We start from the raw sequence: 57,671 nt of genomic DNA on the forward strand, positions 1-57,671 counted from the left end.
CACCGATGGTAAATCGACGTAGGTCATCACCTTGGCACCTGAAGAGATGATACCATATAAGAGCATTACAATACCGACCGCAAGGCCGGCTAACGAAGCTATATCCACTGTCTTACCCCCGTAAAATATAAGCTTATTCTTTTGCCTCTTAATATATTACTAGAATAAGCACCATTTGTCTACCATTATTTATCAACTTTTTGTAAAGTTTTCAAAAAAAAATCTAGTTCTTGTGGTAAGCAAGATCACAAGCTTTTGTTCTATAAAGCTATTCTGCTATTTGCCAAAGAGAAAATAAAGCCTCATGGGGCGCAAAAAAGAACAGGCTCTTTTAAAGCCTGTCCCTTAGCCGGCCTGTCACCTATACTATCACTGCCCCATCTATATTAGTAAAGGCCTTGTCCTTTGATTCATCGCTGTCTAAGGCAGTGATCACTGTATGACTGGGTACATTTACTATAAAGGCCAGTGAATCCATAAGCACCAGGGAATCCTTTATTCCCTTCTTTTCTGCCTTATCCACTCCGTCCTCAAGTCTTTTGCTCTGCTCGTCAGAAAGGCTTATATCCCTCTGCTCGAGACGCTCGGAGGCATGCTTGGAGAAGGTAAGTGATGAGACCTGATCGAGTACTGACTGAAAGCTCTTTCCTGTCTGGTCCTTATTTGTCCTTTTATTATTGCCTGACTGATAGAGTCCTATTGCCTGTTCTATCGAGGAGTACTTCTGTATGCCACTCATGCTCATGCCTCCTTTCTACTATCATCCTTATAAGTCCTTTTTGTCCGTACTTCCATCAGAGCCATTGGACGAGGCATCCTCTGATGCCTTTTCTGTGGAAGCTTTTGAGTCTGCTTCTGCTGCCGTCTTTTCTGTCGTATCAGATGCTTCCACCTCTGCTGTCGTATCAGATGAAGCTTTTTCTGATGTCTTATCCGTTGAGGTCTTATCAGAAGAACTGTCCTCAAAGCTGCCTGCGGTCTTGTCCTTTCCTGTGAGTTTATTGGCTGCTGCCACAAGCTCCTCTATGGTCTTTACCGTAGAATTCGGTATGAAAGACTGCTCATAGGTAGACATGGCATTGTAGATCTTTGCCAGATTGTATACCTTGTCGGTATCAGCCTTTGTAAGCTTACTTGCGGATGGAAGCTCTGAGAGCTCCTCATTTATAGTAGAAAGCAGGGTGCTTGCCGTGTAATAATCACTGTCCTGACTGCCTGTAATCTGAGACAGCTTAAAGTCCTTATCCATAAGATGCAGATAGGTCTCTCCATCCTTCTTATAGGTGTATTCCACCTTTCCGGTAGTTGCATTTCCATCGTCGTCTGTGGCTGTAACTACCTTTCCCACGAGTGAAGTGCCTCGCATCTGTTCCATATCATCGGATACATTCTCAAGTGCCTCAACCTGTGAGAAGCTGGCCATTTCCTTGACATACTCGGTATTATCAGTTGGCTCAAGGGGATTCTGGTACTTCATCTCTGCTACTAAAAGCTTCATGAACATATCCTTTGTCTCCTGAGTCTTCGACTTTTTGGTCGAGGCTTTACTTTTATTCTTGTTTTCTACGACATCATAGGCCTTGTTTCCTGTGACCTTTCCGTCTGAAACATCAACTGTAAATCCCATAATCCTGTCTCCTTAAAGCTTATCTCTTAAGGTTGGTGAGTTCCTCGAGAAGGGTATCAGATACCGTGATGATCCTTGAGTTGGCCTGGAATCCACGCTGGGTCGTGATCATCTCTGTAAACTCCTGAGCCAGATCCACATTACTCATCTCAAGCTGTCCTGAGTTTATCGAGCTTCCGTCAGAGGTTATGTCCTGTCCTATGCCATCGAAGCTTCCTGAGTTAAGGGTCTCTCCGTAGCAGTTATTTCCAAGGCTTTCTAGTCCGCTCGCATTGGCAAACTGAGTCGTTGAGATCTGTCCCAAAAGCTCGGTATTACCGTTTGTATAGGATCCGTAGATCTTACCATCTGTAGAAACTGAAAGTCCGTTAAGACTTCCCTTCTTCCTTCCTGCTCCGTTAGATGAATCAGAGATGGTCCCTCCGTCGATCGATGCGGTAGATGAGCCTCCGTTGTTGTAATTAAGAAGACTTGTAAAGTCGAGCGTGATACCGTCAGAGCTGAACTGGTTGCCAAGCAGATTTGCATTGAGCTTTACAGAGCTTGCTCCGGTACCAAGATCACGGATCGCCTTTCCGCCTGTTGCAGTATTTGATGTAGATGTAGTTCTTCCGCTTATGCTGTCGAAGGTTCCATCAGATGACTTAAACATCACATCGTAGTTTGCAGCATTTGTACGTATTTTCAGTGTTTGTGACGTAGCATCAAAAGAAAATGCGGGATCTTTACCGGCTATTGCTGTAGTCTTTCCGTCCTTGTCGGTAGTATAATAATTGCTTAAAGCGCTCTGAAGTCCAGAGAAGATCTTTGTGATCTGATACTTCTGAGTAGTGGTATTCGTTGTATCCGCGCTCTTAAAATCTACTGTGGAATTCAGTCCGTCAGTTCCATTTGCAGCAGTAAGTATGCTTTCTACTGTTGCAGAAACCTGACTTGAACCGTTTCCCTTTACTATTGACTTTGTAGCAGCATCATATCTGAAATCAGATGAAGCATCTACCTTAAATGTATCTATACTGTATCCATTCTTACTTCCAAACAGGGCCTCCTTTGCCTCAAGCTCTGTCTTTCCGGCTGCTTTCTGGGTATCAATATAATTCTTCAAGAGGTCGATAGGATTGCCCTCTGAGTCCACATTGGAATCAGACGTAATAGATGTAAGCTCTATGGTATAACCATTATCAGCCTTTGTCTGCGTTCCGTCGCTTCCCATTATCTTGCCGCTAGAATCAGCGTCATCGCCCTTCTTTACAGCGAACTTGGCAGTATAGGCATAGCCCAGACTGTCATAGAAGGTCATGCTTAAAGGAAGTCCGTCGGTGCTCTCTACATTTGCATCATTTGCATCTATAATACCTGAAAGATGTGCCTGTGATGTATATTCAGGCTCTGAGGTCTGGTTTGCAGGATCCATAAGACGAAGTGCGCTTACTGTATCCTTCTTTATGGTCCCGTTTTCCTTGTCTGCCTGCCATCCCATCACATGATATCCTGTCGAGGTCATCGACAGATATCCGTTTGGATCTACATAGAAGCTTCCGGCACGGGTGAATACATTCTTGGCGCCAGTATTTACTATAAAGAAGTTTGTAGAGCTTGTATCTGAGAGACGCAGATCGAATCCATCGTTTGTAGTCTCTGCGGCTCCTGAGGTGGAAACGGAGACCTTTGTCGCAGCTGTGGTAACTCCAAGTCCTATCTGACGGGGGTTTATTCCTCCTCTTTTTGCATTTCCGCCTGAAGCATCAGACATGGTCTGGTACATTATGTCCTGAAATGTAGTAGATGACGACTTGAAGGCCGTTGTATTTACATTAGCTATATTGTTACCGATTACATCCATCCTCTGCTGATGGGTTTTAAGTCCGGCTACGCCGGAAAAAAGTGAACGCATCATAGCGCATTTACCTCCAATATTATCAAGCCAGGTAGCTTAGCGTATTTCCATTGTCCTTCATCATGGAATGAAGGATCTCTTCCCTTGTCTCCTCAATGCTGTCAGTGTCAGAAAAGGCGCTGCCACTTAATGATCCTGACATATGCTCTCCTCTTCTGCCCTTATAGTCTCCTCCCTGATCAGAAAGAGACTGCCCGAAATCAGCTCCCTCGTCTGTAAATGCATGAGGCTCTACTGAGATTGTGACCTCGTTTACCCTGACTCCCTGCTTGTTGAGCTCTTCCCTTAGATCTGAGAGTCTGTTCTCAAGAGCATGACGGACTGCCTCATTCTGTGCATAGAGATGAGCGCTTACATCTCCGCTCTTCTCTGACACCTGAAGGAAGATCTTTCCAAGGCTTGCTGGATTAAGCTCCATTTCAAGGCTCTTTACCGCAGCTCCCTTAGCTTCCTTTACTTTTTCTGCTATCTGCTGTATCAGATTATCTGCATTGATATCTGTGTACTTAAGAGCAGAGGTGATCGTCTCTGTAAATGACCTGACAGTCTGTGAGCTTACTGTATTCTGGGTCAGAGTGACATTTTCTGTCTCTGTGGTCTTAGCGGCGCCTCCTCCCTTATCTGACATAGAAGGATTCCCCTCTGTATCGGAAGGATTGCCCTGGTACTGGTCAGGTGACTTGCCCTTATCAGTGCCCTGACTTATATTTTCATTCTGCTTTACCATCGTATCAGAAGCTGTCCCGTCAGTATCTGTGGCCGCTTCAGTCGTCACTGCCTTATCATCAGAAGAAGTCTCTTCTACTGTTACTGCATTAACGACCTTTACATTTACCGTATCTGCTGACCCATCAGTCCCGCTCATAGAGTCATTGGCAGAAGGAGTGGCAAATGACATGGAAGGATCATCTGATGCGATGTCATATGTCATCTCAGCCGCTCCTGCCATTTCAGCAGGCAGATCCGTCAGAGCCTGTGATAGATCATCAAGAAAGGTTGAAAAATCATCTGATGTCAGGATATCAGAGGTGTCCTGACCTGTGAGATTCATATAAAGTTTTGCTGCATTTGATGGGTTGAAAAGATCTGTGACTGTAAGGCCAAGCTTTTCCATTGCATCCTTTACTGACTGCTCGCTTGAACCTGTGTCCTTTCCAATTGTAGTAAGAATATTCGAAGTAAAGTCATCCGTGGCTTTGGCTTCATCCACTGTAATATCTTCCGTTTCCGGTCCGGATATACCCGTGTCCTTATCCTTATCTGCTGGATTTTTTATGTCTGTTTTTTTGTCCTGGTCCTTTATCTCCTTTCCCTTGTCTGACCTCTTATCATCCTTAGTCCTTACGGATGTCTGCTCGGTCGATATGTCCTTGTCTTTTGTCCTTGTATCGGTAGGGGCGCTTTTGTCAGTCTGCTTTATCAGAGAAGGATCTGATCTCTTATTGTATGAGACGGACAGCTTCAGATCCTCTTTTGTATAAGAAGTTCTTCCATTGTCACCAGAAGTCCTGTCAGCTCTGCTCTCTGATGCAGTATCCTTACTTCCTTTCAGATCTATAGACAGGTCATTCATGACCGCTATGAAATCCGCTCCGGAAGAATTATCCTGCCTTGAGACTTTTGACTTTAAGGCCTTACCGTTTTCTACAGGGACATTTATCACACCCTGTGGCTTCATTGGCACCATCCTTTCCTTAGTATAAGCTTTACTTCATTTTATATATCGGCTTCTGCCTGAAAAAGTTTACAGGCAGAAGGGACAAGCATTATCATGACGGATTCATTATCTTTGTAACTGCTGCAGCAGTATCCTTGTCCATCTTTCCAAGTACTGCTCCTCTTGAATCCGTGTCCATAGCATTAAGTATCTTTGCGACAAGCTTCAGGTTGTTGGTCATCTTATCGAAGATATCCGCTGCCTCCTGTGGCTTCATAGCCGAATATGTCTTGGCATAGTCGCTCATCTTCTTATCGCTCTGCAGGTCAGAAACCACCTGCTTATAGATTTTCTCTGCATTCTCGGGCTCTATTTCCTCGTAGTAGCTCTTATAGTTACTGATATCAGGAGCCTTATCCGAATATACTACCTTTTCGTAGAAGTCCTCCTTCTCCTGCTCGAACTTCTTCTCATTTTTCTGATATTTCTTAAGCTGCTTTTTTGCTGCTGCAAGATCCGTTGATGACGTGGCAGCTGCATCCACCTGCTTCTTTAGCGAGGCATTTTCCTTTTCAAGCTGCTTTACCCTTGCTACAGCCTCCTGCATCGATGAAAATGCATAAGGATCGTTTTCCGATGAGGACTTCTCGGTCTGTTTATTCTGCGGAAGGATCTTGTTTACGACCGGGACATTCCTTAGATAGGGGGAAAGCATTGTGCCTATCCCTCCTACGTCCATCCTTACTATTATAGCAATTATCGCAAGCCAGACCAAAAGGATGATTATACCCGCAAGAGCTACTACCGCTCCTGATCCCTTTGAATCAGGATCATCTCCGTCCCCGTCTGATCTTTTATTTTTCTTTTTGGAAGAGCTGTCGGCCTTCTTTGAATCCTCCGAAGTCTTCCTTCCCTTTTCCTCTCTGGGATCTGCCATAGCTGCTGTCTCCTATCAATTCCTGCCTGAATATCTGTAGCTTGTAAGCTCATCATTTATCTTGTTCTCTGTAGAGGCAAGCTCCTGCTTAAAGCTGTCAAAGGCCTTTTCCTTAAGCTTTTCCTGGGTCTTCCTCTCCTTCATGGCAAGGTCTAGCTTTTCTCTTTCCATATCAAGAGCCTGCTGGGCCTTCTTTACCTCAAACATCTGGTCACGTATCATGGACTTTATGGTCCTTACCGCGTCCCGGTAGAAGTTTACTTCCTTTAGGTCTATCTGATCAGAGTCAAGTGAGACAGCAAGGCTTTTTTCATAATCACTTTTTCTAATAAAAAGCGCAGAAAGCTTCCTTCTCTCCTCGCTTTCCCTTGCCGCTGCAAGGGCAAACTCTGCCTTCTCCTGAGACTCGAGCATCTGCTTTAAGTTCAGGATATTCTGCATCCGGTATATAAATTTAGCCATCTGCCGTCCTTATGCCTCCTCTTTATTCTCCTCCTGAGGAAAGATCTCAAGAAGCATATCTACTATCTCCTCGAAAGAAAACTTCTGGTCTGTACCCTGTAGCAGGAAATCATTGACCTCTCCGATCTTTGAGATAGCGAAGTCTATATTGGGATTGGATCCCTTCTTATAGGCTCCTATATTGATCAGATCCTCTGCCTCAGCATAGGTTGCCATAACATTCTTAAGCTGACCTGCAGCCCTCTTGTGCGGCCCTTTGGCAATTGCGCTCATGACCCTGGATATGGAGGCCAGCACATCTATTGCCGGATAATGATTCTTCTGGGCAAGCTTTCTATTGAGCACAATATGGCCGTCAAGTATACTTCTGGCTGTATCGGTTATCGGCTCATTGAAATCATCTCCGTCGACAAGCACAGTATACAGTCCTGTAATAGAGCCTCTCTCTGCATTGCCGGCTCTTTCTAATAGTCTTGGCAGCTGGGCATAGATAGAAGGCGGATATCCTCTTGTGACTGGCGGCTCTCCGCTTGCCAGGCCTATCTCTCTTTGTGCCATACAGAATCTGGTAAGGGAGTCCATCATAAGAAGGACATCCTTCCCCTGATCCCTGAAATACTCAGCTATAGCTGTAGCCGTCTTTGCAGCCTTCTGCCTGATAAGGGCCGGCTTGTCAGAGGTCGCTACAACGACAACCGATCTCGCCATACCCTCTGGACCCAGGTCGTGCTCGACGAATTCCCGGACCTCTCTTCCGCGCTCTCCGATGAGCGCTATTACATTGATCTCGGCCCTTGTATTCCTTGCAAACATTCCCATAAGAGTCGATTTACCGACTCCTGAGCCTGCGAAGATACCTATACGCTGTCCCTTACCTACTGTGATAAGGCCATCTACAGCCTTAACTCCAAGTGGAAGGACTTCACTTATAATGACTCTTGACATTGGGTCTGGCGGATCAGCCTCTACAGGATACTCCTGGTCAAATACAGGATATTCCTCGTCTGGTCCCAGGTCCTCTATCCGTCCTATTCCGTCTACTGTATGACCCAGAAGGGCATCGCCAACAGGGATCGATAGTGGCTTTCCGGTGTTTTTAACGACTGAGCCTACGCTTATGCCTTCTGTTGCTTCAAATGGCATAAGAATAAGCTTCTTGTCATTAAAGCCTACTACCTCTGCCATGACCTTAGAGCCTGTGGCAGTCTCTATCATACAAAGATCATTAAGCCTTGCACCTGGTCCGACGGATTCTATAGTAAGCCCTACTACTTTTGTCACTCTGCCCAGCTCATCATAAAGGGGCTCATCCAGAGCCTCGATAAACCTTGAAACGTCCATCTGCTCCTCAATCATAAAAAACGGGAAGAATCCCTTCTTCCCTATATCGACAAGAGCCTGATCCGCTTGATCAGGTTAGAAAACTCAGTATCTATCGAAACATCATATACTCCGCCGTCGGTCTCTATCATTCCACTTCCGTCGGAAAGCAGAGGATCCTTGGCCAGCTCCACGTTCACACTGTCTCCTAGCTTATCTGTTATCAGATCCTTTTTGGACTGGAGAAGGGAATAGTTCTTTTCATTTACCCTGATAAGGATATTCTTTGAATGCTCTATATGATTAAGACAGTTATCTATCTGCTTAAGCAATAGACCGCTGTCATCCGAATACTCTATATCAAAGGCCTTTGATACGACATCTATTACTGCATCAAGCACATCCTTTTCGAGAGACTCTGCCTTTCTTTGGTACTGCTCATCAAGATCGTTTTCCCTCTGCCTTACGGCATCGAGCTTTTCCTGATACTCAGCCTGACCCTTTACCAGACCGTCGTTATAGCCCTTTTGCTGAGCCTTCATGGCTGTGTTTTCAAAGAGGCCATCGGCCTCCTCCTTTGCCTTAGCTATGATCTGGTCTGCCTCCTGTCTTGCCTCAGACAGGATCTGGTCTCTTTGCTGGCTTATGGTCTCTTCAGGAAGGGGATCTTGTGCCTTCTGGCAAGCTTCTTCCTCCTGCCTGATCAGCGGATGTCCGTTTTCATCTGCAGTAAGAAGCGGCTCTCCGTCCTTACCTGCAGGGATTATATAATTCCCGCTCTGATCCTTTTCAAGCACAGGCAGATCTGAATCGTCCCTTGGCAGGGATGCTATAAAGGAGTCTATAGCCATCCTTTCCTCGCGGCGCTTTTCTTCGGATGCCTTTCTTCTGGCTGCCTCCAGGCAGCTTTTTATTCTGGCGTTGGAATCTATAGTTACCTTCTGATCCGATAATATGCTTCCATGATATATATTATACAACCAGGTCATCACCTCCTCCTCTGGAGATAATGATCTCGCCGCTGTCCTCAAGCCGCCTTATGACGCCAACGATCTTCTGCTGGGCCTCCTCTACATCCTTCATACGAAGAGGTCCCATATATTCCATATCTTCCTTTATCATAGCAGACAGACGAGAGGAAAGGTTCTTGAAGATAGCATTCTGCACATCCTCGTTAGTTCCCTTGAGTGCATATTCGAGATCCTGGTTCTCCACATCGCGGAGAACTCTCTGGATAGAACGGTCGTCGAGAAGCAGGATATCCTCGAAGACAAACATCTTCTTCCTGATCTCCTCTGCAAGTTCCGGCTCCTCAATCTCTAGAGATTCCATTATGCGCTTCTCTGTACCTCTGTCTACAGCATTAAGGATGGCGACGGTTGCATCGACTCCACCGGCAGAGGTGTAGTCCTGATTGATAAGGCTTGAAAGCTTTCTTTCGAGCACTCTCTCGACCTCCTTTATCACCTCTGGTGAGGTACGGTCCATAAGAGCAATCCTTTTGGCTACATCTGCCTGCTTTTCAGGAGAAAGCGCACCGAGTATCATAGAAGCCTGTGTCGGAGGCAGATATGAAAGTATCATAGCGATCGTCTGAGGATGCTCGTCCTGAATGAAGTTTAGTACCTGAGACGGCTCTGTCTTCCTGATAAATTCGAACGGACGTACCTGAAGAGATGCAGTAAGCTTGTTTATTACCTCCTGTGCCTTGTCCGAGCCAAGAGCTGTCTCAAGAAGCTCCCTGGCATATCCGATACCACCCTCTGCAATATACTGCTGTGCCAGGCAGATCTGATAGAATTCATTTATGACGGCATCCTTGACCTGAGGAGAAACGCTTCGAGTATTAGCAATCTCAAGCGTCAGCTCCTCTATTTCATCCTCCTTCAGATGCTTGAATATATCCGCAGACCTTTCAGGTCCTAAGGTGATCAGAAGTATCGCTGCTTTCTGGACTCCTGTCAGTCCCTCGGTTCCTGTATTGGCATCCGGCATGTTTTTTGCTGCTGCTACCGGTTTGGTTGTTGCTGCTTCAGCCATCTTTATTCACCCCAGTCCTCATTAAGCCAGTTTCTTAGCAGATTAGCCGCTGCCTCAGGCTTCTCCTCCACAAACTTCTCAATAAGCTGTCTGGCCTCAGACTTCTCATTATATCCTATGTCCTCAAGCTCCTCCTCCTGCTGCTGGTCACGGAGCAGGGTATCCACAGTAACCTCAGAGGCCTCCTCTTCTTCCTTCTTTCCATGCAGGCTCTTAAATGCCACAAAGCCCAGAAGGGCAAATATAAGCAGGGCAAGAAGAATCTCAAGCCACTCGAGCCAGGTCCGCCCGCCGCTTGAATAATGGAACTGAGGGACATCATAGGAGTTTACTGTGATATTTGAAGCCGGTATGCCTGTAGCATTGGCTATGGCATTTATCACCGCATTACTCGGCTTTGTCGCTGTCATCCCACTGTTTTTTGCCACGAACTGGTCAAAGGTCATCTTCTTGAGCTGGCCAGATGCCTTCATCTTGTCCTCATCATAGATCACATCGTTATAGGCTGTGACTGTGATCGAGGAATTGGCATAATCAACAGCTCCGGCCTCCTGCTGGGATTCTGTCTTGGTCTCATTAGGGAGATAGTCATATGTCTCCTCATTCGATTCAGAATGAGAGCCCGCTCCCTGCTGAGTCACATAGCTTCCTGTGTCATCATTGGAATCGGTTCCAGGCGTACCTGCAGTAGAGCCGTCAGATGAGGAGCTCTTGGTTGTCTTGCTGTCCAGATATCCCTGTGACTGACCATCGGCAACATCGTATTCCCATCTGGTCTTCTTGGTATTGGAGAAATCCATCTTGAGATTTGCTGCCACCTGGACATTGTCATAGATAGCCTTGCCGGTCGCATTCTTTGAAAGAACCTTCTTTACCTGATTCTCTGTATATTTCTCACGCTTCTGTTTTGCAGTAAGATTTGTCGAGGCAATCCCTCCTGAGGTGGCCTCGTCGCCTCCTGAGAAAAGTATATTGTCGTCAGTATCTATGATCGTGATATTTTCTGTTGTCTTATTTCCAAGACCAGTTGCAATGAATTTGGCTATGGCTGCTGCCTGATCATCTGACATGGAGCCTGACAGGTCGAGAAGACATGATGCCGAGGCCTCTTCCTGCTTGGCGGCAAGGGTTCCATCATCGGTCGGTATGTTGAAGTTTACCTTGGCGCTCTTTACATTTGAAAGCGTAGCCAGATAGCTGTCCATCTGCGTCTGCAGATAATGCTGGTTCTTCCTCTGCTTGTCAGCCTCAGTCGTAGTAAAGGAGCCGTCAGTCACATTGCTGAAGGGATAATCCTCATCTGAGGTCTTGCCTGTATATCCGTTTGAATAGATACCATTCTGACCAAGCAATATGGTGGCAGCTGCCTCGTCTTTCTTGTCTATAGTGAAGGTCATGCCGTCCTGAGACTGGGAATAGGCAATGCTTTGCCCGTCAAGCAGATCCTTTATCGATGCAGCCTGCTTGGCGTCAGTCGCGGTCACAAGATCCATCTTGTCCGGCCTTGTAGCGACAACTCCTAGAATAATAAGCGCGATAACCACGACAGAAACAGCGCTTATCATAAGCGCCTTCTGTCTTACAGTGAATTTCTTCCACCACTCTGCTATTCTGCTTAAAATATTCTGAATTCTTTCAGGCATTTTTTACCCCTTTATAAGTATTCTCTGATAAAGCTGACTGGATCATATCTGCATATTCATGATAGTCTGATAGGCCTGCACGCAGGTCGACCTTATGGCGCTTGTATACTGCAGGGCGATCTTCGCCTTCTGCAGGGCGATCATCATATCATGTGTATTATCAGAAAGTCCCAGTGCAAACTTGACCTGCTCAGCATTTGCCTTATTCTGGAGGGTATTTGTCTCGTCCACAAGATTTACAGCTGCATCGAATACCGATCCGAAGTCTGTATTCTTATCCGGGTCTATACCGGATCTCTGCGGGGCTGTCTTATATCCTGCATTGGCTGCTTCTATCGATGTAACTCCTGTCATCTGATCCCTGTCTCCTTCCTTTATGAGTTGCCGATAGAGATGCCCTGGGACGCAGAGCTCTTAAGCCCGTTAAATACCGTCACATTCGCCTGATATGCTCTTGTGGCGTCAATCAGGTTTGTCATTTCGGTAACTGTATTCACATTGGGATATCTGACATATCCGTTCTGATCTGCGTCAGGATTCGATGGATCATAATCCATAATGAAATCCGTAGAGGTATCATCGGTTACTGATGCAACCCTTACTCCGTTGCCTTTGAATGAATCCCTGTACTGATCGAGAGTAGCAGAAAATGACGGATTGAGGCTTCTCTCCTCAAATGTCACTATCTTTCTCCTGTAGGGACCGGAGCCGTCCTCTGTATGGGTAGTGTTTACATTTGCAATGTTTTCGGCGATCGTATCCATACGGAATCTCTCCGCTGTCATACCACTGCCGGCAATATTAAAGGACTGAAAAAGAGCCAAGCGCTTCCTCCTTATGATCTTGTAACTACATTAAAGCAGGAGAAATCAGCTGAAATAGCTGTCGTAAGAGCCTGATACTTAAGCTGTTCTCCGGCGTACTCTACATTTTCATTGTCGATATCGACATTATTCTCATCAAGTCGATAATTAAACGAAGGATAGTCTGTATAGACTTCTCCATGAAGGCTGCTGTCATCCGTATAATCAAGAGCGCTTACAGCCTGATCAAGATTATTGTACCTTGTAGTTGTCAGCTGGTCAGAAAGGATATCTGAAAATTTCACATCCTTTCTCTTGTATCCAGGTGTGTCTACGTTTGCTATATTGTTGGATATAGTAGTCTCGCGCAGCCAGCTGGCATCCGCAGCCTTATCCATCAGGCTTATATAATCAAATGCATTGGATCTGATCAACTGCTTGTCCTCCCAAATATAATCCTATCATCAGCTACTATTTAATTATATTTGATTCCGCAAAAAAAACAACCCTTTTTTGTGGATAAAAGTTTCTTATGGACACAATATATTGTAACCCATTAGTTCATATTATTCTTAAGTTTTTTAAGCTCGGCAAAGACCGCATCATTCAATACCTTGATATAAGTGCCCTTCATGCCTGATGAGCGGGACTCTATGACTCCGGCTGACTCGAACTTCCGCAGGGCATTTACTATGACGCTCCTTGTGATCCCGACCCTGTCTGCTATCTTTGAAGCCACGAGAATGCCCTCGCTCCCCTCAAGCTCGTCGAAGATATGGATTATAGCCTGCTGCTCAGAATATGAAAGCGTGCTTATGGCACTCTTTACATCCTGCTTCTTGCGGTTCTCCTCTGCGTTCTCCTCGTTTACAGACCGCATCATCTCAAGTCCTACTACAGTAGTACCGTACTCGGCGAGAATGATATCGTCGATACCATATGGATGATCGTATCTGTAGATAAAGAGACTGCCAAGCCTTTCACCTGCTATGTCAATAGGTGTGATAAGGGCATTGTACTTTGATACATCGTCTCCCTCGAAGCCCAGAGTCAGGAGGTTTACATTCTCTCTTGTAGAGAGGATGCCCAAAATCCTGTCATTCAGATCGCTGTTTATCAGTCCGCCGATCTTATCTGTTATAAGCTCAGTAAGCCTGTGTTCATCATTACTGAAGCTTATGCCAAGGACCTTGCCCTTTTTACTAAGTACCAGGCACGACGAATCAAGGATATCCGTAAGCACCCTGCAGATATCATTGAAGACGACCTTGGAACGGTCATTGTTGTTGTGTAATAGCTTTCCTATCTTTCTTGTCTTATCAAGTAATTCAAGTATCTCTGCACTCATTGTTTTTATTTAACCTTTATTCAGTATAATTCCATCAATACTGTCTATTATACTCTTTTTTTTGAAAAATTCAATCGTCATCTCTGACTTCTTCAGAGTATCCGCATTCCGGATCTGAGCAGACTATCTTTCTGCCACGGATAACCATGTATTTCCCACATCGAGGACATTTCTTCGATACCGGCCTCTGCCAGCTCATGAAATCGCAGTCAGGATAATCCGCGCATCCGTAGAATTTTCTTCCCTTCTTGGTCTTCCTTATCACTATATCCTTTCCGCACTTGGGACAGGCTACACCGATCTTTTCGAGATAAGGCTTGGTATTCCTGCATTCAGGAAATCCCGGGCAGGCTAAGAACCTTCCATGTGGTCCGTACTTTATCACCATATGTCTGCCGCATTTGTCGCAGATGACGTCCGTTTCCTCATCCTTTATCTCCACCTTCTCGAGCTCCTTCTCAGCAACATGGACCTCCTTCATGAGGTCAGGATAGAAGTTCCTGATTATGGACTTCCACTCTACCTCTCCTGCCTCGACACCATCTAAAAGGCTTTCCATATTGGCAGTAAAGGTTTTGTCGACTATCTCACTGAATGACTCTACCATTATCTTGTTTACTATCTCTCCCAGCTCAGAGACAAATAGATTCTTCTCATCCTTTATCACATAGTGTCTCTTGAGCAGGGTCGTGATAGTCGGAGAATAGGTGGATGGTCGTCCTATACCAAGCTCCTCAAGAGTATGGACAAGGGAGGCCTCGGTAAAGTGAGGCTTGGGCTGGGTGAAATGCTGCTTTGCCTGATGACTCTCAGCGGAGAGGATCTCTCCCTTCTCGAATGCACTCAGATCCTTGGGTTTTTTCTGATCCGGATCATCAGATAAGACATAAACCCTTGAAAATCCGTCAAAGATCGTGGCTGTGCTTGCAGCTGTAAACTTATGCCCATTGCAGTCAAGCCTTATCGAGGTCGTAATCCTCTTCTGCGCTGCCATCTGGGAGGCTATAAATCTCTTCCAGATAAGAGAATATAGACGGTACTGGTCCCGGCTTGCTGTTTCCTTAAGCTTATCCGGAAGAAGGTTAAGATCAGCAGGTCTTATCGCCTCATGGGCATCCTGAATATTCTTCCCCTGGGACTTCTTTGCCATCTCACCTCCCAGATAGTCCTTTCCGAACTCCCTGCTTATATAGGCTGCCGCTGCCGCCTTAGCCTCATTAGATACTCTGGTAGAATCGGTACGAAGATATGTGATAAGTCCGTTCTCATATAGCTGCTGGGCTATGAGCATTGTCTTTGACAGTGCAAAGTTAAGAGCCTTTGAGGCCTCCTGCTGCATAGTCGATGTCGTAAACGGAAGCGGGGCTTTCCTGGTCTTTGGAGTCTGCTTTAGGGCCTCAACAGTGAAATCACATCCATCTATATCGGATATTATCTGATCAAGCTCCTGCTTCGAATCGATGTCAGATGTCTTTTTATCAGCGTCATAGTATGAGGCAGTAAGCTTTCTCCTGCCCTTTCCGCAAAGCTCTACATCCAGCGTATAATACTCCTTTGGAATAAAGGCATTGATCTCATCCTCCCTGTCGCAGATTATACGAAGGGCAACTGACTGAACCCTTCCTGCCGAGAGGCCTCTTTTTACCTTTGCCCAGAGAAGAGGACTTATCGAATATCCGACTATACGGTCAAGCACCCTTCTTGCCTGCTGTGCATCGACCAGGTTCATATCTATGTCTCTCTGATGCTTGAAGGATTCCTTTATGGCGTTTTTTGTTATCTCGTTGAAGGTGATCCTTTTATATTTCTTTTCAGAAAGCCTGAGTGATGGTATCAGATGCCAGGAGATCGCCTCTCCCTCACGGTCCGGGTCAGTAGCCAGATAGATCATATCTGCCTTCTTGACCTCCTTGCGCAGAGATGCCAAAAGCTCACCCTTGCCCCGGATGGTTATATATTTGGGTTCGAAGTCATTTTCGACATCGATCCCCAGCTGACTCTTGGGGAGATCCCTGACATGTCCCATTGTTGCAACTACGGTGTAGTTTCTTCCAAGAAATTTCTTAATCGTTTTTACCTTTGTCGGTGACTCAACGATCACGAGATTTTTTGCCATTAAAACTGATCCTTCCTGCTCTTTACCTCTATACCGGTATGTTTCTGACATAGTGGTTCATAAAGACCTCTTTTAAGTATCCCTTACAGCAGAGGGCCGCCACTATCCTTAAAAGCATAAGAAGAGTCATACCGGTTTCCTTCTGGACCTCATCTATGCTTTTTGCGTAGAAATCGAAACAACTATACACCACCATTTCATCTTTTTCAAGGTTCAATTCTGAAAGAGCCTGTTCAAGCTCCTCTGAAACGAGTGGTTCCTCCTCCATTTTAAGTGCCATGATAAGGCTCTCAGAAGACCTTATCATACCGGCTCCCTGCCAGATAAGCCTGTTGGTCCCGGCCGAAAGCGGATCTGTTATCCTGCCAGGGAGGGCATATACATCCTTTCCCTGATCAAGGGCCAGATCAGCAGTGATAAGGGATCCGCTTCTCTCCCTCGCCTCTATCACAAGCACTGACTCAGAGATCCCGCTTATAAGTCTGTTGCGGTCAGGAAAATTCTGCTTAAGTGGTCCTGTCCCGGGAGGAAATTCGCTTATCAGGGCACCGCTATGTGGTATCTGCTCATAGATATCCCTGTTGCATGCCGGATAGCATATATCTGTCCCAGATCCTAAGAAGGCATATGTCTTCCCTCCTGCCATAAGTGCACCCCTGTGCGAATAGCCGTCTATCCCCATTGCCATACCGCTTACGACGGAAAAGCCGTTTTCTGCCAGCACCTTTCCTATCTTTTCGGAAAAAAGTCTTCCGTATCCGCTGCATCTCCTGGCACCCACCATGGCTATAAGCCTCTCCCTTTTATCCGGGAGCCTGCCCCTTACGAAAAGTGCGACCGGTGGATTATGTATATGCCTAAGCGCTACAGGAAAATCCTCATCATAGATAAAGCTTATCCCATTCAAAGGATCCGAAAAATACTCCCTGTATCTTTCAGCCATAAGCCTGCTGCCGTATTCCTCACGAAGAATGGATAGACTTTCCTTTTTTATGATGTCCATCCCAAGGATCGTCTTATCTGTCCTCCCAAAAAATCCCGCCGGAGTCTTGAAGGCCGTAAGCAGGGCTCTTTTTTCACTGCGATCCATACACTTTGTCACTGCGAATGCAAATTCATCAAAGCTCCTGTTCATCTTACGACCTCCCAGAATCTTCTGTCGAGAGATCTGAAAAATCCAGCCTCTGCTATATGCTCCTGTCCTACGTCCTTTTTTCCTGCCAGGTCGGCTATAGTCCTTGATACCTTAAGTATCCTGTAATACCCCCTTGCAGTAAGCTCCTCTGATGCGAAAAGCTCCCCTATGCATTCCCTTGTCGCCTTAGTAAGCCGGCAGTATTCCTCTATCATCTTCGATGAGGCCTGACTGTTGAATGTATAGGGCTTATCCCTGTATCTCTCCCTCTGGATATCATGAGCCCTTAGCACCCTCTCCCTTATCCTCTCTGATGATTCATTATTGCTTTTGTCCATCAGCTCACCATACTCAACCCTTCTTGTCTGTACGCACAGATCGAATCGGTCCAGCAGGGGCTCCGATATCTTTGACAGATAATGTCTTATGGATGGAGTCGAGCAGGTGCATCTTTCTGACGGATAATAGCCGCATCTGCATGGATTCATAGCTGCGACAAAAAGGAAATCAGCCGGATATTCCTCCTGATAACGGTTTCTTACTATATTGATCTTACCTTCCTCAAGGGGCTGACGTAAGGCCTCAAGCGCCTCTCTCTTAAACTCAGGAAGCTCATCCAGGAAAAGAACTCCGTTATGGGCCATTGTTATCTCTCCGGGATTAAGGCTGTTTCCCCCGCCTGACATGGCAACAGCTGTAGTAGTATGGTGGGGACTTCTGAACGGACGCCTGATATTTTCATATGAGATCCTGAATTTGCCGCAGATACTGTATATCTTCATCAGCTCCAGCTTCTCATCATCTGAAAGAGGCGGCATTATAGAAGGAAGACATCTGGCTATCATGCTTTTTCCTGCTCCGGGAGGCCCGTACATGAGAAGATTGTGCATGCCCGCAGCTGCTATCTCACAGGCTCTCCTTGGTATGGCCTGACCATGAAGCTCACCAAAATCAGCCTGATCATCCACAATGGCCTCACTATCCTTATCAGGACAGTATTCTCTTACCCTTCCCGTATCAATGTATTCTAACAGCTCTGCAAATGAGCCTACTCCTATCGGCTCCATATCCGGGACAAGTCTTGCCTCCTGCAGGTTGTCCACAGGTATAATGCATTTTTTGATACCGTTTTCACGGGCCACAAGAAGCATTGGGAGCATGCCCTTTACAGGAAGCACCTCTCCTGACAGACGAAGCTCTCCGCAGACAAAAACGTCTGAAAGCCTGTCTGGATCCATGCGGCCCAGAGCCGCAAGAACAGAAAGAGCTACCGGCAGGTCAAAGCCGTTTCCTGATTTCCTTATATCTGCTGGTGAAAGATTGACTGTGATATGTCTGGCCGGAAGCGGAAAGCCCGCTGCCTTAAGGACTGTCCTGACTCTCTCCCGGCATTCCTTTACCTCGCCTGAAAGCGAGCCGACCATATCAAAAACAGGCAGACCGTCACTTACATCTGCCTCTGCTGTGACCATAGTTGCCGTAAGGCCTCTTATAGTCCCGCACCTTATCTGACTTAACATAAAGATCCTTTCCGGAGATCATCTGGAAAGAGAAATTTGAAAAAGATAGTGAAATGATAGCATGGATCCAGAAAAAAGGCAATTACTTTTTGTTCTTCAGAACATATCTTCTGATATACCTGTAGGTCTCCTCTTCTCCCTTTTCGGCATTCATCAAAAGAAGCTTATGGAGCAGAGCGTCAGAATCCGGATGGATCACATAGTGTCCATGTCCCCTGAGATAATAGTTAAGAGCTGCATCATCTGTATACTTGTCGCCAAGATAGTTCTTGCAGGCTGATATCCTGTCAATATACATCTCGACCACATATCTTACCGGCATCTTCATCCCGCAGAGTGGCATTTCACCGTCCTTTGAACCTACATTATAATCGATCCAGTATTCGTAATGATGCTTGTTCCTTCCCTTGTGATGAAGCCAGGCTGTAGAAAGGCCCTTTTCCTCCCTCTCCCGGTTGTTGGGGCTTCTGGTGCCCTGATAGTACTTAGCGCCAACTGAGAACTCTGTCCATGAGTACTTTGACAGGTCATGCATCAGTCCCTGCCTGTATAGTCCAACCTTGAAACAGCTCTTCATCACAAGATGTCTGTGATGAGTTATAGTCTTGAAATGCCTTATCGCATTGATCAAACTCATGCTTTACCTTCCTATTAGAATTGAAACCGTACCCCCCGGCACCGAAACAGATCCATCGCCGCATTCGAGTGGCTTATCAAGGAAGCTGTCATCGCCTGTATTTGCGACCAGATACCATTTCCTTCCCTCTCCTGTCGAAGGAAGCGCATAGGTCCTGTCGTTGTAGTAGAAATTAACCAGCACCATCACATCCTCCTCGTTTTCACCGGCATAGGCTCCTGCATAGAGGGTTCCGAGCCCCTTCTTCTCGGGACCTATTCCCATGATCCAGGGCTCTGTATCATGGTATGAAAGATCCGGAAGCCCGCAGCTCAGATAATCTGTCTGCTTCATAGGAGCCTTTGTGCGTATAGCAGGATGATCCTTCCTGAACCTGATCAGATTCTTTACAAAGCTGTAAAGCTCCTTAACGTCCTTTTTCGAAGAGTACCTGACCCAGCCTGTAGGATTATCCTGCCCGTATGGATTGTTATTGCCATCTGCGCTGTTCAAGGCCTCATCTCCCTCCGTAATAAGAGGAACGCCCTGAGAGAGCATTATGCAGGCCAGTGCTGATCTGACGCAGGTCAGACGGTTTTTCATGACATTTCGGCTTGTGGTCTTTCCTTCTATGCCATGATTGGAACTGCAGTTATAATTGCTCCCGTCGCGGTTGTCCTCACCGTTAGCCTCATTATGCTTCTCACCGTAGCTGTATGCGTCCAGAAGAGTGAATCCGGTCTTTTCTGCAGCATAATTTACAAATCCGAACCTCTCCCCCTGCCGTCTCATCTGATTGGCAAGCTCTGCTACCGTCCCATCCATATGGTTCTGAAGCCTGCGAAGAGGATATATGAAGTCATCGTTGTAGTAGAAGAATCTCTTATGATCCTCTCTTTCAAGCTTCCTCTCATCTATCCTGTCATAGAAAAGCTTTACATTTGAAAGCCTTGGATGCCTGAGAAGATACTCGATCGGTAAACCCTCTCCTATCAGATGAAATCCGTCGACCCTGTATCGAGTATGCCAGTATATCAGTATATCCGCTATAAATCTGGGATCTGAAATGATATCCTCTGATGTAAATGAAAACTCCATCAGAAGCTCCATACCGGCCATATGCAGGGCATTTGACAGCATATCCATCCCCTTCTGCGGATCTGATGGGAAATATGATGACTTCGGGGCAAAATATGCCCCATCGCCATAGCCCCAGTAATTTATCCCCGACGGCTCGCTAACATGCTCCTTATACTTGTCTCCTGACTCGCTGACCCTGAAGGTATTGTAACGGATCTCCTCAAAATCATATAAAGGCATGAAAAGAACTGAGGTAATACCTAGTTCCTTGAGATAAGGTATCCTTCTGATCACACCCTTGTATGTGCCCCTAAGCCCGGCCGGAAGAGATGCCTGCTCAGTAAATCCTCTTATATGAAGCTTGTAGATCACCATATCACGCGGATCTATCACCGGAGACTCCACAGGACGATAGGGAATAGGATCTCCTAGGCCGCCAAAGATCCTGTAATCCTTTTTCTTCCTGTTCATATCGTTCCATTTCTCACGTCCGAACACTACATGAGCATAGGGGTCCATGTATTCTCCTATGCCATCCTTTAGTCTGTAGAATACTCCATCCGGTAAAGGATCAGGAAAAAAGACAGAGAAAACCCGTCCTCTGGCAAAGCTCTCGTCAAGCATTACCTCTGTTTTCCCCTTACGCCTTTTATTATAAAAAATAATAGAAAGCCAGCCATTTGTACGTGCTATCACAGTAAATTCAAAGCCACCAGCACGCCTTTCTGCTCCGTAATGTCTGAAGCTGCCCTTTTGTATTGATAATTTCATCTTGTTTCTTTCTTCTACAGCCATAAGCCAAAACACCCTCTCTAAAGGACATTTCCTCTCGCAACAATACCTGCTATTATATCATAGATCATTATAAAAAATCTATTTTTTTATAAAATAGAACATCCTAGTCAAGCGCCTCCCTGATAAAGGGAGAAGGATAATAGGAATGATTCCCGTATTTAGCGCTAAGAGAAATGATAAGCTGTCTTTTTGCTCTTGTCATAGCCACATAAAACATCCGTCTCTCCTCCTCAAGCTTTACCGCTGTATCAGCCTTATCAGACGGTGTGATCCCCATTACCGCCCCTATTATAAAAACATGATCAAATTCAAGGCCCTTGGACCCATGGAAGGTATATAAGCCTATTCCACAGCTCCTTTTTGTCTTAGAAGCTTCCCTCTCCTCCATCTTCCTTTTCTCCTCCATAGCTCTTACAAAATCCCCTATTCTATGATGAGAAAAGGCGGCCTCCTTAAGCCTTCTGGCATGCTCCATATACATAGCCTGATCTAGCCCCTTACTTCGTGTATAGTCACAGATATAGGTGCTGTAGGACATACGCCTTAGTATATAATCGATCGCAGCATATGGGCTTAGGCCACTTATGAAATCAAGCTCCCTGCTGAACTTGTCTGCCTCATCGCAAAGGATAGTGTTTCTCATAAGACAAAGCCAGCTTTTCCTGTCAACCATGTCTCCTGAAAGCCCTATCCTGCCAAGATTCCTGTCAGGATGACTAAGAGCCCTTATAAAATCCTCACAGCTTACATATCTATCAGAGGACCTTAGTATAGAGATTATATCCCTGTAGACAAAGCTTTTGTAAAGAGACAGACTGCCCCCTCCCTTTATCATGCCTCTTTTTTCAAGTTCAATCATAAGAGAATCTGCTATTCTTCTGTTACGGTAGAGCACTGCTATTTCCCCTTCCGGCTCTCCCTTTGCCAGAAGTTCCTCTATCATATCACAGACCTGCCCTGCCTCATCCCTCTCATCCTTTGCCGTTATGACATGCAGCAGGCCCTCCTGCTCTGAGTCTGCAAGCAGTCTCTTTTCAAACCGTCTTTTATTGTTTGAAATAAGCCTTGACGAGGCCTCAACTATAGCCCTGTCAGATCTGTAATTGCAGGCTAAGATGATGGTATGTGCATCCGGATAATCCTCTGTAAAGCTTAACAGAAAGGATGGATCAGAGCCCCTGAAGCCGTAAATGGCCTGATCATCGTCCCCTACTATAAAAAGATTCTGCCTTTTCCTCGACAGATCTCCTATGATCTGATACTGGAGAGCGTTCATATCCTGTGCCTCATCCACCAGGATATACTTAAAGCGCCCTCTCCAGAAATCAAGTCTGTCGGGATGCTCAGTAAAAAAGCTCTTAGTTCTGACAAGAAGATCATCAAGATCAAAAAGTCCGGCCTCCCTCATCACTCTCTGGTAGGAGCCTATAACCGCCATCACAGTCTCTGCTGTCATATCAGGAGGAAGGCTGTCATTACTGAGATGACCGCAATTCTTATAATAGCTTACTGTACGAATGAGCTTAGGATAAAAGGTCTGGTCTTTTGGCCTTATTCCATGCTCCTTTACAGCAAAAGAAAGGAGGGCAGCTGCCTTCCTTCCGGAAACGATTGAATGATCAGATATAAGTCCTTCTCTTTTCAGGATATTAAAAAAAATCGAATGAAATGTGCCGAATGCAGGAAGAGAAGCCGGTGAATGACCGCTTACAAATCTTTTCTGCATTGACACAGCCGCATCCCTTGTAAAGGTAACGACTAATATATTCTCAGGAGCTACGCCTCTTTTTTCTATCAGATGGCCTATCCTTTCGGTCAGCACAAGAGTCTTCCCGCTCCCGGGCCCTGCTATACATAGGCAGGGTCCATTAAAATGTGATACAGCTTCCTGCTGTGGTCCGCTTAATTCCATACTCTCCCCCCCTTTCTTCTTATCCCTCAAGCTTTGCTATTGCAGCCCTTATCCGCTTAAGCGACTCATCCTTACCGAGTATCTCCATGATCTGGGTCGCCCCTCCCGGAGTGGATGCCTTTCCTGAAAGAGCGGTACGGATAGGCCACATAACAAAGCCGACCTTTAAGCCCTTGTCTGCAGCGAATTGCTTGAGCGAGGCAAAGAGGCCGTCATTAGAGAAATCCTCCACTCCCTCAAGCAGAGGAAGGACATCCTTCAGAAGCTCGAGCGAATTTTCCTCGTTGCACTTGTTCTTCTTGTTTATATAAAGCGAATTGTCATAATCGCCTACCTTTTCGAAAAAATCCACAAGGTCCTTTATATCAGGGAAGATCTCTATCCTTGACTGGACGAGCTCTGCTATCTTTTTCTTGTCACAGTCTCTCTTTACTGTATCATCAATATAAGGAAGAGCCTGCTTATAGAACAGATCCGGGTCCATTTTCTTGATGTATTCACCATTCATCCATTTAAGCTTGGTGACGTCAAAGACAGCCGGGCTCTTGCTGATATGCTTATAGTCGAACTTCTCTATAAGCTCAGGAAGATTCATTATCTCCTGATTATCCTCAGGACTCCAGCCTAAGAGTGCGACAAAGTTTACAATAGCATCTGTAAGATATCCCTGATCTACAAGGTCCTCAAACGAAGAATGGCCGCTTCTCTTTGAAAGCTTCTGATGATCTTCATTTGTGATAAGAGGGCAGTGGATGTACTTTGGAACCTCCCATCCAAAGGCCTCGTAGAGCCTGTTGTACTTAGGCGATGATGACAGGTACTCATTTCCCCTGACCACATGTGTGATTCCCATCAGATGATCATCGACTACATTAGCGAAATTATAGGTCGGATATCCATCTGACTTTATAAGTATCATATCGTCAAGCTCACTGTTGTCTACTGTGATGTCACCGTAGATTTCATCATGGAAGGTCGTGGTACCCTCCCTTGGATTATTCTGTCTTATGACATAAGGAATCCCTGATGCAAGTTTCTCCTCTATCTCCTCCTCCGAAAGATGAAGACAGTGCTTGTCATAGATAGAGATGGTCTTCTTCTCTCCATTTTCGTCTGTAACCTCATGCTTAAGACCATCAAGCCTCTCCGGAGTACAGAAGCAGTAATATGCCTCTCCCTTTTCTATAAGCTCCTTTGCATATTTCATATATATGCCCTGCTTTACCCTCTCGCTCTGGACATAGGGACCTACTCCTCCATCCTTGTCAGGTCCCTCATCATATGTAAGCCCTGTATCCTTCAAGGTCTTATAGATGATATCGATGGCACCATCCACATATCTTTCCTGGTCGGTATCCTCTATACGGAGGATGAAATCCCCTCCCTCATGCTTTGCTATAAGAAAAGCATAGAGAGCTGTACGGAGATTCCCTACATGCATTCTTCCTGTAGGCGACGGTGCAAATCTTGTTCTTACTTTCATTGGTCTTGCTTCTTTCTTTTTTTCTTTATTGTAGATATCAAGAGCAGATATCTTTTTTATAACTGGTTCCTTCTTTTTTTCAGGGACTAATCCTTTTTTCTCGTCACTACTGCTGTGACCACCGGCTCCTCCCCCCGCGACAGTCTCCGCTTCCTTCTTACTGCCGGTCTTCTTATTTTCCTCTACTTTTTTATTGATGTCAAGTCCGCAGAGACGATCAACTGACCTTAATATCTCAAGGATCTCCGGAACATAGAAATCCTTTTCCTCCATCATCTTATCTATCTGCTTTCTCTCGTCCCTTACCTGGTCTCTCTCTGATTCTATCTGCTCCTTAAGGTCTCTTTTCTTCTGGATAAGCTCCTCGCATACATCCCTCATTGCATCCTCATGAGCTAAGGCTGCTGCCTGCTTCTCCCATATATGGGGATCATATAGCCGTAGCGGAGCTAAAAGCTTCATCAGATAAGTAGACCAGTAGCTTAAGTCCCTGTCGTCCTTTTCGAACCTGTCTCTTTTGTCATTTAATTCCAGATAGCTGTTGTATAAGAACTCCAGCTCTGTCGCACTATGGACATGATACTTTTCGGATGTAGCATTTATTGCTGCCGTTATATTAGCATACTCCATCCTCGCGACATTTAACAGATTTATCGTTGAATTAAGGTCCCTTAAGAGTCCTTTTCTCCTCCTTATCGTAGAGGCCTGCCAGAGAAAGAGGATTATCGCTGCAAGAGCGAATCCGAGCAGGAAAACCCCTATTATACCCTGGGCTGCCTCGTTTCCCGATCTTTCCGATGCTGCAAATAGTATTATTATAGTAGCGAAGAAAAGAGCCATTAGCATTATACAGATCTTTCTCGCATAGGAGCTCTTCGTCGTAGCCTCATCGAAATCCATCTTAAGCTCCCCTTTATCAGCCTCAAGAGCATGCATCTTTGTCTCGGTTTTCTTCTGATAGGCTTCATTTTCTCTCATCCGCTTTATGTCAAGGGATATACTGCCTTCATTCTCTTCTATAAGCCTGTAGGCATCATCTGAAATGCTTTTAGGCGCATCCAAAAAGGCCTGACGGCTTTTTCTTGCACGTTCAATCGAGGAGGCGGTCTTTTTTACAGCCTCCATTTCCTTGCCCTTAAGCTTCCTTATCCGCCTGATGTCCTCCAGATAGCTGTCTATAACCCTGACTCCGGCCTTTTTCCCCTCTATGTCCTTCGTAGTGCCTATTATCTGCTCGCAGGAGTCAAGTATATAATGCTCGATCTTTTTGGGATTATCAAGGCTCTCCAGTGAATCGATCTCACCTATCAGATCATCGAAGATCTGATCCTGGGTTTTTTTCTTTTTTTTCTTCTTAAAGCCAAACACCTTATGCTCCGTACTTCCTGATATAGTCTTCCCTAAGACCATAGAAAACATTTTCTTTTTTAAGGGCCTCATCCTGGGCCTTCTTCACCTGATCCGATTCAGAGGCTGCCTTGAATACCTTCCTTGCCATTTCTATCTGGTCAGGCCTTATATGAAAATCCTCGACTGCCTTGTCGATCGCCTTCTCATCTCCTGTCTCCATAAGACAGAAAAGCATCTGGGAAAGACTTTTTGAGGATGTGTTTCGCTCATAGGCCATCCTGTAATATTCGCTTGCCTCCCTGAACAGAAAGGCCCTTGCGTAGGCATATCCTATGTTATGACATACATCACCGTAGAAGCCTCTTGAGATCCCGGGTATCTTTAAGATTTCCTGATAATTGAGTATGGCTCTCCTGATTCTTCCCTTTTTTAGGAGCTGGTCTGCTATCCGCTTCTTTTTCTCCTCAGGAGACAGCTCCATGAAAAGCATTATATCATGCACAGTATCCCTTATCTCAGCCGGAGTCAGATATCCGCAAGAGGACAGGATAGTCTCTATCTGTACATGAAACGGCATTCCCGATCTTTTCTGTGTCCGCAGTCTCTCAGACAGAGCCGTAAATGAAAGCTCCTGATCAATCCAGTCTAGAAGCTCATCAGAGATGAGCATAGGATCAAGAGTCTCGGTATTATGGTAAATATAATAACAGAGTTCCTCAAGAGAATATATATTAAGCGATGCATTCTCTATATAGAACGGTGTGGCAGCCATAGGCTGTCTGCATAAAATAAGCTCACCCATCAGTCAATCCCAATCGTGGTCGTAAAGGTCCGGCCACTTCCCTTTTCTATCTCTCCGAAGCCCAGATCAAAGATACTTACGCTTACCTTCCGATCAGAAAGCGGTACAGCAGTGATACGAAGCCTGGTAAGGCCCGGTGCCCGTTCAGGCAGATCCTTTAGATTTAAGACATTCTCAACGGTCTTTCGGCTGTCAGGCTTTTGTATATAAAGGGAGATCGAGGGATCGCCGGCCAGAATGACCTCGCACTCTCCTCTCTCCTCATACCAGCTTTTCCCGGCATCGATAAGAGTATAGAACTTTTTCTGGTTCAGATCAGATACCAGAAGCGAAAGCGAAAGCTTAAGCTCATTATCACCTATATACATAAAGGGCCACTCAGCCCTGCCTGCCCTAACAAGAGAAGCATAGCAGGCTCCGTCTGCATAAAGGTTCTGACCTATGAAGACCTTATGCCCCTGCATTGCCCTCTTAAGCGAAGCCTTCATCCACTCTCTTGAAAATCCGTTTCCTGTGAGATATATTGTCGAAACAAGAGACCCCTTGAAACATTCCTTTAGTATCTCATCAAAGGAGGTGTCCCTGTCAGTCTCATCAAGCGTATAATATTTTTCATATAAGGATACCATGCCTGGCTTTGTAGTATAGTTTACATTAAGCCTTATAGCATAGACATACAATCCATTATTCTCAAAAAGCATAAGGTCATGTCGTCTCTGGTCCATAGGCTGGGAAAGACAGTAGTAGTAAAAGGCCTCATTCTTTCCTATTACACTTGTCCGCTCCGGAGCTATATGGCATTTCCCGGCGCATCTGGTGATCAGATCTACAGTCTCCCTGTTTACCTTTGGAACAGAAAAGCTCGCATAGGCCACCTCCCTGATTCCTGAAAGGTTCTGTGCCATTTGTATAAGAGCGCGGATAAATATGAGAAGAAGCTCCTCGGCTGAAAACAGCTGGGCATCCACTATCAGATTCTCATTGTTTACGGCCTTGTCAAAGAAGCCTGTGACAAGTGAATAATCCTTGTCATCCTTCTTCCCTAAAGCGTCATCACCGATAAGCCACTGTCCTATCCCGCTTCTCTTTGCAATGGCCATAGGGAAAACATAGTTTTCCTCTCCATAAACCTTTGAAACTGTCACAGGAGACTTATCCCCCGGATTGATATAGCTTATAAGAGCCCGCTCATCTGAGATATCTATCCCTAAGACTGTCCCTGTGCCTTTATCTAAGCCTTCACTAGTCATTTATCACACCATAGAAAAAAGATCATTTTCTGAAACATCTATGCGGATATAATCCTCCACATCCTGCTTCAATGCGTCACTTCCGGAATGCTGGTCCTTATAGATCGCTCCCAGGCGTCCAAACCGGCTGTCCGCTATCTCCTCAATATAATCCTGATCCATTATCTGCCCTTCTTTTCTGATATCTCCCTGTAAGCTCCGTATAGAGTAGCTTACTCTTTCTCCCTGGAACATTATAAAGGTATATACATAGATCCCGTCATAGACCTCTGTCATCTGGGCAGTCTTTTCCCTGCCGTCTGGAGAGCTCAGTCTGATCTCAAGCGTATCAAATGGATCGCCCCTGTATTCTATTATCATCCTCTCGTAGATGCCGTTTTTTACTACAAGGCTTATATCAAGCTTCTTGTAGAAGGCGAAATATCTGCCCGCAAGCAGATTCTCTGTAAGAAGGGTCGTTGCATTTTCCATCTGCTGGTCACTAAGTGAGTCAAGGGCAGAATAATGCATAAGAAGGGCAGTCTTCATAGTACGGTTTATTTCGCTTCTGCGGAAGTCCTCCTCTATCTCGTCAAAGAAGCCATCCTCTGTCTCTGAAGGAAATCCTCTTATATATCTGTCAGAATAGTAGGTCAGATAAGCCCTCCTAAGCTCCTCGTCACCTCCAAGGCTTACCAGGCTTTTGTATACCTGTGAGATAACAGGCTCATTGCCCTCCTCGTAGATCATCTGGGTTATGATCCTGCCGCAAAGGTTCCTGACATCAGCCTCCCTTGCTCGGGCATATTTATAGAGAACGAGCATCTGGCTTGTAGGTCCCTTATAAAACCTGCACAGATAGGCAAGGCTGTCGTCGTTGAACAGAAGCCGCCCAAGCAGATATGAAAGCAGGGAGGTAAGGAAGCCATCCTCCTCTTCATCCTCCTTCCTTTGTCTGCAGATGGAGCTGGCAAGAGAAAGAAGCTGGTTGTCTGCTATGTTTAAGGCATTTATTTCCTTTATAGCCGAGTAGGCTTCATCTGTCTTTCCCTGGCAGATCAGATTCCTGATGATAAAGGCGCTCTCCTGTGGAGGGAATTTCTTCAGGTCACCCTTCTCATAGGAAAAGGTCGCAACCAGAGACCCCTGTTCCTTAAGCCTTGCCGGATCTATATCCATAAAGAACCTGGTACGATAGCCCCAGTCAGCCTCAGGTGACATGGCAAAGACTATCTCTGACTCGCCATCATCGGATACGGGCTCCGAGTTGTCGGTTAAGTCTGGGAAAAGCCTTTCTGTATAGAAGGCATCATTCCCAAAAAGAACCCCTCCCGGAGTAACAAGCACAGGGAAGTATTCCTGATCATCTATATCTATTATAGCATAATGATCCCTTAAGATCCGCTTTTTGGGTATGCTGTCCTTCCTCGTGAATATATACAGCTCTCCGCTTTCTTCGGTCATACAGATGAGCTTAATCGAATTCTTAAGGCTTTTCAGTATAGAAAGGAGGTCCTTGTCCAGAAAACCCCTTGTATACATATCTTTGTATATTATAGCCAGATTGTCACTTATCTTGCCTTCCTTAAGCTTTTCTATAGCAAATCTCTCTATCTGCTTCAGATATACCTCATATACCGAAGGACGCTTTTCCTTATAGGTGATCACATTTGCATAAAGGAACTCTCTCTTGTCATCAGGCAGATCATTCTCATAGGCAAAATACATAGTAAGCATTCGAGGCAGCATATCCATGCTCAAATCATCGACACTGTACAGATAGCACTCAAAGAGTCCTGTAAGATTAAGCCCTGTCTCTATTCCTCTCTTGTACCAGATCAGATATTTCTTTCCTATGCATCTCGTCCTTAAAAGGAATGATACTATCGCCTCAAGAAGGCTGTGGTCCATAAACCTCTGATAAAGCTCTGATGCAAGGCCATATACTCCGTCCGAAAAGGTCTTCAGATCATATATACACTCGCAGACTGACGGTATAAGGTTTTTGGACAATGCATCCCTGCGAAGCCCGAACCTGAGCACTGACAGTGAAAATGAGTCAAGCTGGCCTGTCATATATGGATAGGCATTAAGCATATCAAGAGCCTCAGCATAAAGCACAGGAGAATTCACTCCCCTTACTATCCACTGTCTTATATCACGAAGCTTCTCAAGCGGAGCCTTTACATATCTCTTTCTAAGGAAAAGCAGGAACCAGAAGATCCTTGAGTCATCCGGATGAAGCTCCTGTATCTGCTCTATCTCCTCGGTGATCCTGTCTATATACTCCTCATCAGAATCGAGAAGGGTACACAGGTAAAGGAGAAAGGCCCATTCAAATGAGGTCTTGTCTGCAATCAGCTCCTTCAGGCGCTTGATATTAAGGAAGGCTTCCTTCTTCTCTCCGGCAACTATCTCCGCCATAGTAAGATAGCATAGGGCAAAGCAGTCAGAAGGATCCTGATCGAGGAAATAGCCGGACGCTTCCCTGGCACTCTTTAAGAAAAAAGTCTCGTCTGCCTTTCTCAGTCTGAAATCCAGATAGGAATTCATTGCAGAGGCTATTATCTGCTTTTTCTTAAGCCTTTTTGCATGAGGCTTTTCTCCACGTCCGTAGGTAGAGGCTGTAACAGGACGGGTGATATAAAAACCATTTCCTATTATCCTAAGGGTGGTCAGATTGACTCCCTGATGCAGTCTGTCCTTTTTTATGAAGAAAGGTACCTCAAGGGTCCCTCCAAAGAAATCCTGATCAGTTGCCTCTGTCTTCTCAAGCACCATGAAGCTGTCCTCTGGCACCTCGAAACGAAGCTTAATATAGCCCTCGGTATTCCTTGTGATTCGAAAGCTTTCCCTTGCGTCACCATTTATAGAAAAGAAAAAGAGATTCTCAGGAAAGACATGGATATTCACTGCCTCCTTAAGACCGTTTGCGGTAAGAAAGCTCTCAAGCGCAAGCCTTGTGAATCCCATTTCAGCAGTGATCGCCCTATAGCTTAAATAGGTATCATAAAAATGTCTGACAAGAAGATTCCTGAAATCAGAGGAAGCAAATACCTCTGCAGCCTGGTCCTGATCCTTTTCAGCTGCCTCAGCGAATTCCTTTAAGTCCTGTATCTTTTTCCCATTAAGAAAAACAGGGCGTTCCTCTACTGTAAAGACATAGGGAAGAGTATTCTCATATCCGTCTGATACTATAGTGAAATGTCCCTCTATCTTCTCCCCCGGAAAGAATCCGCTTATATGCACAGTATAGGCCATACTGGTCCGTTGGCCAGAAAACTCAGGCTCTTTTAGGGTCACATATGGGCTCGATGAATAAATGATCCCCGATATGCTGGCATCCCTTTGGCCGGAGATCACAAGAGAACCCTCATAATCGTATCCCTCTGTACAGATCTCTTCTATTCTTTCTGGTTCAAATGCCGGGAGCGGGAAGTCTCTTTCGAAATCCCCCTGACTTATCCCTCTGATCTTCTTTTCCACCGGAGACAATGCCTTTCTTTACTTTTTTACAAAATACAATATAATTATAAATGTTTTACAAAATTTATTCAATAAGGAGTGGTATTTTGATAAAGCATAAGGATCATTTTCATGGCAGCGATCTCGAGCTGATCGAGAAGATATACGGTATAAAAAAGGAAGAGATAGTAAGCTTTTCTGCAAACGTAAACCCGCTTGGCATCTCTCCGCGTCTTTCCTCTGATCTGTCAGAGCATATACATTGCATAGAGACCTACCCTGACCGCGAATACACTGACTTAAGAAAGGCCATAGCCTCCTATGCCGGCTGTGACGAAAAAAGCATAATAGTAGGAAACGGCTCGACCGAGCTTATATCTCTTTTCATACAGGTGACTGCCCCGAAAAGAGCTCTTATCCTGGGACCCACCTATTCCGAGTATGAAAGGGAGATAACGCTTAACGGCGGACGTACCTCATATTACCCCTTGAGGGAGGACGGAGACTTCGTTCTGAATCCGGATGACTTCATCTCTCATCTGTCTGATGATATAGACCTTATAGTGCTTTGCAATCCGAATAACCCGACCTCATCGGTGATCAGAAGCTCCACTATGAGGCAAATACTCGATTCCTGCAAGGAGCATGATATCAATGTGATGGTAGATGAGACCTATGTTGAGTTCTGTGAAAACGAAAGAGATATCACATCTGTCGGCCTTACATCTTTTTACAATAATCTGATTGTATTAAGAGGGACTTCCAAGTTCTTTGCCGCACCTGGTCTCCGTCTTGGTTATGCTATCACAGGAAACGAGGACATCCTTAAGGAGATAAACCAGAAAAAGAATCCATGGATGATCTCCTCACTTGCTGAGGAGGCCGGCAAGATAATGTTTACTGATACCGATTACATAAGGGCCAGCAAGGATCTGATCTTTTCCGAAAGAAAAAGGATCTATAACATATTAAAGGATAGCAGGGCCTACAGACCCTACTATCCTCATGCGAATTTTATGCTTATAAAGATCCTTGATGCAGACCAGAACAGTCACAGTCTGTTTGAACGCTGTATCAAGAAAAAGCTTATGATCCGTGACTGCTCAACATTCCCTTTCCTGTCGGATCGTTTCATCCGTATCTGCTTCATGATGCCTGAAGACAATGACAGACTACTAGAGGCGCTTACAGGTGATATGTCTTAGGCTTAAAAGGCAGCTCTTCTCACCCTTGCCTTATCCAGCGCAGTGAGCACCACAAAAAGCATTACCGAATAGATAGGCCAGGTGATCACATTCTTTATGACTCTTGGCAGGAAGAGTACCTTGAAGGCCTGACCATAAAGGATAGACAGGCAGAGGGTATTTATAATAATGTTGCAGAACAGATCAACTATACCCTTTGTCACAAAAATCCTTACCAAGGAAAGCTTCCTCTTATAGAGAAGAAATCCGTAGATCAGGGCACCTATCATGGCGCATATTGTAAATCCAGGGAAAAATCCGCCATCCGGACGGATGAAGTAATTGATAAGATCAAGGGCTCCTGCTGCTATTGCTCCTGTGACAGGCCCGAATAATATGGAGATCATGGCCTGAGGTATCCATGACAGGCCTATATGGATATATGGACCTATATTTATAGTAGATACCAGGGTAAGCACTGAAGAAAGAGCCATAAGCATGGCTGTCATGCATAATGACCTTACATTCTTAAGTTCTTCGGCTGAATCCTTGAAAATTGCTGTTATCCTTTGCATAAAAAATACCTCCTTTGCAGTTCCTTTAACCGCACAGGAGGGCATCACTCTTATGCAGCAGCGGGATGCGACCATAAAACCGCGGTAAAAACCTTCGTCCTAATGACAACTCCCTGTTCATCAGACACTTAACGCAATACAGTCTACTCTGCGAATAAAATATTAATAAGTTCGAAACTACTTTAGCACTTTTTCGAAAAAAGTCAAGCCCCGGATATGTCCAATTCATATCCGGGGCTCTATATTTGATCTTTTTTCTTTTTCTCTTATTTATTACTGTACTGAGTAGAGAAGCTCACCATATGTAGGATATGGCCACAGCTCATGAGGAACACGGCTCTCAAGCTCATCAATGACTTCACGCAGGCTGTCCATATCAGGAAGGATTGTATATCTGTTGTAGGAAGCAAGTTCCTTTACATCATCCATATCGTCTTCCTTAGCGACATCCATATCAAGCTTCTGGAGTCTGTCATAGAGCTCCTCTACCATCTCTGCTGCCTGAGCTAAAAGCTTCTCCTCTACTCTTGTAGGGATGCCTGTTCCGGTAGCCTTCATATCATTGATGGTCTTTGAAAGGAACTGCTCATAGCGAAGACCTGCACCTATGATCTCATCCTTTGTCATGTCTGAGAGAGTCTGAGCCTCGATATTGATCTGCTTGTAATAATTCTCAAGACTGATCTCATATCTGGAACGTATCTCTGTCTCTGTGTAGACCTTGTTCTTTGTGAATACATCGATGGATTCAGGCTCAATGAAGGCCTCAGTAGCCTCTACTGTAGAAGGAAGATTACGAAGACCTCTCTTCTCTGCCTCCTTTACCCACTCCTCAGAGTATCCGTTACCCTCGAAGATGATCCTCTTATGGTCTGTAAGATGCTTCTTTACAAGCTCTGACATTGCTGAATCAAAATCAGATGCCTTCTCAAGCTGATCTGCATACTCGCTTAATACCTCGGCAACAATAGTATTAAGAACTATGTTAGGAGAAGCTATAGAAGCGTTTGATCCTAAGGAACGGAACTCGAACTTGTTTCCAGTGAATGCGAACGGGCTTGTCCTGTTACGGTCTGTAGTATCCTGCGGGATATGAGGCAGGACTGAAGCGCCTATCGACATAAGCTTCTTGCTCTTGTCTGTATAGTCAGTTCCCTCCATAATGGACTTTATTACATTATCAAGCTCATCTCCTACATATACAGAAATGATTGCTGGAGGTGCCTCGTTGGCTCCAAGTCTGTGATCGTTTCCTGCAGAAGCAACGGAGAATCTCAGGAGTCCCTGATATCTGTCAACTGCCTCGATAACTGCTGTAAGGAAGAGCAGGAACTGGGCATTCTGTGAAGGAGTATCTCCTGGCTCCAGGAGGTTCTTTCCAGTATCTGTTGAGAGAGACCAGTTGTTGTGCTTTCCTGAACCATTTACTCCATCGAAAGGCTTCTCATGAAGCAGGCAGTGCATATGATGCTTCTTTGCTACTGTCTTCATGAGTTCCATTGTGAGCTGGTTGTGATCTGTTGCTATATTTGTGGTGGAGAAAATCGGAGCGAGCTCATGCTGAGCCGGAGCCACCTCATTATGCTCGGTCTTTGCAAGAATACCAAGCTTCCAGAGCTCATTATCAAGATCCTTCATGAACTCCTTGACGCGCGGCTTGATCTGACCGAAATAATGATCATCAAGCTCCTGTCCCTTTGGAGGCTTGTTTCCGAATAAGGTACGACCTGTATAAAGGAGATCAGGTCTCTTCTTGTAGACATCAGCATCGATCAGGAAATATTCCTGCTCAGGTCCTACCGTTGTGATGACTCTCTTTGTATCATTGTCGCCGAAAAGTCTTAAGATTCTTACAGCCTGCTTGTCAAGCGCCTGCATTGAACGAAGAAGAGGTGTCTTCTTGTCGAGTGCCTCACCTGAGTATGAGCAGAAAGCTGTAGGAATGCAGAGTGTATCCTCCTTGATGAAGGCATAGCTGGTAGGATCCCAGGCTGTATATCCTCTGGCCTCATATGTATCACGAAGCCCGCCTGATGGGAAAGATGAAGCATCCGGCTCACCCTTTACGAGCTCTTTTCCTGAGAACTCCATAAGAACCTTTCCTCCATCTACTGGGGAAATAAAGGAATCATGCTTCTCAGCTGTCACTCCTGTCATAGGCTGGAACCAGTGTGTGAAGTGGGTTGCTCCATTCTCGAGAGCCCAGTTCTTCATAGCCTCGGCTACGACATTTGCCATGTCAAGCTGAAGGTGGCTTCCCTCCTTGATAGTCTTCTGAAGTGCCTTGTAGACGTCCTTTGGAAGCCTCTGCCTCATAGCATCGTCATTAAAGACCTTGCTTCCAAAAATCTCCGGTACATTTACCATTGTGTTGTTTCTCCTTTCCTTAACAGAAGTTTATATCCCTGAAGCGCCGTAATTCTTCAGAACTCTGGCACTAGGATCATCCACATCGCAGTTCTCCCAGTTCTTGTTCGGCATCCAGTATGCCGGGATCATCTGGGCCTGACCCTTATAATACTTCTCAAAGAGATCTCTGTAAAGCAGAGACTCCTTTGTGAACGGAACCGGTGCTAAGCCCTCTTTTCCATAGAAGGCTATCCTTTCATGGAATTCCTGGTCTGTATAAACAGTCTCGGCATATTCCTTTATATCATCTACCATGGAATGTCCGACAGCATCTGAGAATGCTGCCTTTTCACGGAAGAGAAGGTCATCAGGGAGATATCCAGTTCCCTCAAACGCATGACGGAGCAGGTACTTTCCCTTATTATACTTATTCATCTTGAGTTCTGGATCTATGCTCATCACATAGCTTGAGAAGTCCAGATCGCCAAAAGGCACACGTGCCTCCATGGACCAGGTGGATATGCATCTGTCGGCACGAAGGACATCGTAGAAATAAAGCTCATGGACCCTCTTCTCGGCTTCCTTCTGGAACTCCTCAGCATTCGGAGCGAAATCTGTATACTTGTAGCCGAAGAGCTCATCGGAGATCTCTCCTGTGAGGAGCACCCTGATATTGCTCTGCTGATGGATAGCCTTGCAGCATAGATACATTCCCATGCTTGCCCTTATGGTCGTGATATCGTAGGTACCGAGCTCAGCTATGACCTCCTCGAGAGAGCTTATAACCGTATCGCGGTCTATTATCACCTCATGATGGTTGGAGCCTATATAATCTGCTGCTTCCTTAGCATATTTGAGATCTATGGCATCTGTATCCATTCCGATTGCATAGGTCTCAATAGGCTTTCCTAAAAGCTTCTGGGAAATGGCGCATACAAGGGATGAATCAAGTCCTCCTGAAAGCAGAAAGCCAACCGGAGCATCAGCATCGAGTCTCTTGTCAACAGCCGCTATAAGGCGCTCCCTTATACCGCTGCATATATCATCAAGGCTTCCGCTTATGTAGTCATGTCTTGCTGCAATATCGCAGTATAGCTCAAACTTCCCGTCCTTATAGAAATACCCTGGCGGGAAAGCTATGATCTTGTCCACAAGGCCGCAAAGATTCTTGGCCTCGCTTGCAAAGACTATATTTTTATTACTGTCATATCCATAGAAAAGAGGTCTGATCCCGAAAGGATCTCTTGCGGCTATAAGGCTCTTAGACTTTGCATCATAGATAACACATGCAAATTCGGCGTCAAGTCTTTTAAACATTTCCGTCCCGTATATTTCATACATAGGGAGCAGAAGTTCACAGTCACTGTCACTCCTGAATGTATAGCCCTTTTCCTCTAATATCTTCTTTTCCTTGCGGAAACCATACAGCTCACCATTGCAGATAACTGCATTGCCATTCAATGTAAACGGCTGCATCCCCTCAGGGGTGAGACCCATGATCGATAGTCTCTGAAATCCGAGTCTTGTCTTGCCAAAGTCCATTATCCTTTCATCGTCAGGACCTCTGGAATGAGTCTTTGCAAAATGCTCTCGAAAGGATGCATCAGTGATCGCTGACATATCCTCAACTGCCATAATAGAACACATTTCTTATACCTCTTTTCTTTCCAACAGCCTCTTTTCTGCTTTCAGGACAAAAAAGAAGGCGTCACGAACTCCTTATGGAATTCGAGGCGCCTTTGCCGTTTCTGTTACGATGTTAAAAGTATATGACTTTCATCTTTCTTTGTCAAGAAAAAAAATAAAATAATTTACTTTGTTCTCTTCTCGGAAGTCTCTTCCTTTACGGCATCCTCAGGCTTCTCGACTGCAGCAATGGCAGCCTTCTGCATAGGGATCCTGCAATTCTTGTTGGAACCGAACTCCACTATTATCGTATCACTGTCGATATCGATAACCACTCCGTAGAAACCGCTTGTAGTAAGGACCGTATCTCCTACTGCGACTGTATTGAGAAGGGCTTCCTTCTTCTTTGCTTCCTTCTGCTGAGGACGGATCATAAGGAAATAAAGGATCACAAACATGATCACGATCCATATGATGGTAAAGAATCCTCCGCCGGCTGCTGATGCCGTCTTATTCAAAAATACAGGGTTTAACATTTTTTCCTCCTAAAGTTAATCACAAAGCTTTTACTATTGTAACCAATTCAAGGTCACTTTTCAAGAGAAACTTCCTTAAGCTCTGAAAGCTTCTCTCTCTTGAACCTTGCGTAGCATCCTGCATCTATAGCATTTCTTATCTGCTCCATAAGATGATTGTAGAAATAAAGATTATGCATAACGCAGAACCTCATTCCCAGCATCTCCTTTGCCTTTAGCAGGTGATGGATGTATGCCCTTGAGTAGGTACGGCATACAGGACAGCCGCAGCCCTCCTCTATAGGCCTCATATCCTTCTCATAGCGGGCATTGAAAAGATTTCTCTTTCCCTTATTGGTATATACATGCCCGTGACGTCCGTTTCTGGATGGATATACACAGTCAAAGAAATCGACTCCTCTGTCGACTGCCTCTAGGATGTTTGCCGGAGTTCCGACTCCCATCAGATAGGTCGGCTTGTCCTGTGGCAGATATGGCAGAGTCACATCCAGTATATGATACATCTGCTCATGGCTTTCACCGACAGCCAGACCACCAACCGCATATCCGTCAAGGTCAAGCTCACTGATCCGTTTTGCATGGTCTATCCTTATGTCCTCATAGATGGCTCCCTGATTGATACCAAAAAGAAGCTGGTCCTTATTTATCGTATCATCTCTTTTATTAAGCTCTGCCATCTTATCCCTGCATCTTACCAGCCATCTGTAGGTACGGTCAACTGAATTCTTCACATAGTTATAATCAGCAAGGGCATTGGGACACTCATCGAAGGCCATGGCTATCGTCGATCCCAGATTGGACTGAATCTGCATCGATTCCTCAGGTCCCATAAAGATCCTGTGTCCGTCAATATGCGATCTGAATGTGACTCCCTCCTCCTTTATGCTTCTAAGTCCTGCAAGGGAGAATACCTGAAAGCCACCTGAATCGGTAAGGATAGGACGGTCCCAGACCATGAAGCGGGCAAGACCTCCGAGCTCCTTTATCACTTTATCACCTGTTCGTACATGCAGATGATAGGTATTGGAAAGCTCTATCTGGGTCCCTATCTCCTTCAGATCATTTGTTGAGACGGCTCCCTTTATAGCTCCGACTGTTCCTACATTCATAAAGACCGGAGTCTCTACACTGCCATGGACCGTCCTGAATGTAGCATGCTTTGCCCGTCCATCTGTTTTTCTTATAATATACTCTGCCATATCATATCCTGAGTCTATCAATCCTTGCGCTCTGACCGGCCAGCAGGGCATCAGCTATCACAAGTGCGCTCATGCACTCTACGACCACAACTGCCCTTGGCACTATGACCGGATCATGGCGTCCCTTTATCTCTATAACAGTATCCTCTCCTGACTGATCAACGGTAGACTGAGGTCTCGAGATCGAGGGCGTCGGCTTGAAATAGGCTCGCAGGATGATATCTCCTCCATCGGAGATACCGCCTGTGATACCGCCTGAATGATTTGTCTTTTTATGGACTCTGCCATTTTCCATATAAAGCTCGTCATTATTCTCGCTCCCTCTGGAAAGAGCGACAGCCGTGCCATCTCCTATCTCAACTGCCTTTACAGCTCCTATAGACATTACCGCATATGAAAGCCTTGCATCGAGCTTGTCAAACACAGGGTCTCCAAGACCAGCCGGAATGCCAGTTGCTATGCATTCTACAACTCCGCCTGCTGAATCCTGATCCCTTATGCAATCCTTAAGAAAATCTCCTGCCTGCTCTGCTGCCTTCTTATCAGGCATATAGAGAGGGTTTTTACAGCACTCTTCAGGATCAAATGATGATATGGTCACCGGTCCTATAGACCTTGTATAAGCATGGACCTCAATACCGAATTCATCAAGCAGCTTAAGAGCCACTGCTCCGGCAGCTACTCTGGCTCCTGTCTCCCTTCCTGAGGACCGGCCGCCGCCTCTGTAATCCCTGAAACCGAATTTCTCAAAATATCCCAGGTCAGCATGACCTGGCCTGAACTTGTCCTTTATATTGGAATAATCCTTTGAATGCTGATCGGTATTCCTGATAAGAAGAGCTATAGGAGTACCTGTCGTCTTCCCCTCAAAGACACCTGAAAGGATCTCAACCCTGTCTGCCTCATTTCTCTTGGTAGTAAATTCGGACTGTCCTGGTCTTCTCCTGTCCAGGTATTTCTGGATATCCTGCTCTGACAGCTTCATCCCGGCAGGACATCCGTCAACAACGGCGCCTATAGCCGCTCCGTGTGATTCTCCAAAGGTCGAAACCCTGAAATTAGTTCCAAAAACTGAACCAGCCATATATCTCCTCTTGGTCTACAGCTTCTGGATCCAGATGCTGTTAGGCTTTCCTACTGTAACAGGTCTGTTCCTTAGCAAAAGTGTCTCATCCTCATGGTTTACAGCAAAGGTACGTATCTGATTGGAATCATGATTTAATACTGCAACGTACTTATCTCCCGGTAAAACAGCTATAGCCTTAGGGAAATATCCGCTGGTAGGAAGCTGGGCTGTATGGGTAAGAAGGCCGGTTGTGGTGTCACGCTTTAGCCAGCTTACTCCGTTAAAGCCGTCGACCGAGACATAGACATATTCCTGATCATGTGAAAGCATAAGCTCACAGGAAAGATCAGAAAGATTTGCCCCCTTCATCGAGGGGATTACCTGTATCCGCTCAAATTCAGGCTCGTCGTCCTTTACACTGTACTTGTAGACCTCTATCTCATTAGTCAGCTCATCAAGTATGTAAAGGAACTTACCGTCCTTTGAAAACTTCTGTGATCTTGGTCCAGAATCCAGATTACATCTTATCAGATCGCACAGAGAAAGCTTTCCTTTCTTATAATCGATCTTGTATACCTTGATCTGATTGAGGCCGTAGTCGGCTGCAAGCAGGAAATCCTGATCAGGAGTAAGCCTTACGCTTGAAACCTTAGGATGGTCAAGTCTTCTGTCGTTTGCAGATATGGCCACTCCCTGATGAAAGATCCCGTCAGCTATGTCTCCTATGCTTCCATCAGGATTAAGCCTCATCATAGTGACCTTTCCATCATGAAAGCCCCCTACAAACAGATATCTTCTCTGATAGTCTGTAGTAACAGCGCATCCTCTCATCCCGTCTATATCGGCCTGATTGATCTTTTTTATCATACCGTCTGACTCGATCGAGAAGGAGGCTACTCCCTCATCCTCTATCGAATACAGGAATTTCCCGTCTGATGAGGCGCAGAGATCAGAGGCATTGTTTATAGGGGCAACGCCCTTCTCTGTAAAGACTCCTGTATCAGGATCGATGTCATAAACATAGATCCCTATGCTGTTCTCATGTGTGTAGGTACCTACATAAGCTACATATTTTTCTTTACTCATATCTAATCCGCCAGTTCCTTTCGTCTCAGAAGGTCCCCGACCTGCGCCACAGGAGGCACTGGAAAATAGATTGTCTCCTTAGGATGTGGCGCCGATTCCACAGGCTCCCTGTCCGAGTTAAAAAGTTTATCGATTCTTACAGGTATATTATCCCCGTTTGGCTTCATAATTTCAATAGTTTCACCTACTGAGAATTTATTTTTTTGAGAAATCCTGGCCAGTCCGTCACATATCTCCTCTATCTCGCCAATATAGGTGGCTCCCTTCTCATATGTATTGCTGTCATAGATCTGGGCCTCATCCTTTGGCTTGCCATAGAAAAAGCCTGTGGAAAACGGCCTGTAGGTGCACTCTCTTATCTCCTGCTCATATAAGGGCTTCTTGCTCTGATACTTATCGACCGACACCGAGAGGTCATCAAGCGCCATCCTGTAGGCCCTTACAACGGTAGCGACATAGAGATCGGTCTTCATCCTGCCCTCAATCTTTAGAGAATCAACCCCTGCATTGCAAAGATCATCCAGGTGTCCGACCATATTAAGGTCCTTTGAATTAAAGATATAGGTGCCTCTGTCATTTTCCTCCACAGGGAGATATTCTCCAGGTCTCGTCTGCTCAACTACTCCGTACTGCCAGCGGCATGGATGGGTGCATTCTCCCTGATTGGCATCACGTCCGGTGAAATAATTCGACAGCAGGCATCTGCCTGAATACGAGATGCACATTGCTCCGTGTACGAATATCTCCATTTCCAGATCATCCGGTATATGCCTTCTGATATCAGCTATCTCCTCAAGAGAAAGCTCCCTTGCGCCTACCACACGCTTTGCTCCCAGGCTGTGCCAGAACTTAAATATCTCGTAGTTTGTATTATTGGCCTGGGTTGAGATATGCAGATCGGTCCTTTTATTATCGATTATCTCCTTAGCCATCTGGAAGATGCCGGGATCTGCTATAAGCAGGCCATCAGGACCTATATCATTTAATTCCTTAAGATAGGCCCTGACCCCCGCAAGATCTCTGTCATGAGCAAAGATATTTACGGTGACGTATACCTTTTTTCCTTGCTTATGAGCAAAGGCAATGCCAGCCCTTATCTCTTCATTTGTGAAATTATCTGCTCCGGCCCTAAGGCCAAAGCTTTCGCCTCCCAGATAAACAGCATCCGCCCCATAGCGTATAGCGGTCTTTAGTACTGAAAGGTTTGCTGCTGGGGCAAGTAGCTCCGGAATTTTCATATAAGACTCCTGTTCAACTGATACTATTTCCCTGATATACTGAAAGAGCAAGTCCGTCTCCGACAGGAAGAAGAGTCGAGAAGAGGGCCTGATCCTCCATCACAAGCCTCAAGTACTCCCTTATTCTCTTATGGATGGTCCTATCCCTTCTGCAGAGGGCTTCCTTTGGCTCCAATATCCTGCCCTCCTGGAGAATATTGTCAGCGACTATAAGGGCGCCATCAGACAGATGCGGCCTTATAAGCTTCAGATAGTCTGGATACTGCGCCTTTGCAGCATCTATAAAAACAAAATCAAAGGAGCCTTCTATAGTAAGAAGGATCTCCTTTGCATCGCCGCATCTGAGGCTAATAGGCGCATTTGATCTGCTGAAATTCTCCTTTGCCTGTCTGATCCTCGGTTCGTAATTCTCTATTGTGACAAGCTCCTTTAAGGCTGTGTCAAATTGAGCCATCAGAAGAGCTGAAAAGCCTACCGCTGTACCGATCTCAAGGATGCGCTCCGGCCTCTTCTCCTGCATCAAAAGAGCCATAAGCCTCTGTGTATCGTCCCTTATTATAGGGACATGATCTAAAAGAGCCTTGTTCCTGATCAGAAGAAGCTCCTCAGGAAGAATCACAGGAAAGCTTCCGATAAAGCCTTTGAACCTGTCGTAATCAGTAAATATCATACTTCCTGAATCACAGGAAGGATCATAGGATTTCTCTGAGTCTCCTTCCAGATAAAATCTGAGAGTGCGATCTTGACCTCTGTCTTGATCTTGCTCCAGTCCCTGACCCTTGAGTCACTGAGCTCTTGAAGTCTGTTCGCTACTACAGCCCTTGACTGTTCCATAAGATCCTCTGACTCCTTTACATAGACGAATCCGCGTGAAACTATATCAGGTCCTGAAACAATCTCGCCGCTTGACTTCTCTATGGCCATTACTATGATAATGATACCGTCCTGAGCCAGATGCTGCCTGTCGCGAAGCACTATGCTTCCTACGTCCCCGACTCCGAGTCCGTCTACAAAGACTGTGCCTGTGCGGACATGTCCGGTGACATTTGCCCGTCCCTTTTCATCAAACTCCAGTATATCACCAGATGCGAGGATCTTTATATGCTCTGTATCATAGCCCAGTGATCTGGCTATTCTTTCCTGAGCCTTCAGATGCTTGTATTCGCCGTGTACTGGTATCGAATACTTAGGCTTCACAAGCGAATAGATGAGCTTTATCTCTTCCTGACAGGCATGTCCTGAGACATGGACATCCTGGAAGATGACATTGGCTCCCTTACGATAGAGCTCGTTTATGATATTCGATACATCCTTCTCATTTCCCGGAATAGGATGTGATGAAAAGATGATCGTATCTCCGGGCTTTATGGCCACCTTCTTATGGGTGCCGTTTGCCATACGGGAAAGCGCTGCCATCGATTCTCCCTGGCTTCCTGTGGTGATTAGAACAGTCCTGTTGTCAGGATAGTTTTTAAGCTGATCGGTAGATATCAGCGTATTGTCCGGTATACTTATATATCCGAGTTTCTGAGCAATGGATATGATGGTCACCATGCTCCTTCCCTCGACAACAACCTTCCGGCCATATTTGTATGCGGTATTTATTATCTGCTGTACCCTGTCCACATTGGAGGCGAAGGTGGCTATTATTATTCTGGAATCCTTGTTCTCTGCGAAGATATCGTTGAACTTGACTCCAACCGTGCTCTCAGACTCTGTAAAGCCCGGTCTCTCAGCATTGGTGGAATCACACATCAGACCAAGCACACCCTTCTTGCCGATCTCAGCAAATCTCTGAAGATCGATCGCGTCACCAAAAACAGGAGTATAGTCGACCTTGAAATCCCCTGTATGCATTATCACTCCGACCGGAGTATAGATGGCGAGGGCTGCAGAATCCTGTATGCTATGGTTTGTCTTTATGAATTCGACCCGGAACGGCCCTGCGTTTATAGTCTGTCCGTATTTCACAGTCTTCCTGTGGGTACGGTTTAAGTATCCGATCTCGGAAAGCTTATGGTCTATAAGCCCCATAGTAAGCCTTGTGGCATAGATCGGTACATTGATCTCCTTTATCACATAAGGGATCGCTCCTATATGGTCCTCATGACCATGAGTTATGAAAAATCCCTTTACCCTTTCCTTATTCTCTACCAGATAGCTTATATCAGGGATGCACATATCGATCCCTAACATATCATCCTCAGGAAAGGCCAGCCCGCAGTCGACAACTATTATAGTGTCCCTGTATTCGAAGGCTGTCATATTCATCCCTATCTGTTCCAACCCGCCAAGGGGTATTATCTTTAAATGTGATTTCCTCTGTCCTTTCAAAAAATCTCCTTAAAACTCTATATCTGTATCATCAAGTTCCTCAGAAAAAACCTTGTAAACTGCCCTGAGGACAGTCTCATCCTCTACCGCTTCGTATGAGACATTTTCCCCATCGTCTGCTGTCTTCTTCAAAATGAAGCATTCTGCCTCCTCCGCATCAGGATCAGAATCGCTGACAAGAAGATAACATACCTGGTTTATCACGGTTTCATCCAATATATAAAAATCCTGGTTTTCACCAGTGTTTTCATCTGTGAAGGTTATTTTTTCCATTATCCAAATAAGTCTGCAAAATAAGCGCAGCTGCAGTCTCGTCCACCTTTTCCTTGATCTTCTCATGGCTTTTAAAGCCGGCGGCCTTCATAGACTGTTCTGCGATCACTGTTGTAAATCTTTCGTCCTGGTAATATACCGGTATCCCGGTCTTAGTAGTAAGAATTGTCCCGAATTCGCGGGTAGCTTGACACCTTTCCCCTTCTATCCCGTCAAGTCCTATAGGCAGTCCTATCACAAAAAGCGACACGGAATATTTCTCTACAAGTTCCCTAATGGCTGCTATAGTAGTACGGAGCTTGGTAGGACGTGCTCTCCTTATAGTAAGAAGCGACTGTGCAGTAATATAGAGCGGATCTGATACAGCCACTCCGACTGTCCTGCTGCCGTAGTCAAGTCCAAGTATCCTGCCCTCCATCAGCTCTCCCAGGCCTTGCGGTCGATATATTCACGAAGAAGTTCCTCAACGAGCTCATCTCTCTCGACCTTCATGATAAGGCTTCTGGCATTATTATGACTTGTGATGAATGTCGGATCTCCTGACATTATGTATCCGACTATCTGGTTTACAGGATTATATCCCTTCTCTGACAGGGCCTTGTATACGAGATGTATGATCTCCTTAACCGTTATGGAATTGTCGCTCTGCACCTTGAAATACTGTGTCTGACTAAGGTCTTTCATAATACGTCTCCTTGCTGCGTTACTCACGATTTCCATGAAGCTGATCTTACAGTTTCACGAACAATTCAAACTTTTATTTATGATACTACAAACATCTTAACTTTTCAAGTGCATATATCCGCTGTCTATTTCCCCGAGCTGCCCCGAAACAAACCTGCCTGACATATCCTGATCCGATTCGTACAGTACCCTTATATATTCAGGCGTATATCCGGTCCACATCTCCCTTCCGTTTACCATCTCCCTTTCCTCGAGAAGGGCGATTGCATCCTTTCCTATATGCCGGCTCAGATAGTCCTGCTTAAGCCCTGCTGCCACATGGCGCAGCACCTCCGACCTTTCTGCCTTGATCCGCTTTGACAGCTGTCCTGTCATCCTCTCTGCCCTTGTCCCCTGACGGACAGAATATGGAAAGACATGGATCTCATAGAAGGCTGCCTTTTTTGCAAACTCAAGTGACTCATGAAACTCCTGTTCAGTTTCTCCCGGAAAGCCACAGATCATATCGCATGTTATGGCCGGATCATCAAAATACTTCCTCAGATATCCTACTGACTCAAGGAATTCATCCGTGCTGTAGCTTCTATTCATTCTTTTAAGGACTGTATCGGATCCGCTCTGCAGTGACATATGAAAATGAGGACACATAAGGGGAATAGCCGACAGTCTCCTTGCAAAATCCTCTGTCACGGCTGATGGCTCAAGTGAGCCAAGCCTTATCCTCTTTACTCCATCCACCTGACTTATCATTTCAATGAGATCTACCAGTCCACAGGAGCCGTATGAATAGCTTGTAAGCCTTATTCCTGTAAGGACAAACTCTCTGAAGCCCTCCTTTACAAGCTCCCCAATCTCCTCTATCACCTTTTGTGGATCCCGGCTCCTCTCCCTTCCTCTTGCGTATGGGATGATACAGTAGGAGCAGAACTGATTGCAGCCGTCACATACCTTTACAAAAGCTCTTGTATGGTCCTCCTTTTCTGAAGGGCCATTCTCCTCGTATTCAAACACTCCTTTATTTATATCCGGCACACAGATTTCCCTGGCATCAGGATCATTTCTTCTCTTTTCCAGAAGCTTTTCTATCTCCTCGAGGAGATGGCTCTTCTGATTGTTTCCAAGTATCAGATCTGCTACTCCCTCCCTTATCAGGACATCCTTACCGGTATTGGCATAACATCCGCAGGCTACGACTATGGCCCGGGGATTCCTTGTCCTTGCCCTGCTTATCATCTGTCTCGACTTCTGGTCTGCTACCCTGGTCACTGTACAGGTATTTATCACATAGACATCCGCCTTTTCTGTAAATGGCACTATCCTGTATCCGGCCCTTCTTAAGGATTCCTCCATACCCTCCAGCTCATATGCATTTACCTTACAACCAAGATTATGAAAGGCTGCTGTCCTGTTTTCCAAAATAATCTTCTCCTGTACAAAAACAAAGCTCCCTCTAATACGAGGGAGCCTCTTCTGATCTGCGTGCTAAAGTCTACTGCTCAATGATATAAGGCTTTAATGCCTCGATGATATCAGCATCATTGTCTGCGTGGATAGTAAGATCGATCGGGCTTGAAAGATCAAGGGAAAAGATCCCCATGATCGACTTGGCATCGATCACATATCTTCCAGAGATCAGATCGAAATCGCTGTCGAACTGGCTTATCGTGTTGACAAAGCTTTTTACCTTATCTATTGAGTTAAGAGAAATCTTCACTGTCTTCATGTATTTCCTCCTGTAAAAAACCTGAACATCTCTCCCTTTACCCCTTTATGTTAAAGCAAGCGAGAGAAAAAGTCAATCACTTATTGCAACAATAGAAACCCATTCTCCCTTATGGTTTATCTCTTTGATCTTGAAGCCATTCTCCTTCAAAGCATCCGTCACCTCATCCTCCTTGAAATCGATTATACCCGAGGTAAGGAGGATACCCTGATCCGCTATTGCCTGCTTTATCGACGGAAGCATCCTTATTATTATATCGGCAAGGATATTTGCGCATACCAGGCTGTATCCGCCTCCTACCTGCTGCTGCAGCTTTCTGTCACATGATATGTCCCCTATAAAAAGATGCATGTTGCAAGGATCTATATCGTTTCTTTTGAAATTCTCCTCTACAGCCTCCCTTGTAGCTGGATCTATATCTGTAGCAGTGACCTCTGCTGCCCCCTCACGAAGGGCTATTATGGAAAGGATACCGCTTCCGGTTCCAAGGTCAAGAACCCTTTCGCCCTTATGGATATACCCTGGCAGCTCCTCGATAATAAGCCTGGTGCTCTCATGCTTTCCTGTCCCAAAGGTGATACCCGGATCCATCCTTATGATATGCTTACTGTCCAGGTCAGGCCTCTCCTCCTCCCAGCTTGGGACTATAGTATAGTCACCTACGCTGAAGGTATGGAAGAACTCCTTCCACTTATCTCTCCAGTCTCTTTCATCTGTATATGAGATATCAATCGTAGCATTTCCTATGTCAGCCGTCTGCCTGAGCTGGTCAAGAGAGAACCTTATATCCTCTATAAGCCTTCCATAGTCACTGCCTTCTTCCACATAGAAAAAGATCTGGCTCTCACCATTATCCTCTCCCATATCGGGTACAAGCTCCTTATAGCCCTCTCCCTCGAGAGGAGTCACTGCTGCCTTATCGCTTATCTCTATATTGGTGATCCCATGATCGTAGAGAAGGGCAGAAACCAGGTCCTCTGCCTCCTCTCTTGTATTGATAGTAAACCTTATCCAGCGCATAACATCTCCTTATCAGTATCTGCGGTAGCGCAGAAGGACCGGTATTATCTGATGCATTACCTCAGAGGCGTATTCGACCTCCTCTGTCGTATTATATATAGAAAATGAAAACCTCACAGTCGACTCAAGCAGACTGTCCTTAAGTCCTATCGCCTTAAGAGTCCTTGAAATAGAAGGACGGTTTGATGAACAGGCGCTTCCAGCCGATACATAGACACCCTTGTCCTCAAGCGCATGGAGCAGGACCTCTGCCCTTATCCCCTCCACACTGACAGAGAGGATCTGTGGAGCGGATTCATCTGTAAGCAGTGAATTAAAGCTCACCTCTTCTATATCAGAAAGAAGCTCTGCCATTCTTTTTTTAAGGTCTGCTAAATGCCTTCTGTGTCCCTCAGTGTCAGAAAACATCTCCTTTACAGCGACTCCCAGGCCAGCTATGGCCGGCACATTTTCTGTACCGCTCCTGTAGCCACTCTCCTGTCCACCTCCATAGATTACAGGAGCAAGCTTTACCTTGTCTCTTTTGTATAAAAAGCCGCTTCCCTTTGGTCCATGTATCTTATGACCGCTTACTGAGAGAAGATCTATTCCCATCTTCCCCGGGAAAAGAGGAACCTTTCCATATGACTGGATTGCATCAACAAAGAAAAGCGCCTTAGGACACCTCTCATGTATTATCTCAGCTGACTTCTCAACCGGCATTACAGAGCCTATCTCATTATTGACATGCATCATGGCGACAAGAGCTGTATCGTCTCTTAATGCATCCCTTAGGTCATCAGTGCTTATCACTCCATTACTGTCTGTAGGGAGATAGGTAACCTCGTATCCTTCTTCCTCGAGCTCCTTCATAGGCATATATACAGCAGCATGCTCCACGGCAGTAGTAATTATATGCCTGCCTGCCCTCCTGTTGGCCTTAAGGCAACCAAAGATAGCCAGATTGTTGCTCTCTGATCCTCCTGATGTAAAGATTATCTCTTTTGGTGTGCATTTAAGGGATTTCGCTATTATCTCACGGCTTTCTCTTATATAGCCCTCTGCCTTCATTCCCTTGCCATGCAGCGATGAGGGATTTCCATAATCATCAAGAAGGACCTGTCTCATCTTTTCGAAAGCCCCCTCGGAGCATCTAGTCGTTGCAGAATTATCAAAATAACATTCCATTTATTTCACCAGTATAGTCTCTGTAGATTCATATGCTTTTTCAAGCAGATCATCTATCACATCATCAAGATGGGTCTCTGACTTTTCTATTACATCAAGCCTTGGCTTTGTAACAGGATGCTTTGCCACAAAGATAGTACAGCAGTCCTCATATGGAAGGATTGATGTATCATAGGTTCCGATCTTTTCAGATATATCTATGATATCCTGCTTGTCAAAGCCTATAAGAGGGCGGAATACAGGAAGCGAGGCTGCATGGTCAGTAACATAAAGTGACTGCATGGTCTGGGAAGCCACCTGTCCTAAGCTTTCTCCTGTGATAAGAGCCATATCACCGTCTAAGCCAGCGAAATGCTCTGCTATAGTCATCATGTATCTTCGCATTATAATAGTAAGCTCATCATGAGGACATTTCTGATAGATTGCCATCTGTATATCGGTAAAGTTTACTACATGAAGCTTTATCGGCCCTGTATATCTTGAAAGTATCCTTGCCAGATCCACTACCTTCTGCTTTGCGCGTTCTGATGTATATGGAGGCGCATGGAAATATGTAGCATCTATAGTCACTCCACGGCGGGCTATCATATATCCGGCGACAGGAGAATCTATTCCTCCTGAAAGAAGCAGCATTGCCTTTCCAGCTGTACCTACAGGCATTCCACCGACTCCCTTGTGGTAGAAAATATGGAAATTGATCCTCTCCCTTATCTCCACCTCTACCAGATAATCCGGATTATGCACATCAACAGAGGAAGCAGGAAAAGCATCCAGTATCCTTCCTCCGAGCTCCCTGTTTATCTCCATAGAGTTGAAAGGATAGTTCTTCCTCGCCCGTCTTGCCTCGACCTTGAAGCTAAACGGCTTATCCTTAAGCTCTTCCTTAAGGTAGCAAATGATCTGGTCTGATAGATCATCAAATCCGGTATCCTCTGTCATAATGCATGGACAAATCCAGATGACCCCGAAAACCTTTGAAAGAGCATCTATGACCTCATCCTGATCAAAGCCCTCTCCCTCTACAAAGATCCTTCCCTGAGGTCTTGTGACCTTAAAGCTTCCGTCTATCTTACTCAAGGCCTCTTCGATACGCTTTACAAGGGTCTCCTCAAAGTAATGGCGATTTTTCCCTTTTAGGCCTATCTCTCCATACTTGACTAAGAATGCTTTTTCCATTTATTCAAACCTTTCGTCGATCACTCTTTTTGACTTTTTCTCAGACCGTGGCAGGACTCCGATTTCTACGACTTTGACTATAGGAGTAAAGCCTATCCTAGTCCTTACCGCCTCGCTTACAGCCTCTGACATCTTGTTGAAGTCGACCATGCCACTCACTGCCTCTACATAGATCCTCATGGTATCCTTGCCGTCAAGATGAGATATCCTGATCTGATATTCGCTTGAGAGCTGGTCAAAATCTGCAAGGATCTCCTCTATCTGCTTAGGGAATACATTGACTCCCTTTATCTTCATCATATCATCGGATCTGCCCATTATGGTATCGATACGAGGATACCTGCTTCCACAAGCACACTCTCCAGGAATTATCCGTGAGATATCATGGGTCCTGAATCTGATAAGAGGTGCTCCTTCCTTTACAAGAGTAGTGATTACTATCTCTCCCCAGCTGCCGTCAGGCAGGTTCTTGCCTGTAGCCGGATCTATGATCTCCAGATAGATATAATCATCCCAGTAATGCATTCCGCACTCATATTTGCAGCTGATACCGATTCCCGGTCCGTATATCTCGGTCAGGCCGTATATATCGTATATCTCAATGCCCAGCTCTCCTCTGATACGGTTCCTCATCTTTTCTCCCCATCTCTCTGATCCTATGATGCCCTTCCTCAGATATATATTCTGAGCCAGATCCTCTTTCTCTATCTCCTCGGCTAGAAGCAGGGCATAGGATGATGTGGAGCAAAGAACCGTAGTCTTCATATCCTGCATGAACTGGAGCTGCTTTCTGGTATTGCCGGGGCCCATAGGGACAGCCATGGCTCCCAGTCTCTCACAGCCAGCCTGAAAGCCTATCCCGGCAGTCCACAGACCATAGCCCGGAGTGATCTGGACTCTGTCCTTTTCTGTAACTCCAGCCATCTGATAGCATCTTTTGAACATTTCTGCCCAGTCATCCACATCCTTTTTTGTATAAGGGATGATGACCGGAGTACCCGTTGTACCGCTTGAGGAATGGATACGGACTATCTTCTCCTCAGGCACAGTCATAAGTCCCAGAGGATAAGCCTCTCTCAGATCCTGCTTCTGGGAAAATGGAAGAGCTAAAAACTCTTCAACCGACTTCACCTCTTTTATACCTGCTTCTCTTAATTTTTTTCCATAAAAATTATCAGAGCTTTCCAGGCGCTTTACCTGGTCATTTACCATTGCAAGCTGTGTCTCATTTATTTCCATAATTTAATGCCCTCTCGTTTATCTCCCAGAGCTTCTCCGGAAGCCTTTCATGTAATGCCAGAACTATATCCTCTGCCGAAAGACCAAGCTCGCCTGATGCAAGCGCAGCTCCTAGCAGAAGGACATTCAAAACCTTTGAACTGCCTATTTCAGAAAGAGCCCTGTCTGTATCTATTACAGTAAGATTTCTTACCTCTTTCCTGAGATAGTCTATATGAGCGGCCGGGTCATAGGATGACATACCTATCAGGGCCGAAACCGGCTCAACAGGCCTGCTGCTAACCACGCAGGCACCTTCCTTCTTCAGAAAAGGAAGCTGTCTTACAGCTTCACCCGGCTCGAAGGCGATTAGCAGATCAGCCTGTCCTCTTCCTATTAGAGGCCCGTTTATGTCATCGCCTATCTTTATATCGGAGAAAACGCTTCCTCCTCTCTGTGCCATTCCTATTGTCTCAGCTGTCTCGACCTTCATACCGCGCTTCATTGCTGCGGCCGATATCAGCTTGCTGGCAAGTATCGTTCCCTGACCGCCTACTCCGGCAAGTACTATGTTCTTACTCATTATGTCCACCTCCGCTTATCGCGCCTACAGGACAGATCGCCTCGCAGAGAGCACAGCCCGTGCAGAGTGAAGGATCAATAAATGCCTTTGTATCCTTTATTATAAGAGCCGGGCAGCCTGCCTCATTTATACATTTCCTGCAGCCTATGCACTTGTCTGCATCAACAGACGATTTTGGGGATGTCGGCTTGAATCTGACTATACATGGAGATTTAAAAATTATGGCCTTTACTCCCTTTTCAGAAGCAACTCTTCTTACTGTCTCGACTGCCTGATCAAAGCAGAGAGGATCAGCTGTTACCACCGTCGTAAGTCCTATAGCCTTTAATACCCTTTCAATGCTTACCTTCTCTACCACATCTCCCATAAGTGTCTGTCCGGTTCCCGGATGCGGCTGGTGTCCGGTCATGGCTGTCGTCGAATTGTCAAGGACAATAAGTGTCATATCAGCCTGGTTATAGAATGCGTTTATGACGCCTGTTATGCCTGAGGCAAAAAAGGTCGAATCACCCACGAAGGCAAAGGTCCTTGTTTCCGGATCCACTCGGTTTATGCCCTGGGCCATATTGATACCGGCTCCCATGCAAAGGCAGGTGTCTGTCATATCAAGAGGATGGGCATTGCCTAAAGTATAGCAACCTATGTCTCCACAGTAGGCGCACTTCTGTCCCTCCATTGCCTTCTTTACAGCAAGGAAGCTTGCTCTGTGAGGACAGCCGGCACAGAGCACCGGAGGTCGCACAGGAAGGTCAGGCGGTGCTACAGGCTCTGATGCAGCCGTAAGACCAATACCGGTAAATCCAGAAACAGCCTCCTTTACAGAATCCACACTGTTCTCACCGGACCTTGCTATATCCCCTGTCAGCTTGCCACGGATCCTTACATTCAGATGATACTTACCGCATACATGGATAAGTGCACGCTCGATTACAGGATCAAGCTCCTCTATGCAAAGGACCTCATCCTTATCCTTAAGGAAACTTACAGCAAGCTCCTCCGGGAAAGGGAATGGAGTTGCAACCCTGAGGATCTCAGGACATGCATTGCCAGAAAGCGCATCTAATGTATAAGAATAGCTTATGCCGTTAGTCGCTATGGCTTTTCTTCCGTCATATCCGTCTGCTGGCCTTATGAAATTCCTGCTGTATCGAGAGAATTCCTTTGAAAGCTCTTCATTTCTCTTCTCTATAAGAGCATGATTCTTGAAGGAAAGCCTTGGAAATATAACCCATCTGGATGGATCCTTCTCATATCCTGCCGGAGAATTATTCTTATATTCTTCCTGATCAGCTATCTCTATAGACTCATATCCATGGTCTATCCTTGTAGTAGGTCGAAGGATCACAGGAGTCTTATATCTCTCTGACAGCTCGAAGGCCTCCTGAACCATATGATAGGCCTCGCTTACCGATGATGGATCCAGCACAGGGACCTTTGAATACATTCCAAATGTCCTGGTATCCTGCTCAGTCTGACTTGATATGGGACCAGGATCATCAGCAACGACTAAGACCAGTCCTCCCTCGACTCCTATATACTCAAGACTCATAAGAGGATCAGATGCGACATTTAATCCGACCTGCTTCATGGTCACGAGGCAGCGGGCTCCTGATATGGATGCGCCTGCTGCCATCTCAAGACCTGCCTTTTCATTAACAGACCATTCGACATATACGTCTGTCGTCCTTCTCTTTGCGATCGTTTCAAGGATCTCAGTAGACGGAGTCCCGGGATAGCCTGCTGTCACATTGACACCTGCGGCCAGAGCTCCAAGAGCTATGGCCTCATTTCCCATTAGAAATTCCTTATGCATACATACCTTTCCATTACTAAATCTTATAATTTTATTATACCGAACGCATTAGCGACTGCCGAGATCAGTATGATCAGGCAGAATAGCGGACAGATATACTTTATCATAAAACAGAAAATCTTTTTCCTTACGAACCTGGCGCCTCCCAGAGTAACCTCCCTGGTGAGGGCCTCTGATCCTATCTCCCTTGTCACAAGAAAGCAGGTGGCTATAGCTGCAAGTGGCATCATCACTGAGTTAGTAATGAAATCAAAGAAGTCAAGGAACTGCATACCTATTATCTTAACTCCACTAAGAGGTCCGTATCCAAGCGCCGACAGAGTCCCAAGCAGAAGCATGACTGCTCCGGCTATGGCCGATGCCTTTCGTCTTGAAAAGGAAAGCTCATCCTCCAGCGTTGAAACTGCCGACTCCATCAGTGCAATAGATGATGTAAGCGCTGCGACAAGCACCAGCATGAAAAACATCAGGCCGAATATCCTTCCTGCCGGGAATGAGGCAAAGGTCTTCGGCATAGTGATAAACATAAGAGACGGCCCTGCATCAAGGCTCTTTCCTGCATCCTTGCCTGAAAAGGCGAATACGGCAGGAATGATCATAAGTCCGGCAAGGAATGCTATTATAGTATCAAATACCTCTACCTGATCTGTGCTCTCCTCGATAGATACCTGCTTTTTCATATAGCTTCCGAAGGTGATAAGGATCCCCATGGCTATAGACAGCGAATAAAACATCTGCTGCATGGCTGTGACTACAGTCATCCATGAAAATCTGTTAAGGCTTGGGACAAGCAGATACTTAATGCCCTCTCCGGCTCCTGGTCTTGTCATAGTATAGACACATATGATCACCGCAAGGGCAATAAGGACCGGCATCAGTATCTTGGAAATTCTCTCGATTCCTCCCTGCACTCCCATATATACTATCACAGTAGTAACAAGAGCAAAAACTATAAACCAGCCTTCAGGTGAGGCCGTAGAAATAAAGGAGGCAAAATACCCCTTCTCCGCCATCCTCGCCGCCGGCCTGGTGATATAGTCGAAGGTATACTTCATAACCCAGCCGCCTATCACCGAATAATAGGGAACTATAAGCATTGGTACTATAGCGTTTATCCAGCCGCCTATCCTGTATATCCTCTTGTCAGAGAAGTGTCTGAATGCTCCTACCGGGCTCTTCTGGCTCATGCGCCCTATAGAGGTCTCGGCCATAATCATTGTGTAACCAAATGTGGCCGCGAGCAGGATATAGATGATCAGATAGGTACCGCCTCCGTACTTGGCACAGAGATAGGGAAATCTCCAGATATTTCCGAGGCCGACCGCGGCTCCTGCTGCTGAGAGTACAAAGCCAAGCTTTCCAGAAAAACTGGCTCTTTTTTTCATATTGTTATCCTTCTTTCCTCTTGGATTTTTTAACCTGTAAATTATAACATAACAGTCCTGGGTTTGCACTAGATTATTAGCACCCAGAGATCCTCGCTGCTTTTCTCTATTCTCTGCTTCCTGATAAAGCCAAGTTTTTTAGCAAGAGCAACCGAGGCCACATTTTCCTCTGCTATCCTTGCAAAGAAATGTGAATGTCCCTTAGCCTCAGCAAGACCTAAGACTGCCTCTGTGATCTCATATCCTATTCCCTGCCTCCACATATCCGGAGAGAGCAGATAGCCAAGCTCAAGCCATTCTGCCCCGTCATCGCTCCCCGGAAGAGCCTTATACTCCAGTCCGCATCTGCCTATCAGAGCGCCCGTAGCCTTCAGGAATACATTCCACATTCCGAAATCATAGAATCTGTATATATTGTCGAAGTAATCCTGCTCATAGGCTTTTTCCTTTAAGAAAGGAAAAAGAGGCTCCACATAATCAGTAACTCCAGGCATCTGATAGAGATGAAAAAGGGCATATATATCCTTCTCAGGGTCAAGCTGCCTTATAAGAGTACGGTCTGTCTCAAGTATCTCCTTTGGAATACGGTAAGAGAGGTCATGGACCTCCTTTATATATTCCTGATCTGCTGCAGAGAGGTCTGTGATTATAAATCCAGCGGAGAGCCTTATTGCGTCATGCTCATATCCTATGACTGCTATCCGCTTATCTGCCGCCCTGTCTATCTCATCCTGTGAATCAGTGATGATCACCGGGCGCGGTGCCATATAAACCCTTTTATACATTAGCTGCGTCGTAGCCCAGCTTAAGGCAGCCCATGATTCCCTGATCGTCGTTTAAGCTTGCAGGGACTATATAATGATCCATATCATCTATCCGGCTGTTCTTGATATATCCATTAAGAAGCTCGCTCGTCTTTTCTCTGATAAGTGGAAAGAGCTGCTTCTGATGCATTACTCCACCTCCTAATATTATGATCTTTGGAGACAGCATCACTGTAGTAGTCACCATGCACTGAGCCAGATAGTAGCTCTCAAGATCCCAGACCCTGATGTCATCACCAAGCTCTGCTGCCTTTTTGCCCCAGCGCTTCTCAATGGCCGGTCCTGCTGCCAGTCCCTCCAGACAGCCCTTATGGAATGGACATACACCGTCCGGAAGCGGATCATCTTCTCTTACCCTAAGCAGCATATGGCCTGCTTCAGGATGCATGGCTCCATGAACAAGCTTTCCTCCGCTCATGACTCCGGCTCCGACTCCTGTACCTATAGTATAGTAGACCGCATCGCCAAGTCCCTTTGCCTGTCCATATGTGACCTCACCCAACAGGGATCCGTTCACATCGGTATCGAATCCGACCTTTACACCCAGTCCCCTGCTGAAATAGCCGACTATATCTGTATCCGCCCAGGCCCTCTTTGGTGTGGTAGTGATATATCCGTAGCTTGAAGAATCCTTATCGAGATCAACTGGCCCGAAGCAGGCTATACCCAGAGCCTCTATTTCCTTATCCTTAAAATATGCCAGAAGCTCTGGCAGAGTAGTCTCTGGATCTATAGTAGGAAATGATTTCTGCTCCTTAATCCTTCCACTCTCGTCTCCTATAGCGCATACCATCTTTGTGCCGCCGGCCTCAAGCGCTCCTATCCTCATCTGTCTTCCTCCTGTCCTATCAATAAAATACCGAATTTTCCAGATGTGCTCCCCCTATCCTTCCCATATCTCCCCTCTGTCACGAAAAACTATCAGCTCACATTTTATATCAGAACATACATTTTTTCAACCGCCAATAGATATCCATTATTATACCCTTTACCCTTCATACTGATCTTTCTATGCGTCCGCTCCCTGATATCCCCCCAAAAAAGCCTCTAATCAGGGCATTCTCATATAATGAGAGTGACATAAAACACCTGTCAGATCTGAAAGATTCTATAAAAAAAGGAAATGCAGACAGAGAAATGTCAAGGGAATTTGAGATAGCTGTTTCTTCCAGCGGAAGCGAGGATAAATACTGGGATCAGGCATTTAAGTCATACAAAAAGATCATACCTGTCGAGAAAATGAATGCCGATATCGAAAGGAAATATCTAAGGAATAATTCTATGTCTGATGGTGAGGATTTCAACACCTACTATCAGGAGTTCAAAAATAAGCTTGTCATATCAGAGCATTATAAAAAGATAAGACCGATCAGCT

51 protein-coding genes and 1 riboswitch (2 of these 52 running past the window's edge) are annotated in these 57,671 nt (G+C 45.6%); of the genes, 2 read left to right on the forward strand and 49 right to left on the reverse strand.

Annotated features, from left to right (window positions below):
• The 25 genes from ACTNCK_RS00865 to ACTNCK_RS00985 all read right to left on the reverse strand — a co-directional run.
• On the reverse strand, nt 1-108 hold the beginning of the coding sequence (locus ACTNCK_RS00865) for a motility protein A (RefSeq protein ID WP_441080386.1). 699 nt of this gene lie to the left of the window's left edge; 108 of the gene's 807 nt are visible here — the first part of the coding sequence; the start codon lies at nt 106-108; its stop codon lies off the left edge, out of view.
• A gap of 253 nt (nt 109-361) precedes the next feature.
• Nucleotides 362-739 (reverse strand): TIGR02530 family flagellar biosynthesis protein, encoded by a 378-nt coding sequence (locus ACTNCK_RS00870; protein WP_441080387.1) that lies wholly within the window; start codon nt 737-739, stop codon nt 362-364.
• A 27-nt stretch (nt 740-766) separates the two neighbouring features.
• Entirely contained in the window at nt 767-1,627 is an 861-nt protein-coding gene (locus tag ACTNCK_RS00875; protein WP_441080388.1) for a flagellar hook assembly protein FlgD, read from the reverse strand.
• Between the two features lie 19 nt (nt 1,628-1,646).
• Complete coding sequence (locus ACTNCK_RS00880; RefSeq protein ID WP_441080390.1) at nt 1,647-3,524, reverse strand: flagellar hook-basal body complex protein; 1,878 nt, start codon at nt 3,522-3,524, stop codon at nt 1,647-1,649.
• 22 nt (nt 3,525-3,546) lie between these two features.
• A complete protein-coding gene (locus tag ACTNCK_RS00885; RefSeq protein ID WP_441080392.1) occupies nt 3,547-5,202 on the reverse strand; it encodes a flagellar hook-length control protein FliK in 1,656 nt (551 codons plus the stop codon).
• A gap of 91 nt (nt 5,203-5,293) precedes the next feature.
• Complete coding sequence (locus ACTNCK_RS00890) at nt 5,294-6,118, reverse strand: MotE family protein (protein WP_441080393.1); 825 nt, start codon at nt 6,116-6,118, stop codon at nt 5,294-5,296.
• 15 nt (nt 6,119-6,133) lie between these two features.
• Nucleotides 6,134-6,580: a flagellar export protein FliJ gene (gene fliJ / locus ACTNCK_RS00895; RefSeq protein ID WP_441080394.1), complete on the reverse strand. Its 447-nt coding sequence runs from the start codon at nt 6,578-6,580 to the stop codon at nt 6,134-6,136.
• A gap of 9 nt (nt 6,581-6,589) precedes the next feature.
• On the reverse strand, nt 6,590-7,921 hold the full coding sequence (gene fliI / locus ACTNCK_RS00900; protein WP_441080513.1) for a flagellar protein export ATPase FliI: 1,332 nt from the start codon (nt 7,919-7,921) through the stop codon (nt 6,590-6,592).
• A 41-nt stretch (nt 7,922-7,962) separates the two neighbouring features.
• The gene (locus tag ACTNCK_RS00905) at nt 7,963-8,889 is read right to left on the reverse strand and encodes a FliH/SctL family protein (RefSeq protein WP_441080395.1); all 927 of its coding nucleotides are present in this window, start codon (nt 8,887-8,889) and stop codon (nt 7,963-7,965) included.
• Nucleotides 8,873-9,895, reverse strand: a complete 1,023-nt coding sequence (gene fliG, locus ACTNCK_RS00910; RefSeq protein ID WP_441080514.1) for a flagellar motor switch protein FliG — start codon at nt 9,893-9,895, stop codon at nt 8,873-8,875. Before fliG ends, ACTNCK_RS00905 begins: the two co-directional genes overlap by 17 nt.
• A 47-nt stretch (nt 9,896-9,942) precedes the next feature.
• Complete coding sequence (gene fliF, locus ACTNCK_RS00915) at nt 9,943-11,583, reverse strand: flagellar basal-body MS-ring/collar protein FliF (protein WP_441080396.1); 1,641 nt, start codon at nt 11,581-11,583, stop codon at nt 9,943-9,945.
• A gap of 42 nt (nt 11,584-11,625) precedes the next feature.
• A complete protein-coding gene (fliE, locus tag ACTNCK_RS00920; RefSeq protein ID WP_441080397.1) occupies nt 11,626-11,937 on the reverse strand; it encodes a flagellar hook-basal body complex protein FliE in 312 nt (103 codons plus the stop codon).
• A gap of 20 nt (nt 11,938-11,957) precedes the next feature.
• A complete protein-coding gene (flgC, locus tag ACTNCK_RS00925; protein WP_441080398.1) occupies nt 11,958-12,407 on the reverse strand; it encodes a flagellar basal body rod protein FlgC in 450 nt (149 codons plus the stop codon).
• 11 nt (nt 12,408-12,418) lie between these two features.
• Nucleotides 12,419-12,820, reverse strand: coding sequence for a flagellar basal body rod protein FlgB (gene flgB / locus ACTNCK_RS00930; RefSeq protein WP_441080399.1), 402 nt, complete (start codon nt 12,818-12,820; stop codon nt 12,419-12,421).
• Nucleotides 12,821-12,942: 122 nt separating this feature from the next.
• Nucleotides 12,943-13,734: a GTP-sensing pleiotropic transcriptional regulator CodY gene (gene codY / locus ACTNCK_RS00935; RefSeq protein WP_441080400.1), complete on the reverse strand. Its 792-nt coding sequence runs from the start codon at nt 13,732-13,734 to the stop codon at nt 12,943-12,945.
• 70 nt (nt 13,735-13,804) lie between these two features.
• Complete coding sequence (gene topA / locus ACTNCK_RS00940; protein WP_441080401.1) at nt 13,805-15,850, reverse strand: type I DNA topoisomerase; 2,046 nt, start codon at nt 15,848-15,850, stop codon at nt 13,805-13,807.
• 28 nt (nt 15,851-15,878) lie between these two features.
• Nucleotides 15,879-16,985 carry a DNA-processing protein DprA gene (gene dprA / locus ACTNCK_RS00945; RefSeq protein WP_441080402.1) on the reverse strand — a complete coding sequence of 369 codons (1,107 nt, stop codon included), beginning with the start codon at nt 16,983-16,985 and terminating at the stop codon, nt 15,879-15,881.
• A complete protein-coding gene (locus ACTNCK_RS00950; RefSeq protein ID WP_441080403.1) occupies nt 16,982-18,505 on the reverse strand; it encodes a YifB family Mg chelatase-like AAA ATPase in 1,524 nt (507 codons plus the stop codon). Before ACTNCK_RS00950 ends, dprA begins: the two co-directional genes overlap by 4 nt.
• 82 nt (nt 18,506-18,587) lie before the next feature.
• The gene (locus ACTNCK_RS00955) at nt 18,588-19,133 is read right to left on the reverse strand and encodes a DUF5662 family protein (RefSeq protein WP_441080515.1); all 546 of its coding nucleotides are present in this window, start codon (nt 19,131-19,133) and stop codon (nt 18,588-18,590) included.
• Between the two features lie 12 nt (nt 19,134-19,145).
• A complete protein-coding gene (locus tag ACTNCK_RS00960; RefSeq protein ID WP_441080404.1) occupies nt 19,146-20,996 on the reverse strand; it encodes a hypothetical protein in 1,851 nt (616 codons plus the stop codon).
• A gap of 103 nt (nt 20,997-21,099) precedes the next feature.
• Nucleotides 21,100-22,908, reverse strand: coding sequence for an ATP-dependent helicase (locus ACTNCK_RS00965; RefSeq protein WP_441080405.1), 1,809 nt, complete (start codon nt 22,906-22,908; stop codon nt 21,100-21,102).
• A 19-nt stretch (nt 22,909-22,927) separates the two neighbouring features.
• Complete coding sequence (gene gltX, locus ACTNCK_RS00970; protein ID WP_441080516.1) at nt 22,928-24,391, reverse strand: glutamate--tRNA ligase; 1,464 nt, start codon at nt 24,389-24,391, stop codon at nt 22,928-22,930.
• 1,369 nt (nt 24,392-25,760) lie between these two features.
• On the reverse strand, nt 25,761-26,543 hold the full coding sequence (locus ACTNCK_RS00975; protein WP_441080406.1) for a hypothetical protein: 783 nt from the start codon (nt 26,541-26,543) through the stop codon (nt 25,761-25,763).
• Entirely contained in the window at nt 26,543-27,793 is a 1,251-nt protein-coding gene (locus tag ACTNCK_RS00980) for a DUF5716 family protein (RefSeq protein WP_441080407.1), read from the reverse strand. Before ACTNCK_RS00980 ends, ACTNCK_RS00975 begins: the two co-directional genes overlap by 1 nt.
• Before the next feature lie 3 nt (nt 27,794-27,796).
• Nucleotides 27,797-31,258 carry a DUF5717 family protein gene (locus ACTNCK_RS00985; RefSeq protein WP_441080408.1) on the reverse strand — a complete coding sequence of 1,154 codons (3,462 nt, stop codon included), beginning with the start codon at nt 31,256-31,258 and terminating at the stop codon, nt 27,797-27,799.
• An 86-nt stretch (nt 31,259-31,344) separates the two neighbouring features.
• Here ACTNCK_RS00985 and ACTNCK_RS00990 point away from each other — a divergent pair, with 86 nt between their 5' ends.
• Complete coding sequence (locus ACTNCK_RS00990) at nt 31,345-32,442, forward strand: pyridoxal phosphate-dependent aminotransferase (protein WP_441080410.1); 1,098 nt, start codon at nt 31,345-31,347, stop codon at nt 32,440-32,442.
• A gap of 2 nt (nt 32,443-32,444) precedes the next feature.
• Here ACTNCK_RS00990 and ACTNCK_RS00995 read toward each other — a convergent pair whose 3' ends face one another.
• The 24 genes from ACTNCK_RS00995 to ACTNCK_RS01110 form a co-directional block, all read right to left on the reverse strand.
• Entirely contained in the window at nt 32,445-32,996 is a 552-nt protein-coding gene (locus tag ACTNCK_RS00995) for a folate family ECF transporter S component (protein ID WP_441080412.1), read from the reverse strand.
• Nucleotides 32,997-33,052: 56 nt separating this feature from the next.
• Nucleotides 33,053-33,149: riboswitch (THF riboswitch) on the reverse strand.
• Nucleotides 33,150-33,269: 120 nt separating this feature from the next.
• Nucleotides 33,270-35,363, reverse strand: coding sequence for a glutamine synthetase III family protein (locus tag ACTNCK_RS01000; protein ID WP_441080414.1), 2,094 nt, complete (start codon nt 35,361-35,363; stop codon nt 33,270-33,272).
• Between the two features lie 30 nt (nt 35,364-35,393).
• The gene (gene asnB / locus ACTNCK_RS01005) at nt 35,394-36,992 is read right to left on the reverse strand and encodes an asparagine synthase B (RefSeq protein ID WP_441080416.1); all 1,599 of its coding nucleotides are present in this window, start codon (nt 36,990-36,992) and stop codon (nt 35,394-35,396) included.
• 164 nt (nt 36,993-37,156) lie between these two features.
• The gene (yajC, locus tag ACTNCK_RS01010) at nt 37,157-37,507 is read right to left on the reverse strand and encodes a preprotein translocase subunit YajC (RefSeq protein WP_441080418.1); all 351 of its coding nucleotides are present in this window, start codon (nt 37,505-37,507) and stop codon (nt 37,157-37,159) included.
• A 53-nt stretch (nt 37,508-37,560) separates the two neighbouring features.
• Nucleotides 37,561-38,706, reverse strand: coding sequence for a tRNA guanosine(34) transglycosylase Tgt (gene tgt, locus ACTNCK_RS01015; protein ID WP_441080420.1), 1,146 nt, complete (start codon nt 38,704-38,706; stop codon nt 37,561-37,563).
• A 1-nt stretch (nt 38,707) separates the two neighbouring features.
• Complete coding sequence (gene aroC, locus ACTNCK_RS01020) at nt 38,708-39,790, reverse strand: chorismate synthase (protein WP_441080422.1); 1,083 nt, start codon at nt 39,788-39,790, stop codon at nt 38,708-38,710.
• A gap of 15 nt (nt 39,791-39,805) precedes the next feature.
• Nucleotides 39,806-40,858, reverse strand: a complete 1,053-nt coding sequence (locus ACTNCK_RS01025; protein ID WP_441080424.1) for a lactonase family protein — start codon at nt 40,856-40,858, stop codon at nt 39,806-39,808.
• Nucleotides 40,859-40,860: 2 nt separating this feature from the next.
• Nucleotides 40,861-42,096 carry a peptidase U32 family protein gene (locus ACTNCK_RS01030; RefSeq protein WP_441080425.1) on the reverse strand — a complete coding sequence of 412 codons (1,236 nt, stop codon included), beginning with the start codon at nt 42,094-42,096 and terminating at the stop codon, nt 40,861-40,863.
• Nucleotides 42,097-42,109: 13 nt separating this feature from the next.
• On the reverse strand, nt 42,110-42,766 hold the full coding sequence (locus tag ACTNCK_RS01035; RefSeq protein WP_441080427.1) for an O-methyltransferase: 657 nt from the start codon (nt 42,764-42,766) through the stop codon (nt 42,110-42,112).
• Nucleotides 42,763-44,430, reverse strand: coding sequence for a ribonuclease J (locus ACTNCK_RS01040; RefSeq protein ID WP_441080428.1), 1,668 nt, complete (start codon nt 44,428-44,430; stop codon nt 42,763-42,765). Before ACTNCK_RS01040 ends, ACTNCK_RS01035 begins: the two co-directional genes overlap by 4 nt.
• A gap of 9 nt (nt 44,431-44,439) precedes the next feature.
• A complete protein-coding gene (locus tag ACTNCK_RS01045; RefSeq protein WP_441080430.1) occupies nt 44,440-44,703 on the reverse strand; it encodes a DUF1292 domain-containing protein in 264 nt (87 codons plus the stop codon).
• Entirely contained in the window at nt 44,678-45,121 is a 444-nt protein-coding gene (gene ruvX / locus ACTNCK_RS01050; protein WP_441080431.1) for a Holliday junction resolvase RuvX, read from the reverse strand. The genes ACTNCK_RS01045 and ruvX overlap by 26 nt, the downstream gene beginning before the upstream one ends.
• On the reverse strand, nt 45,121-45,387 hold the full coding sequence (locus ACTNCK_RS01055; RefSeq protein WP_441080433.1) for an IreB family regulatory phosphoprotein: 267 nt from the start codon (nt 45,385-45,387) through the stop codon (nt 45,121-45,123). The genes ruvX and ACTNCK_RS01055 overlap by 1 nt, the downstream gene beginning before the upstream one ends.
• 96 nt (nt 45,388-45,483) lie before the next feature.
• Complete coding sequence (gene mtaB / locus ACTNCK_RS01060; RefSeq protein WP_441080435.1) at nt 45,484-46,803, reverse strand: tRNA (N(6)-L-threonylcarbamoyladenosine(37)-C(2))-methylthiotransferase MtaB; 1,320 nt, start codon at nt 46,801-46,803, stop codon at nt 45,484-45,486.
• Nucleotides 46,804-46,876: 73 nt separating this feature from the next.
• Nucleotides 46,877-47,110 (reverse strand): HPr family phosphocarrier protein, encoded by a 234-nt coding sequence (locus tag ACTNCK_RS01065; protein WP_441080437.1) that lies wholly within the window; start codon nt 47,108-47,110, stop codon nt 46,877-46,879.
• 72 nt (nt 47,111-47,182) lie between these two features.
• Complete coding sequence (gene prmA, locus ACTNCK_RS01070; RefSeq protein WP_441080438.1) at nt 47,183-48,130, reverse strand: 50S ribosomal protein L11 methyltransferase; 948 nt, start codon at nt 48,128-48,130, stop codon at nt 47,183-47,185.
• A gap of 12 nt (nt 48,131-48,142) precedes the next feature.
• On the reverse strand, nt 48,143-49,297 hold the full coding sequence (locus tag ACTNCK_RS01075) for a cysteine desulfurase family protein (RefSeq protein ID WP_441080440.1): 1,155 nt from the start codon (nt 49,295-49,297) through the stop codon (nt 48,143-48,145).
• Entirely contained in the window at nt 49,298-50,473 is a 1,176-nt protein-coding gene (thiI, locus tag ACTNCK_RS01080; protein WP_441080442.1) for a tRNA uracil 4-sulfurtransferase ThiI, read from the reverse strand.
• Nucleotides 50,474-51,712 carry a phenylacetate--CoA ligase family protein gene (locus ACTNCK_RS01085; protein WP_441080444.1) on the reverse strand — a complete coding sequence of 413 codons (1,239 nt, stop codon included), beginning with the start codon at nt 51,710-51,712 and terminating at the stop codon, nt 50,474-50,476.
• The gene (locus ACTNCK_RS01090) at nt 51,699-52,274 is read right to left on the reverse strand and encodes an indolepyruvate oxidoreductase subunit beta (protein WP_441080446.1); all 576 of its coding nucleotides are present in this window, start codon (nt 52,272-52,274) and stop codon (nt 51,699-51,701) included. The genes ACTNCK_RS01085 and ACTNCK_RS01090 overlap by 14 nt, the downstream gene beginning before the upstream one ends.
• Complete coding sequence (gene iorA, locus ACTNCK_RS01095) at nt 52,267-54,087, reverse strand: indolepyruvate ferredoxin oxidoreductase subunit alpha (RefSeq protein WP_441080448.1); 1,821 nt, start codon at nt 54,085-54,087, stop codon at nt 52,267-52,269. Before iorA ends, ACTNCK_RS01090 begins: the two co-directional genes overlap by 8 nt.
• A 23-nt stretch (nt 54,088-54,110) precedes the next feature.
• A complete protein-coding gene (locus tag ACTNCK_RS01100; RefSeq protein WP_441080450.1) occupies nt 54,111-55,472 on the reverse strand; it encodes a sodium-dependent transporter in 1,362 nt (453 codons plus the stop codon).
• 68 nt (nt 55,473-55,540) lie between these two features.
• Nucleotides 55,541-56,257: a GNAT family N-acetyltransferase gene (locus tag ACTNCK_RS01105; RefSeq protein ID WP_441080452.1), complete on the reverse strand. Its 717-nt coding sequence runs from the start codon at nt 56,255-56,257 to the stop codon at nt 55,541-55,543.
• Entirely contained in the window at nt 56,250-57,125 is an 876-nt protein-coding gene (locus tag ACTNCK_RS01110) for an ROK family protein (RefSeq protein WP_441080454.1), read from the reverse strand. The genes ACTNCK_RS01105 and ACTNCK_RS01110 overlap by 8 nt, the downstream gene beginning before the upstream one ends.
• Nucleotides 57,126-57,433: 308 nt before the next feature.
• Here ACTNCK_RS01110 and ACTNCK_RS01115 point away from each other — a divergent pair, with 308 nt between their 5' ends.
• Nucleotides 57,434-57,671, forward strand: partial view of a hypothetical protein gene (locus tag ACTNCK_RS01115; RefSeq protein WP_441080456.1) — the 5' portion only. Its footprint extends 17 nt past the window's final position; only the first 238 of its 255 coding nucleotides appear in the window; its start codon is at nt 57,434-57,436; its stop codon lies beyond the right edge, outside the window.

Origin of the sequence: Candidatus Weimeria sp. HCP3S3_B5 (assembly GCF_052064335.1) — a bacterium.
Taxonomy (GTDB): domain Bacteria; phylum Bacillota; class Clostridia; order Lachnospirales; family Lachnospiraceae; genus Weimeria.

Bases quoted from the DNA above. Each gene is read 5' to 3' on its own strand.
- ACTNCK_RS00870 (WP_441080387.1), bottom strand. From the start codon at position 739: ATGAGTGGCATACAGAAGTACTCCTCGATAGAACAGGCAATAGGACTC.
- ACTNCK_RS00875 (WP_441080388.1), bottom strand. From the start codon at position 1,627: ATGGGATTTACAGTTGATGTTTCAGACGGAAAGGTCACAGGAAACAAG.
- ACTNCK_RS00880 (WP_441080390.1), bottom strand. From the start codon at position 3,524: ATGATGCGTTCACTTTTTTCCGGCGTAGCCGGACTTAAAACCCATCAG.
- ACTNCK_RS00885 (WP_441080392.1), bottom strand. From the start codon at position 5,202: ATGAAGCCACAGGGTGTGATAAATGTCCCTGTAGAAAACGGTAAGGCC.
- ACTNCK_RS00890 (WP_441080393.1), bottom strand. From the start codon at position 6,118: ATGGCAGATCCCAGAGAGGAAAAGGGAAGGAAGACTTCGGAGGATTCA.
- fliJ (WP_441080394.1), bottom strand. From the start codon at position 6,580: ATGGCTAAATTTATATACCGGATGCAGAATATCCTGAACTTAAAGCAG.
- fliI (WP_441080513.1), bottom strand. From the start codon at position 7,921: ATGGACGTTTCAAGGTTTATCGAGGCTCTGGATGAGCCCCTTTATGAT.
- ACTNCK_RS00905 (WP_441080395.1), bottom strand. From the start codon at position 8,889: ATGACCTGGTTGTATAATATATATCATGGAAGCATATTATCGGATCAG.
- fliG (WP_441080514.1), bottom strand. From the start codon at position 9,895: ATGCCGGATGCCAATACAGGAACCGAGGGACTGACAGGAGTCCAGAAA.
- fliF (WP_441080396.1), bottom strand. From the start codon at position 11,583: ATGCCTGAAAGAATTCAGAATATTTTAAGCAGAATAGCAGAGTGGTGG.
- fliE (WP_441080397.1), bottom strand. From the start codon at position 11,937: ATGACAGGAGTTACATCGATAGAAGCAGCCAATGCAGGATATAAGACA.
- codY (WP_441080400.1), bottom strand. From the start codon at position 13,734: ATGAGTGCAGAGATACTTGAATTACTTGATAAGACAAGAAAGATAGGA.
- topA (WP_441080401.1), bottom strand. From the start codon at position 15,850: ATGGCAAAAAATCTCGTGATCGTTGAGTCACCGACAAAGGTAAAAACG.
- dprA (WP_441080402.1), bottom strand. From the start codon at position 16,985: ATGAACAGGAGCTTTGATGAATTTGCATTCGCAGTGACAAAGTGTATG.
- ACTNCK_RS00950 (WP_441080403.1), bottom strand. From the start codon at position 18,505: ATGTTAAGTCAGATAAGGTGCGGGACTATAAGAGGCCTTACGGCAACT.
- ACTNCK_RS00960 (WP_441080404.1), bottom strand. From the start codon at position 20,996: ATGGCTGTAGAAGAAAGAAACAAGATGAAATTATCAATACAAAAGGGC.
- ACTNCK_RS00965 (WP_441080405.1), bottom strand. From the start codon at position 22,908: ATGGAATTAAGCGGACCACAGCAGGAAGCTGTATCACATTTTAATGGA.
- gltX (WP_441080516.1), bottom strand. From the start codon at position 24,391: ATGAAAGTAAGAACAAGATTTGCACCGTCGCCTACAGGAAGAATGCAT.
- ACTNCK_RS00975 (WP_441080406.1), bottom strand. From the start codon at position 26,543: ATGGGTGAGCTTATTTTATGCAGACAGCCTATGGCTGCCACACCGTTC.
- ACTNCK_RS00980 (WP_441080407.1), bottom strand. From the start codon at position 27,793: ATGACTAGTGAAGGCTTAGATAAAGGCACAGGGACAGTCTTAGGGATA.
- ACTNCK_RS00995 (WP_441080412.1), bottom strand. From the start codon at position 32,996: ATGCAAAGGATAACAGCAATTTTCAAGGATTCAGCCGAAGAACTTAAG.
- ACTNCK_RS01000 (WP_441080414.1), bottom strand. From the start codon at position 35,363: ATGGTAAATGTACCGGAGATTTTTGGAAGCAAGGTCTTTAATGACGAT.
- asnB (WP_441080416.1), bottom strand. From the start codon at position 36,992: ATGTGTTCTATTATGGCAGTTGAGGATATGTCAGCGATCACTGATGCA.
- yajC (WP_441080418.1), bottom strand. From the start codon at position 37,507: ATGTTAAACCCTGTATTTTTGAATAAGACGGCATCAGCAGCCGGCGGA.
- tgt (WP_441080420.1), bottom strand. From the start codon at position 38,706: ATGGCAGAGTATATTATAAGAAAAACAGATGGACGGGCAAAGCATGCT.
- aroC (WP_441080422.1), bottom strand. From the start codon at position 39,790: ATGGCTGGTTCAGTTTTTGGAACTAATTTCAGGGTTTCGACCTTTGGA.
- ACTNCK_RS01025 (WP_441080424.1), bottom strand. From the start codon at position 40,858: ATGAGTAAAGAAAAATATGTAGCTTATGTAGGTACCTACACACATGAG.
- ACTNCK_RS01030 (WP_441080425.1), bottom strand. From the start codon at position 42,096: ATGAAAATTCCGGAGCTACTTGCCCCAGCAGCAAACCTTTCAGTACTA.
- ACTNCK_RS01035 (WP_441080427.1), bottom strand. From the start codon at position 42,766: ATGATATTTACTGATTACGACAGGTTCAAAGGCTTTATCGGAAGCTTT.
- ACTNCK_RS01045 (WP_441080430.1), bottom strand. From the start codon at position 44,703: ATGGAAAAAATAACCTTCACAGATGAAAACACTGGTGAAAACCAGGAT.
- ruvX (WP_441080431.1), bottom strand. From the start codon at position 45,121: ATGGAGGGCAGGATACTTGGACTTGACTACGGCAGCAGGACAGTCGGA.
- ACTNCK_RS01055 (WP_441080433.1), bottom strand. From the start codon at position 45,387: ATGAAAGACCTTAGTCAGACACAGTATTTCAAGGTGCAGAGCGACAAT.
- ACTNCK_RS01065 (WP_441080437.1), bottom strand. From the start codon at position 47,110: ATGAAGACAGTGAAGATTTCTCTTAACTCAATAGATAAGGTAAAAAGC.
- prmA (WP_441080438.1), bottom strand. From the start codon at position 48,130: ATGCGCTGGATAAGGTTTACTATCAATACAAGAGAGGAGGCAGAGGAC.
- ACTNCK_RS01075 (WP_441080440.1), bottom strand. From the start codon at position 49,297: ATGGAATGTTATTTTGATAATTCTGCAACGACTAGATGCTCCGAGGGG.
- thiI (WP_441080442.1), bottom strand. From the start codon at position 50,473: ATGGAAAAAGCATTCTTAGTCAAGTATGGAGAGATAGGCCTAAAAGGG.
- ACTNCK_RS01085 (WP_441080444.1), bottom strand. From the start codon at position 51,712: ATGGAAATAAATGAGACACAGCTTGCAATGGTAAATGACCAGGTAAAG.
- ACTNCK_RS01090 (WP_441080446.1), bottom strand. From the start codon at position 52,274: ATGAGTAAGAACATAGTACTTGCCGGAGTAGGCGGTCAGGGAACGATA.
- iorA (WP_441080448.1), bottom strand. From the start codon at position 54,087: ATGCATAAGGAATTTCTAATGGGAAATGAGGCCATAGCTCTTGGAGCT.
- ACTNCK_RS01100 (WP_441080450.1), bottom strand. From the start codon at position 55,472: ATGAAAAAAAGAGCCAGTTTTTCTGGAAAGCTTGGCTTTGTACTCTCA.
- ACTNCK_RS01105 (WP_441080452.1), bottom strand. From the start codon at position 56,257: ATGTATAAAAGGGTTTATATGGCACCGCGCCCGGTGATCATCACTGAT.
- ACTNCK_RS01110 (WP_441080454.1), bottom strand. From the start codon at position 57,125: ATGAGGATAGGAGCGCTTGAGGCCGGCGGCACAAAGATGGTATGCGCT.